General features: G+C 71.9%; 47 protein-coding genes (2 of these 47 running past the window's edge). 30 read left to right on the top strand and 17 right to left on the bottom strand.

Translation table 11 applies throughout. From position 1 onward, the window contains the following. Together WMF42_RS33005 and WMF42_RS33010 are read left to right on the top strand one after the other, a co-directional pair. Positions 1-897, top strand: the 3' portion of a protein-coding gene (locus WMF42_RS33005) for an ATP-binding protein (protein ID WP_437686848.1). The gene continues 1053 nt to the left of window position 1, outside the view; only the last 897 of its 1950 coding nucleotides appear in the window; its start codon lies off the left edge, out of view; its stop codon occupies positions 895-897. Then, a complete protein-coding gene (locus WMF42_RS33010; RefSeq protein ID WP_437686850.1) occupies positions 894-3182 on the top strand; it encodes an ATP-binding protein in 2289 nt (762 codons plus the stop codon). The genes WMF42_RS33005 and WMF42_RS33010 overlap by 4 nt, the downstream gene beginning before the upstream one ends. A gap of 168 nt (positions 3183-3350) precedes the next feature. Here WMF42_RS33010 and WMF42_RS33015 read toward each other — a convergent pair whose 3' ends face one another. The 3 genes from WMF42_RS33015 to WMF42_RS33025 form a co-directional block, all read right to left on the bottom strand. Beyond that, entirely contained in the window at positions 3351-4181 is an 831-nt protein-coding gene (locus WMF42_RS33015) for a pentapeptide repeat-containing protein (protein ID WP_437686852.1), read from the bottom strand. After that, positions 4178-5590, bottom strand: a complete 1413-nt coding sequence (locus WMF42_RS33020) for a WD40 repeat domain-containing protein (protein WP_437686854.1) — start codon at positions 5588-5590, stop codon at positions 4178-4180. Before WMF42_RS33020 ends, WMF42_RS33015 begins: the two co-directional genes overlap by 4 nt. A gap of 358 nt (positions 5591-5948) precedes the next feature. Further along, on the bottom strand, positions 5949-8177 hold the full coding sequence (locus tag WMF42_RS33025) for a DUF3160 domain-containing protein (protein WP_437686856.1): 2229 nt from the start codon (positions 8175-8177) through the stop codon (positions 5949-5951). Between the two features lie 309 nt (positions 8178-8486). Between WMF42_RS33025 and WMF42_RS33030 the strand changes: the two genes are divergently transcribed. The 3 genes from WMF42_RS33030 (at position 8487) to WMF42_RS33040 (ending at position 12175) form a co-directional block, all read left to right on the top strand. Then, on the top strand, positions 8487-9113 hold the full coding sequence (locus WMF42_RS33030; RefSeq protein WP_061610411.1) for a glutathione S-transferase family protein: 627 nt from the start codon (positions 8487-8489) through the stop codon (positions 9111-9113). Positions 9114-9272: 159 nt separating this feature from the next. Next, a complete protein-coding gene (locus WMF42_RS33035; RefSeq protein ID WP_437686857.1) occupies positions 9273-11369 on the top strand; it encodes an ABC-F family ATP-binding cassette domain-containing protein in 2097 nt (698 codons plus the stop codon). Continuing rightward, positions 11366-12175, top strand: coding sequence for a glutaredoxin domain-containing protein (locus tag WMF42_RS33040; RefSeq protein WP_437686859.1), 810 nt, complete (start codon positions 11366-11368; stop codon positions 12173-12175). The genes WMF42_RS33035 and WMF42_RS33040 overlap by 4 nt, the downstream gene beginning before the upstream one ends. A gap of 220 nt (positions 12176-12395) precedes the next feature. Here the strand turns inward: WMF42_RS33040 and WMF42_RS33045 are convergent, their stop codons facing one another. Beyond that, positions 12396-12836 carry a hypothetical protein gene (locus WMF42_RS33045; protein ID WP_437686861.1) on the bottom strand — a complete coding sequence of 147 codons (441 nt, stop codon included), beginning with the start codon at positions 12834-12836 and terminating at the stop codon, positions 12396-12398. 261 nt (positions 12837-13097) lie between these two features. On the opposite strand from WMF42_RS33045, the gene WMF42_RS33050 reads away from it, so the two are divergent. Next, the gene (locus WMF42_RS33050) at positions 13098-13706 is read left to right on the top strand and encodes a hypothetical protein (RefSeq protein WP_061605359.1); all 609 of its coding nucleotides are present in this window, start codon (positions 13098-13100) and stop codon (positions 13704-13706) included. Continuing rightward, positions 13703-15433: a M23 family metallopeptidase gene (locus WMF42_RS33055; RefSeq protein WP_437686863.1), complete on the top strand. Its 1731-nt coding sequence runs from the start codon at positions 13703-13705 to the stop codon at positions 15431-15433. The genes WMF42_RS33050 and WMF42_RS33055 overlap by 4 nt, the downstream gene beginning before the upstream one ends. A gap of 26 nt (positions 15434-15459) precedes the next feature. Here WMF42_RS33055 and WMF42_RS33060 read toward each other — a convergent pair whose 3' ends face one another. Beyond that, entirely contained in the window at positions 15460-16257 is a 798-nt protein-coding gene (locus tag WMF42_RS33060; RefSeq protein ID WP_434042579.1) for a leucine-rich repeat domain-containing protein, read from the bottom strand. 135 nt (positions 16258-16392) lie between these two features. Here WMF42_RS33060 and WMF42_RS33065 point away from each other — a divergent pair, with 135 nt between their 5' ends. Next, the gene (locus tag WMF42_RS33065) at positions 16393-17061 is read left to right on the top strand and encodes an HAD family hydrolase (RefSeq protein ID WP_437686865.1); all 669 of its coding nucleotides are present in this window, start codon (positions 16393-16395) and stop codon (positions 17059-17061) included. Between the two features lie 21 nt (positions 17062-17082). Here WMF42_RS33065 and WMF42_RS33070 read toward each other — a convergent pair whose 3' ends face one another. The 5 genes from WMF42_RS33070 to WMF42_RS33090 all read right to left on the bottom strand — a co-directional run bounded on the left by WMF42_RS33070 (position 17083) and on the right by WMF42_RS33090 (position 22282). Continuing rightward, positions 17083-17553 carry a ferritin-like domain-containing protein gene (locus WMF42_RS33070; protein WP_061612623.1) on the bottom strand — a complete coding sequence of 157 codons (471 nt, stop codon included), beginning with the start codon at positions 17551-17553 and terminating at the stop codon, positions 17083-17085. Between the two features lie 455 nt (positions 17554-18008). Further along, positions 18009-18227 (bottom strand): hypothetical protein, encoded by a 219-nt coding sequence (locus WMF42_RS33075; RefSeq protein ID WP_061612622.1) that lies wholly within the window; start codon positions 18225-18227, stop codon positions 18009-18011. Between the two features lie 154 nt (positions 18228-18381). Continuing rightward, the gene (gene prs / locus WMF42_RS33080; RefSeq protein ID WP_061612621.1) at positions 18382-19305 is read right to left on the bottom strand and encodes a ribose-phosphate diphosphokinase; all 924 of its coding nucleotides are present in this window, start codon (positions 19303-19305) and stop codon (positions 18382-18384) included. Then, positions 19302-21269, bottom strand: coding sequence for a class I SAM-dependent methyltransferase (locus WMF42_RS33085; protein WP_437686868.1), 1968 nt, complete (start codon positions 21267-21269; stop codon positions 19302-19304). The genes prs and WMF42_RS33085 overlap by 4 nt, the downstream gene beginning before the upstream one ends. Beyond that, on the bottom strand, positions 21266-22282 hold the full coding sequence (locus WMF42_RS33090) for a LolA family protein (RefSeq protein ID WP_437686870.1): 1017 nt from the start codon (positions 22280-22282) through the stop codon (positions 21266-21268). The genes WMF42_RS33085 and WMF42_RS33090 overlap by 4 nt, the downstream gene beginning before the upstream one ends. Positions 22283-22600: 318 nt before the next feature. Here WMF42_RS33090 and WMF42_RS33095 point away from each other — a divergent pair, with 318 nt between their 5' ends. The 4 genes from WMF42_RS33095 (at position 22601) to WMF42_RS33110 (ending at position 27433) form a co-directional block, all read left to right on the top strand. Then, complete coding sequence (locus WMF42_RS33095; protein ID WP_437686872.1) at positions 22601-23875, top strand: PP2C family protein-serine/threonine phosphatase; 1275 nt, start codon at positions 22601-22603, stop codon at positions 23873-23875. Between the two features lie 52 nt (positions 23876-23927). Continuing rightward, positions 23928-26285, top strand: coding sequence for a phosphoribosylformylglycinamidine synthase subunit PurL (gene purL, locus WMF42_RS33100; protein ID WP_437686874.1), 2358 nt, complete (start codon positions 23928-23930; stop codon positions 26283-26285). A gap of 125 nt (positions 26286-26410) precedes the next feature. Next, positions 26411-26821, top strand: a complete 411-nt coding sequence (locus tag WMF42_RS33105; protein WP_061613035.1) for a response regulator — start codon at positions 26411-26413, stop codon at positions 26819-26821. 93 nt (positions 26822-26914) lie between these two features. Beyond that, on the top strand, positions 26915-27433 hold the full coding sequence (locus WMF42_RS33110) for a nuclear transport factor 2 family protein (RefSeq protein WP_437686877.1): 519 nt from the start codon (positions 26915-26917) through the stop codon (positions 27431-27433). Between the two features lie 55 nt (positions 27434-27488). Here WMF42_RS33110 and WMF42_RS33115 read toward each other — a convergent pair whose 3' ends face one another. After that, on the bottom strand, positions 27489-29750 hold the full coding sequence (locus WMF42_RS33115) for an ATP-binding protein (protein ID WP_437686879.1): 2262 nt from the start codon (positions 29748-29750) through the stop codon (positions 27489-27491). 368 nt (positions 29751-30118) lie between these two features. On the opposite strand from WMF42_RS33115, the gene WMF42_RS33120 reads away from it, so the two are divergent. Next, positions 30119-30574: a hypothetical protein gene (locus tag WMF42_RS33120; protein WP_437686881.1), complete on the top strand. Its 456-nt coding sequence runs from the start codon at positions 30119-30121 to the stop codon at positions 30572-30574. 662 nt (positions 30575-31236) lie between these two features. On the opposite strand, the gene WMF42_RS33125 is transcribed toward WMF42_RS33120, so the two are convergent. Together WMF42_RS33125 and WMF42_RS33130 are read right to left on the bottom strand one after the other, a co-directional pair. Next, complete coding sequence (locus WMF42_RS33125; protein WP_437686883.1) at positions 31237-32358, bottom strand: aminopeptidase; 1122 nt, start codon at positions 32356-32358, stop codon at positions 31237-31239. Positions 32359-32513: 155 nt separating this feature from the next. Continuing rightward, entirely contained in the window at positions 32514-33872 is a 1359-nt protein-coding gene (locus WMF42_RS33130) for a class I SAM-dependent methyltransferase (protein WP_437686885.1), read from the bottom strand. Between the two features lie 860 nt (positions 33873-34732). Between WMF42_RS33130 and WMF42_RS33135 the strand changes: the two genes are divergently transcribed. The 8 genes from WMF42_RS33135 (at position 34733) to WMF42_RS33170 (ending at position 44530) form a co-directional block, all read left to right on the top strand. After that, entirely contained in the window at positions 34733-35593 is an 861-nt protein-coding gene (locus WMF42_RS33135; RefSeq protein WP_061613129.1) for a response regulator, read from the top strand. A 149-nt stretch (positions 35594-35742) separates the two neighbouring features. Continuing rightward, on the top strand, positions 35743-36438 hold the full coding sequence (locus WMF42_RS33140) for a succinate dehydrogenase cytochrome b subunit (protein ID WP_061613130.1): 696 nt from the start codon (positions 35743-35745) through the stop codon (positions 36436-36438). A 19-nt stretch (positions 36439-36457) separates the two neighbouring features. After that, complete coding sequence (locus tag WMF42_RS33145) at positions 36458-38371, top strand: fumarate reductase/succinate dehydrogenase flavoprotein subunit (protein WP_061613131.1); 1914 nt, start codon at positions 36458-36460, stop codon at positions 38369-38371. Beyond that, positions 38371-39144: a succinate dehydrogenase/fumarate reductase iron-sulfur subunit gene (locus tag WMF42_RS33150; RefSeq protein WP_061613132.1), complete on the top strand. Its 774-nt coding sequence runs from the start codon at positions 38371-38373 to the stop codon at positions 39142-39144. Before WMF42_RS33145 ends, WMF42_RS33150 begins: the two co-directional genes overlap by 1 nt. 1204 nt (positions 39145-40348) lie before the next feature. Beyond that, positions 40349-41131: a DUF5995 family protein gene (locus tag WMF42_RS33155; protein ID WP_061613133.1), complete on the top strand. Its 783-nt coding sequence runs from the start codon at positions 40349-40351 to the stop codon at positions 41129-41131. Between the two features lie 43 nt (positions 41132-41174). Continuing rightward, positions 41175-42209 (top strand): protein-methionine-sulfoxide reductase catalytic subunit MsrP, encoded by a 1035-nt coding sequence (gene msrP / locus WMF42_RS33160; protein WP_437686889.1) that lies wholly within the window; start codon positions 41175-41177, stop codon positions 42207-42209. A gap of 49 nt (positions 42210-42258) precedes the next feature. Further along, positions 42259-42927 (top strand): protein-methionine-sulfoxide reductase heme-binding subunit MsrQ, encoded by a 669-nt coding sequence (locus WMF42_RS33165; RefSeq protein ID WP_233562484.1) that lies wholly within the window; start codon positions 42259-42261, stop codon positions 42925-42927. A 97-nt stretch (positions 42928-43024) separates the two neighbouring features. Further along, complete coding sequence (locus WMF42_RS33170) at positions 43025-44530, top strand: hypothetical protein (RefSeq protein WP_061612204.1); 1506 nt, start codon at positions 43025-43027, stop codon at positions 44528-44530. A gap of 42 nt (positions 44531-44572) precedes the next feature. On the opposite strand, the gene WMF42_RS33175 is transcribed toward WMF42_RS33170, so the two are convergent. Together WMF42_RS33175 and gor are read right to left on the bottom strand one after the other, a co-directional pair. Beyond that, positions 44573-45163 carry a DUF420 domain-containing protein gene (locus WMF42_RS33175; protein WP_061612203.1) on the bottom strand — a complete coding sequence of 197 codons (591 nt, stop codon included), beginning with the start codon at positions 45161-45163 and terminating at the stop codon, positions 44573-44575. A gap of 62 nt (positions 45164-45225) precedes the next feature. Then, positions 45226-46650 (bottom strand): glutathione-disulfide reductase, encoded by a 1425-nt coding sequence (gene gor, locus WMF42_RS33180; RefSeq protein WP_061612202.1) that lies wholly within the window; start codon positions 46648-46650, stop codon positions 45226-45228. Between the two features lie 167 nt (positions 46651-46817). On the opposite strand from gor, the gene WMF42_RS33185 reads away from it, so the two are divergent. From WMF42_RS33185 to WMF42_RS33225, 9 genes are all read left to right on the top strand, one after another. Then, a complete protein-coding gene (locus WMF42_RS33185; protein ID WP_437686892.1) occupies positions 46818-47930 on the top strand; it encodes a lysylphosphatidylglycerol synthase transmembrane domain-containing protein in 1113 nt (370 codons plus the stop codon). A gap of 286 nt (positions 47931-48216) precedes the next feature. Continuing rightward, positions 48217-49011 carry an acyltransferase gene (locus WMF42_RS33190; protein ID WP_061613209.1) on the top strand — a complete coding sequence of 265 codons (795 nt, stop codon included), beginning with the start codon at positions 48217-48219 and terminating at the stop codon, positions 49009-49011. 14 nt (positions 49012-49025) lie between these two features. Then, the gene (locus WMF42_RS33195) at positions 49026-49256 is read left to right on the top strand and encodes an acyl carrier protein (protein WP_061613210.1); all 231 of its coding nucleotides are present in this window, start codon (positions 49026-49028) and stop codon (positions 49254-49256) included. Beyond that, positions 49253-50428, top strand: coding sequence for a hypothetical protein (locus WMF42_RS33200; RefSeq protein WP_061613211.1), 1176 nt, complete (start codon positions 49253-49255; stop codon positions 50426-50428). Before WMF42_RS33195 ends, WMF42_RS33200 begins: the two co-directional genes overlap by 4 nt. A 47-nt stretch (positions 50429-50475) precedes the next feature. Beyond that, positions 50476-51432 carry a GNAT family N-acetyltransferase gene (locus WMF42_RS33205; RefSeq protein ID WP_437686895.1) on the top strand — a complete coding sequence of 319 codons (957 nt, stop codon included), beginning with the start codon at positions 50476-50478 and terminating at the stop codon, positions 51430-51432. A gap of 97 nt (positions 51433-51529) precedes the next feature. Continuing rightward, positions 51530-52243, top strand: coding sequence for a pirin family protein (locus tag WMF42_RS33210; protein ID WP_233562687.1), 714 nt, complete (start codon positions 51530-51532; stop codon positions 52241-52243). 72 nt (positions 52244-52315) lie between these two features. Next, the gene (locus WMF42_RS33215) at positions 52316-52795 is read left to right on the top strand and encodes a hemerythrin domain-containing protein (protein WP_061613213.1); all 480 of its coding nucleotides are present in this window, start codon (positions 52316-52318) and stop codon (positions 52793-52795) included. Positions 52796-53231: 436 nt separating this feature from the next. Continuing rightward, positions 53232-53876, top strand: coding sequence for a hypothetical protein (locus WMF42_RS33220; RefSeq protein ID WP_437686897.1), 645 nt, complete (start codon positions 53232-53234; stop codon positions 53874-53876). A gap of 490 nt (positions 53877-54366) precedes the next feature. Further along, a complete protein-coding gene (locus tag WMF42_RS33225) occupies positions 54367-55956 on the top strand; it encodes a S8 family peptidase (protein WP_437686899.1) in 1590 nt (529 codons plus the stop codon). Positions 55957-55958: 2 nt separating this feature from the next. Here the strand turns inward: WMF42_RS33225 and WMF42_RS33230 are convergent, their stop codons facing one another. Further along, positions 55959-56384: an STAS/SEC14 domain-containing protein gene (locus tag WMF42_RS33230; protein WP_437686901.1), complete on the bottom strand. Its 426-nt coding sequence runs from the start codon at positions 56382-56384 to the stop codon at positions 55959-55961. A 77-nt stretch (positions 56385-56461) separates the two neighbouring features. Next, positions 56462-57671: the 3' portion of an MXAN_6640 family putative metalloprotease gene (locus tag WMF42_RS33235; RefSeq protein ID WP_437686903.1), read on the bottom strand. The gene runs 437 nt beyond the window's last position; the window shows 1210 of its 1647 coding nt (coding positions 438-1647); its start codon lies off the right edge, out of view — the gene reads right to left on this strand; it ends in the stop codon at positions 56462-56464.

Here is a 57671-nt window from a genome sequence, read left to right on the forward strand (position 1 = left end):
GACGCCTGCCTCGCCCTCGCCGAGCTCGCGCTCATCGATTTCCCGGCCGCCGTGGAGCTGACCGAGGGGCGCGACGCGCTCAAGGTCGGGCCGGAGTTCACCGCTGTCGCGACGGCCTTCTACCGGCGGCTCATCCAGCTCGCCGCCGCGAGCGGCGAGGGCCGGCGCACGCGCGACCGGCTCGCCGAGATGGCCGCGCAGATCAGCGCCCTCATGCTGCAATCCGCGGGCTGGGACGAGGTGGCCCGCGACCTCGCGCGCGCGCTGCTCGGCCCCGGGCGTTGCATGGTGACGCCCGAGCGGCGCGAGGCGCTCCTCGGGTTCCTCGGGCCGAGCGTGGCCGAGCGCCTCTTCGTGCCCGAGAGCTTCTGGGCGGAGCGCGAGTGGCAGCCCCACCTGCCCGGCGAGCGCGAGCTCCTCGAGGACGAGCTCGAGCTCGATCCCCCGGAGACGCTCTCGGCGCTCGCGCGGCGCCGCGGCGACCTCGCGGGGCTGCCCCTGCTGCTCGCCCGCGCGGCGAACCCACACACGACCATGGTCGCCCTCTGCCGGAGCCGGCTCCCGCCGGACCGCAGGGTCGCGGCGGCCGCCGCGTCGCGCCGGGCGCCGGGCGCGCCGCCGCTCGCTCCCACGTTCCCTGAAGCGGCGGGGCGGCGGCCCCCCGGCCCGCTGCCGTGCCTCGGGACGCGCCGGCTGCTGCTCATCCGCGACGACAGCCCGGCGGTGCGGCGGCCCTCGGGCTGGAGCGACTGGTACGCGCTGCGCGCCGCCTTCGACCGCGCCTCCGGGGTGCGCGAGGCCGATCTCGAGCGCGATCTCATCGTCGGCGAACCCGTGGACGGGGCGGCCTGCGCCGCGCCCCGGCCCGGCGAAAGCACGTCCGGAGGCGAGCCATGACCCATATCTCGTACGGCCTTTTCTCGGAGCTGCTCCTCGTGCGGATCCACGGGCGCGCCGAGGCCTACCTGGAGGCGAGCCCCGCCGAGCGCCTCGCGCTCGTCGCCGCCTGCCGCAGCGAGGCCACGGTGCCCGACCTCGCGCAGCGCATCCTCTCGCGCACCATCTACGCGCAGGCGTCGTCGCGGATCGGCCCGCTCCGCGAGCTGCTCCAGAACGCGCTCGACGCCTCGCCCCCCGGCGCCCGCATCGACGTCCGCTCGACCGAGGACGGGCGCGAGATCTCGATCTCGGACCAGGGCCGCGGCATGACCCGGACCGAGCTGCTCACCGACCTGCTCGTCCCGTTCCGGAGCGGCAAGTCGGGCGAGCCCGACGCGATCGGCGAGCACGGGATCGGCTTCTTCTCCGCGCTGGAGATCGCGCCCTGGATCGAGGTGGTCACCGCGACCGCGTCGGGCGGCCACCGGCTGCTCGTCGCGCCGCTCGGCGTCGGGCCGCGCCACGAGGACTTCTCGTGGACGCTCCTGCCCCTCTCCCGCCCGTCCCCCTCGCCCGCGCCGCCGGCCGCTGGCGCTCCCCTCCCGCGCGCGCCGCTGCCGCCGCGCGCCTTCGATCCGCCGCGCCGCCCGGCGACGGGCACCACGGTGCGGCTCTCGCTCGCGCAGCCGATCTCGCGGCCGGCGCTCGCCGCGGAGGTCGCCGCCGCGGCGGGGCTGGTCGACCCGTCCGTCGCGCGCATCCACGTCGACGGGGCGCTCGTCAACACGGCGCGGGCGCGCCTGCGCCGCGCCGCGGAGGTGCCGCTCCGGCTCCCGCCGTCGGGCGAGCTCTGCGGCGCGCTCGAGCTCTTCGTTGGCCGGGGCGACGGCGTCGAGCCGCAGCTCACGATCACCCAGAGGGGGCTCACGGTGGCCGCGCGGATCGACCCCTTCCCCGGCCCCGAGCTCGGGCTGCACCGCGAGCTCGCGCGGGCGATCACCGCGGCCGGCTTCGGCCTTGTCGCGGAGCTGCCGCTCGGCGTGCCGCTGAACAAGGGTCGCTCCGCGGTCGCGGCGAGCGCGTCGGCGGCGGTCGAGGCGGCGCTCATCGCCGCGTTCGAGCGCTTCATCCTGCGCGACGCCCTGTACGACCGCGAGCTCCTGCGCGCCGTCGATCACCGGCTCTCGTCGGTGCTCGACCGGCTCGTCCACGGGGCGCTGCTCGGCGAGAGCATCACGATCGCCTCCGCCCAGGCGGTCGAGGAGCTCGATCCCCTGGCGCGCACGCCGACGGTGGCGGCCCCCGAGCAGGTCATCCGCTTCGCGGGCGGGCTGCTCGACGCGCCCCTCTTCCGGTCGATCGTCGTCGACGCCGGCCAGCGGTCGCACGGCGGGGGGTCGCCCCCGCCGCTCGGCCAGCTCCACTGGCGGAGCGCGGCGCTCACGCTGCGCGAGCTGCTCACGGCCCACCGGGCCGGCCTGCTCCGCCCGCTCGAGGGCGCCCCGCCGGCGCCGTCGACCCACGCCCGGAGCACCGCCCGCTGGCCGCTGGGCGCCTGCGCCGCGACGCCCGGGGCGGCCGTCTCCGGGCAAGAGGCGCGGGAAGCGCCGTGCGTGCGGTCCGGGGAGCTCGTGTACCTCGCGCTCGACGAGCCGCTCGCGCTGGCGTTCTGGCGTCGCCTCGCGACCGAGGGCGCGGCCGCGCCGCCGCCCCCGCCGGCGTCGTCGTCGGCGCCGCGCGCGCCGGTCGCCGCGCCGTGCCCGATGCCCCGCTCCTCGCGCGACGCGCTCCTGAAGACGGCGGCCGACGTGCCCGGCGTCCGCGCCGTGGCCGCGGCCATCACCGTCCTCGAGCGGCTGGAGGCGGCGATCTCCGAGTCCGCGGACCTGCCGACGTCGCCGATCTGGGTGCACCAGGACCTCTACGGCCCCGACGAGATGGCGCACACCGACGGCAGCGGCATCAGCGTGAACCTCGCCTCCTCGCGGGTGCGGGCGCTGCTCACCGCGGTGCTCCTGCGCGACGACGCCGTCGCCTTCACCGCGCTCACCGATCTGCTGCTCCACGAGAAGACGCACGTCTCGCTGGCGAGCTACGTCCCGCGGCCCATGGCCGAGCACGGCACGAGCTTCTACCGCCGCAAGGACTGGATGCGCCGCCGCCTGCTCGCGGCGATCGCCAGCGGCGCGGTCGCCGACCCGATACGCTGGCTCGCGGTGGCGCGGCGGGGGCTCGCGAGCTCGGCGCTGCCGGCCCCCGAGGAGCTCTCGCGCGCCTTCCAGTCGGCCGCCGCGGCGGCCTGAGGCGCGCCCGGGTCCGCCGCGGGCCTGTGTGAGACAACGACGACGGCCGGATTCGGCTCGAGCCGGAGCTGTCCGGAGGTCGTGGTCGCGCTTTCCTGAAACGCGACAACCCCGATCCAACGGCGACCGCATCAGCGCAACGTGCCCGGCATCCGCCGCCCGAGGCTGCTACGGGCGTCTGGCGCCCTGCGGGAGCCTGGCGCCGTCGAGCTTGGCGCCGTCGAGCTTGGCGCCCGCGAGCTTCGCGTACCGCAGGTCGGCGCCGCGGAGGTCGGCGCCGCGGAGGTCGGCGCCGGTGAGCTCGGCGCCGGTGAACTCGGCGCCGGCCAGCTTCGCTTCGCGGAGGTCGGCATTCGAGAAGTCGACGCGGCCGCAGCGAGCGCCCTCGAGATCCGCCCCGCGGAGGTCGGCGCGGCGGAAGACGCAGTCGTAGAGGTTGACCCCCTCGAGGCGCGCGTTCGAGAACTTCGCCTCTTCGAACGGGATCACCATGAGGTCTGCCTTTCGCAGGTCGGCTTCCGTGAGATCGATGCCCGGGAGCTGCACGAACCCGCCGCTCAACGTGCGCCAGCGCGACCGCCAGCGGTTCCAGCGCTCAATGCCGTCTTTGACTTCACCTCGCAGCATCGCGCGCGACTCTTCGAACGTGGGAAGCAGCATCTCGATGAGCTTCTTCTCGCTCAGCTTGATGACGTTGTCGCCCTTGGCGATGCGCGCGTCGATCTCGGTCTCCGCCTTCGACGGGACGTGCTCCACGTACGGAAGACGCGCGCCGACGAAGTGCGTCGCGTCCTTCGCCTTCTTCGCGACCGTCCCGCCGAGCTCGAGCAGCATGTCTTCGCGGAGCTCGCGCGACGTGCGCACATCCATCGCCGACCTCTGGAATTTGCCTGCGTAGAGAATGCATATCCCGGCGAGGCGCTCCTCGAACATGCCCTGCGGCTCCTTCTCCGCCAGCGGGGTGAAGCCGAGTTCGAAGGGAGTGGCGCGCTTCTTCATGCCTTCGATCGCGTGGATGGCGAGGTTGCCGTGCCCGTCGATGTACGCGATCTCGGCCCCGTCCTCGAGGCGGTGAGCGGGAGGATCTCGAAGCCGTGAAACTCGATGTCTTTCGGAGCCTCGGGCTCGTCGAGCCATCGGCCCTTCTCGGCGTCGGCCGTCCGCGTACGGCCCGCGGAGTCGACGACGACAGCGCGGGCATCGCCCTGGGGAGAGATAGCGTCGTTCGCGAAGATCGCCTCGCCCTTGTCGGTGATCTCGCGCACCACGACGGCGTTTTTGGGCTCGACGATGAGCAGCTCTCCCTGCGGGAGGTTCGCGAGCGCCGCGGGGCCGCTCGCGCGCCGCTCGCTGACTGTGCCGTCGGTCCTTCGCCAGGACCAGATCCCCGACGAGCCGGCGACGACGACGCGTTCGCGGCTCAGCGCGATCGCGCGTGGCGCGTCGATCCCGAGCTCGCTCGAAGCCGGCTCACCGTCCGAGGTCCAGACGCCGATGCCAGACGCCGTCGAGCCTGCGGCGAGCCACTTCCCGTCGCGCGAGAGCGCCATCGCGGGGCCTTGGCCGTACGCGTGGTGGCGAGGCGTGCGGACGCGACGGATCTCCGCGCCGCTGCGCTTCCACCAGCGAAAGTAGCGATCGTTGCCTTGCGAGACCACCGTCTCGCCGTCGGCCAGGAACGCGAGCCAGCGACAACCGGCCGGCCCCCCTTCCTGCTCGCCCGAGCCGTAATCTTCCTGGAAGCGATGCGAGCCCAGGAGGCGGACGGGCGCGAGCGACGCGCCGTCCCAGAGGTGGACGTCGCCTTGCCCGTGGCCGCCGGCGAGCACGCTGCCCTCGGGTGAGAACGCGAGTACGAGGATCTTGGAGCTCTTTCGCTTGGCGAGCTCCTTCTTCGACTTGCCATCGAAGACGCGGACGATGCCCTTCTGTCCGCCGGTCGCGAACCTCGCTCCGTCGGGTGAGAAGGCGAACGCGAAGATCTCGCCTGCGGGCTCGCTCAGGTCGTGAAGTCGTTTGCCGGTACGCGCGTCGAAGACGTTGGCGACAGAGGCTCCGCCGTAGGTCGCGACGCTCGCACCGTCGGCGCTCACGGTCGCGAAGGCGAACTTCTTCGTCGCCTTCTCTCCGAGCTTCCACGAGAGCTCGCCGTCCTGGCCGAGGCGCGCGATGGATCCACGCGCCCACAGGAGCAGGTCGCCGCCAGGCAACGCGAAGACGCCAGTGAAGCGACCGGTCACCGTCTGCTCGTCGAGGGCACGACCGTCGTCGACGGCGAAACGATGCACCTTCGTGCGCTCCTCTCCGGTCACGAGGGCCACGAGCGTTGTGGAGTCCGGAGAAAAATCGAGCCCAGTGAAGCTGCCGGGCGCGTTGAAGCGGGTGGCGCCGAAGACATGTCGGCTCATCGAGCCAATCGTACTCGGCTCCGTTGCCCTTCAGCGCTTTATCGGTCGTCATTTCCGGACGTGCGAGTCGGCGCGCGCACATGGGGTGCGCATCGGAGCTCGACAGGCGTTGATGTCGCCGCCGACCGCACCGCGATCGAGGAGGAAGCGGCGACGTTCCCGGCCGGGGCGCTGGCCGTCTCGTTCCACGCCACGTCCCGAGGGCGGTCAGTCCGCGCCTTCCGATGAACCTGTGGAGGTCGGTTCGGCGCTCGCTCCGATCGGCCAGGCGACCCCGTGACCGCGGTGACGCGCCGGCACAGCCCGGCACAGTTCCAGTGGGACCGGAGCGTCCGACGGCGCGTCGTCGCGGGGCGGATCAGCGGGAGACGAGATCCTTCATCCAGGCGACGTCGGCGGGCCTCGTCTCCTTGATCGAATCCGCCCACGTCTCGTCGGTCATGCGCTCGAAGCCCTCGGTGACCTGCTCGAAGTACGACGAGGCGAGCCCGACGAACGCGCTCGGCGTGCCGCACGGATCGGCCGTGACGACCATGAGCCGCGGCAGGCCGGTGCCCACGTGGAGCACGCGGCCGACCGGCGCGCCGGCCTCGTCGGTCGGCTGGGTGTGGACGTCGGCGATGGTCGGGTCCTGCTCGACGCTCTTGGCCATGTCGAAGAAGAGCTGCGCATACCAGCCCTCGGCGCCGAAGGGAGATCCGCAGCCCCACTGGATCCGGACCGCCTGGTTGATGAAGTCGAGGTGCTCCTGCGTGAGGGGCACGCCGGCGCGCTCGTTCGCGGCCATCTCCGCGAGCGTCGTCGCGACGCCGCGCAGGCGCTCGAAATACGCCGGCACGCTCTGCTCGAGCCACGGCTGGCTCGACAGGTCGAGTGCGCCGACGACGTCGCCGCCCTGCGCGGCCAGCTCGGCGATGCGCGTGAAGAACGCCGGGTACGGGTCGACGTAGGCGTCCGGGAACTCGCAGGTGTTGCCGGCCGTGTACGACTGCTTGGCGTAGAGCAGGGTGTCGTGCCGGAGCTCGGCCCAGGAGGCGAGCTGCGTGTTCAAGAGGCGCCGGCCCCACGCCTCGGTCTTGGCCACCCCGGGCAGCCCCTCGGCGTCGGCGAGCGCCCGCGCCGGCGACAGCTCGCGCAGCGCGCCGAGCCAGCGGTTGTAGATGTTCTTGCCCCAGAAGTCCCCGGGGTGCGCGTCGACGAGCACGCGCATCATGTGGAGATCGGGCGCGTAGTCGAACTGCCCGAGCTCGGGCCCGAGCAGGAGGCCCGCCTGGTCGTTGCCCAGCGCCGCGAAGCCGACGTCGAGCGGGTTCGGCATCATGCGCTTGACGGTGCCGCCCTTCACCCGGTCGTAGACAACGTTCGAGAACACGTGCGAGTCGACGACGTACCGCTGGCCGAGCAGCGCGAAGCTCGACGAGAGCGGGAGCGTGCCCTTGTCGAGGCCGTTGATCATGATGTGGCTCGAGATCCGCTGCGTCCCGTGGCCCTTCTCCACCACGACCTTGGCGATCTGCTCGTCGGGGACGCCGGCGAGCCCGGCGGCGTCGCTGAGACCGAGGTCCGCGAGCAGGTCGTCGAGCTCGGGCAGCGTCATGTAGTCGCTCTCGCCGACGAAGGCCTGGATCGTGTCGTCGATGCGCGTGTAGCGGTCGAGCGTCTTCGCCTCGGCGAGCGCGCGCACCACGTACGCGCCCTCGAGCTGCCGCCGCTGGAAGACCTGCGTGCCGTCGATCTGGGTCTCGAGGAAGCGGAAGTCCACGCGGCCGAGCCACATCATGCTGCGGAAGTAGCGCTCGAGCGCGGGCTCGTCGGTGTAGTGGCCGCGCGGCTCGAACTGCGAGAAGTCCATGAGCCGCTCGGAGCCGAAGAGGCGCACCGCGCCCATGCCCTGGTGGGCCCTGGCGCCCGCGACGAGCTCCTCGATCTTGGCGGCGTCGGCGCCCGCGACGGGCGCGACGGCCGCGTCCGTGAGGAGCGCGAGCGCCACGGCCGTGAACAGATCCGCGTCGGCGCGCGCCTCGGCGCCGAGCTCGCTGCCGGCGCCGCCGGCGAGCCGCGCGCGCATCTCCTCGAGCATCGTGGCGAGCTCGGGGGAGAGCGAGGCGAGCTCGATGGCCTTCAGGATCGCGTCGTACGAGCGGTGGACCGCGTACAGGATCGAGTCCGCCGACACGTAGATCGGCAGGTCGAGCGCGTAGATGGTCTCGTAGCCGTAGACGAAGGTGGGGAAGGTCTTCTTCTCCGAGATGACGAAGCCGTTCTTCGAGAGCTTCGCGAGCTCGTCGTCGTCGAGCCCGAGCGAGGAGCCCTGGATGAGCGGCAGGTGCTCGGCGTCCGCCGGCGCGTAGGGCAGGCTCGAGGTGAAGCCGACGGCGTACTTCGAGGCGAACGCCTCTGCGGTCATGTCCGCCGAGGCATCGCGCTCGCCGAGCAGCGCGGTGAGCTCCGCCCCCTGCTCGGGCCCGAGCGGCGCGGGCTCGATCGGCGTGGGCGGCTCCGTGCCGGGCTGCCCCCCGCTGGAGCAGCCGGCGGCGAGGGCGAGGAAGATCGGGACGAAATGAAAGTGAAGAAGTGTTTTGCGCATCGTGTTCCCCTTCCAGAGCGCGCCTCCCGGGCTTGGAGGCGCCGCGGCCCCTGCATGAGCAAGGATGGTGCCGCGGGCCGCGGAGGCGCTCGCGCGCCTTGCCCAGAACGGCGATGGCGTGCAATGGCGCGGGTGGTGCGATGGTGAACGCCGCAATACCGTCGTGCCAGGCGCGGGCAGCGTGGCTCGAGACCAGCGCCTTGCCCGGACAGCGTGGTTTGAACCGTCACGACAACACCCGAGGTCCGCCGCAAACGGCGCGTGACGTCAGCCCGCCAGATCCACTACAAGGGGCGCCGGAGGAAAGCCATGTCCGTCACGTTCTACTACACCCCTCAGTCCAGCGCTGGGCGCATCCGCGTGTCGCTCGCCGAGCTCGATATTCCCCACGAGGTCGTCCGGATCGACCTGCGCGCCGGCGATCAGAAGAAGCCGGACTTCCTCGCCCTCAACCCCAATGGCAAGGTGCCCACCGTCGTGATCGACGGCACCCCGGTGTTCGAGTCGGTGGCGATCCAGATCGCCCTCGGCGAGCGCTACGGTGTCCAGAAGGGCCTGTGGCCGGCCCCCGGCTCCCCCGAGCAGCTCACGGCCCTGACCTGGCTTGCCTGGGGCCAGGTCACCCTCACCGGCACCCTGTTCCGCTACATGGGGAACACGAGCGAGTATTTCCCCAAGGAGATGCACAACGAGAAGCAAGCCGAGCAGGCACTGACCGAGATGCGCGACCTGCTCCGCATCCTCGACAGCCGCCTCGACGGCCGCCCGTACCTCACCGGAGAGCGCTGTACCCTGGTGGATCTCGACCTCGCGACCATGCTCGGCTGGGGCCTCATGGCGGCCAAGATCGACATCGCCGAGCTGAAGAACCTGCAGGGATGGCTCGGCCGCATCGCGGAGCGCCCGGCCGTGAAGGCGGCCATGGCCGAGACCTGAGCCCGACCGCGCCCCGCTCGCCCGAGCGGGCGAGGCGCCCCTCCTTTTCACCGCCCGCGCGGCCAGGACCGGCCCTCGCCCGCGCGGTCGTCGCCCGCCTGGCCCGTCCCGCCCCGGGCGCCCTTGCGCGCGCCCGACCCATGCTAGAACTCGGCCGCGATGACGGTCCTCCAGGTCGCCGACCTCAGCTTCGGTTACGGCGCCGACAAGCTATTCCAGGGCATCACCTTCTCCCTGGAGCACGGCCAGCGCGCCGCGCTCGTGGCCCCCAACGGCGCCGGCAAATCGACGCTGCTCCGCCTCGTGGCCCGGGAGCTCACCCCGGACACGGGCTCGGTCGTGATCCGCAAGGGCGTCCGGGTCGCCTACTTCCGGCAGTCGCACGAGCTCCAGGCCGAGGGCACGGTGCTCGACGCCTTCCTCTCCGGGTTCTCCGAGGTGCTCGATCTCCGCCACGCCCTCACCGCGGCGCAGCACGCCGCCGCGAGCGGCAGCGAGGCCGACCTCGATCGGCTCAGCGACCTCACCGACCGCTACCACATCGCCGGCGGCGACGACCTCGAGCGCCGCGTCGAGATCATCGCGGCCCACCTCGGGTTCACGCCCGCCGACATGGATCGCCCCGTCGCGAGCCTGTCCGGCGGCGAGCGCGGCCGCCTGCAGCTCGGCGTCGTGCTCGCCATCGAGCCCGACCTCCTCCTGCTCGACGAGCCCACGAACCACCTCGACATCGAGACGATCACCTGGCTCGAGAAGCACCTCGCCGGCCTCGCCGGCGCGCTGCTCTGCGTGTCGCACGACCGCGCCTTCCTCGACGCCGTCTGCCCGAACACGATGGAGCTCGGGCAGCGCAGCTTCCGCTCCTACCCGCTCAAGTACAGCGACTACGCTGTCGCGCGCGAGGAGGACCTCGCCCGCGAGCGGGAGCTCGCCGAGCGGCAGGAGGCGTTCGTCGCGAAGACCGAGGACTTCATCCGGCGCAACATCGCCGGCCAGAAGACGAAGCAGGCGCAGAGCCGGCGCAAGATGCTCGACAAGCTCGAGACGATCGACCGGCCCGAGGACGTCTGGGCCACCGCCGAGAAGGTCCGCTTCCGGTTCGCGCCCGCCCCGCGCAGCGGGGACATCGTGCTCGACGCGCGCGGGCTCGGCGCCTCCCGCGGCGGGCGCGCGCTCTTCTCCGGCGTCGACCTGCTGGTCCGGCGCGGCGACCGCATCGGCGTCGTCGGCCCCAACGGCACCGGCAAGTCGACGCTGCTCAAGCTGCTCGCCGGCGCGGGCGCGCCCGAGGATGTCGGCGACGTCCGGCGCGGGACGAACCTCTGCCAGGGCTACTTCGACCAGCACCTCGGCTCGCTCGACCCGCAGCGGACCGCGGTCGAGGAGATCCGCAGCGTCCGCGCCGACATGAACGTCGACGCCACGCGCCAGTACCTGTCGCGCTTCCGCTTCTACGGCGACGACGCGCTCCGGAAGGTCCAGGGCTTCTCGGGCGGCGAGCGGAGCCGGCTCGCGCTCGCGAAGCTGCTGCTCGAGCCGCGCAACCTGCTCTTCCTCGACGAGCCGACGAACCACCTCGACATCCCGGCGGCCGAGATCCTCGAGGAGGCGCTCGCGGGCTTCGAGGGCACGGTGCTGCTCGTCTCGCACGACCGGCGGTTCCTGGAGCAGGTGACGACGCGCATCGTCGCCGTGCGCGAGGGGCGCGTGGACGTCTACCCCGGCGGCTTCCGCGACTACCGCGACAACCTCGAGAAGCTCGCGGCCGAGGCGGCGGCGCGCGAGGCCGAGGGGCGCGAGGCAGCGCGCGGCCCGGCCGGCGGCGCGCGGGGCGGGCGGGGCGGCGCGAGCGCGCCGCGCGACGAGCAGCGGGGCGCCGCGGCCGCGGCCGACAGGGGCGCGAAGGCTCCCGGCCGCGCGGTGCGGCGGAGCGGCGCGACGATGCCGCCGCCGGACGACGCGGCGGACGCGGCGGCGAGGAAGCGGGCGTTCGAGAGCGACAAGGCGGCGGCGCGGGCCACGGAGCGGAAGCGCAAGCGGATCAAGGAGCTGGAGGCGGAGATCGCCGCCGGCGAGTCGCAGCTCGCGGAGATGCGCGACGCGCTGAAGAAGGACCCGGGTGGCGACTGGGCGAAGCTCGCGGAGGCGGCGCGCAAGGAGCAGGCGCTCGCGAAGCGCGTCGACGCGGCGATGGCCGAGTGGATGGCGCTCAGCGAGGAGCTCGGCGCCTCGGCGACGGCGGGAGGCGGGGCGTGACGGGCGCGGCGCGCGGCACGGCGGCCAGCGCGCGCCGCGCGGCGGCCAGCGCGGGCGCGACGGCGGCTGCCCGCGCCCGGCGGGCGGCGGCGCTGCTCGCGCTCGCCGCGGCGGCGGCGCTGGGGCCGGCGGCGTGCGCGGAGAAGCGCGACGACGGCACCGCCCCGGCGCAGGCCTCGGCCGAGCTGCCGCCGCTCGAGCTGCGCGACGACACGGCGAACCTGATGCTCACGTGGATCGACGAGAAGGGCGACACCCACGTCGAGCTCCGCCCCGCCGACGTGCCCGCCGAGGGCCGCTCGATGGTCCGCGCGATGCTCTCGGACCGGACCGAGGGCACGCGCGACGTCTTCTACATCGCGGATCTGACGCAGAAGCGCCCGGACGGCACGTACGCGGTCCGGACGATGCCGCGGCGTGCGTGGGAGTCGCTGCTGGAGAAGCGCCGCGCCGAGCACCTCGCGAAGACGGCGCCCCCGCCGGCGGCGCCGGGCCCCGGCGGCTCTGCGGGCCCCGGCGCGCCGAGCCAGCTCGGCGGCGTCACGGTGATCATCTACGGCGCCTCGTGGTGCAAGCCGTGCCACCAGGCCGCGGACTACCTGCGCGCGAAGGGCGTCGCCGCGATCGTCAAGGACATCGAGGAGGACCCGGCCGCGGCCGCCGAGATGCAGGACAAGCTCGCGAAGAGCCACCAGCGCGGCGGCAGCATCCCGATCCTCGACGTCCGCGGGCAGATCCTGGTCGGGTTCAGCCCCGGCGCGATCGATCAGGCGCTCGCGCGGGCGGCCAGCGGCACGACGCTCTGACGCCCGGGCGGCGGAGCGCGGCGGATCCGCGCCGCGAGACGGAGTCACCCGTTCAGACCTCGACTGGCCAGTCAACTCGAGCGCGAGCTCGTCTGCCACGCAGACAAACCTGGGGAATACCGAAATTGCTCTGCGGCAGGAGCGGCGAGCGCCTGGAGGCTCCACGTCGGGCGTGTCATCGCTTCGCCGACGCTCCCGCGCGTTCGCCCCTCGCCCAGCGTCATTGTTCCTTTCTCTCCATGGGAACATGCCTCTCCGGGTCCATAGCCGACCCCGTCCGCTCGGTGGTCTCCGCTCCGGCGCCGAACACGGCCACCGTCCGTTGCAGGTTCGCGACGACCTCCGTTCGAGAGGCAAGGCGCGCGCATAATCTCTCCGCGAGGAAGACAGCCATGTTCTCGTACAACCGGTCGTAGCCGGAGATGCGCATCCCGACATCGAACGCCGTCAGCCGCAGCTGGTACCTGTACGCAGTGAACCTGATGCCACAGTCGTCCTCCAGGCCATGGTCACCAAGCAGCACGACCTCGGTATCGAGAAGCCTGCAGCGATGGATCGTTCCAGCGTCGAGATCCTCCCTCACGAGGGAGCGACCAAGGACCTCGGCCAGGACGTCGACGAGCGCTGCCTCGTCGCCCTGAAAATCAATGAACACGCTCATCGGCCTGGGCATGACCACCTCGGCATCGCCCTGAAAGGCACCCGGCCCCGATGACGTCGTGCGCCAGGCTCGTCGCCACGCCCGGGCCATCCTACACCTGACAGGGCGCGGTGCGCAGGTGTGGCCTCACCAACGCACCATCGCGCAGAGCGTCAAGTCGTCCCGGTCACATCTCTGACGACATCGTGCGCGCGCCACGTGATCTCGTGGCGAGGAGTGCAATTTTTCGACTAGAATAGAGGCCTCTTTCCGGGAGAGCCCATGCGCGGCGCGCCGCTTGCTGTAACCATCCTCCTGGCCGCTGCGATCGCCGCGTGCGAGCAGACCGCCCCCCCCTCCGAGGCACAGCGCGAGAAGGCGGCCGCCCTGTCGGCTGCCGCGGTGGTGACCCCGGTGATCGCGAACGTCACCTGGCCGCCAGCCGCCTCCGTCGACCGCGGCGCGCTCGCGGCGCTGCCCAGGACGGCGGCCTCCGCCGCGCGGATTTCTCAGGTGCCGGTGCTCGTGCCGTCCCGCCGCGAGCTGCTCGCGGCCCCTGTCATCGTGGCCAAGGATCACTGGACGTCGTTCTGGGCAAGGACGGAGTCGCTCACTGTCTCGCTCACGATGACCCGGCTCTCCCACAAATATCCGAGCATTCCGCCGCTCCGAGGGGCTCACTCGGTGCGCGGCGAGCCGGCGTTCGTCACGGCGAACGAGGGCATCTGGAGCGCCTCCTGGGCCGAGAACGGCGTCTCGTACGCGCTCGACGTCGAGTGCGCCTCGCCGGAGGCGCCGGCGTGCGCCTCGGACGCGCTCGTCCGCGACCTTGCCGCGGAGCTCGTGTACGTGGGCGGCGTCGGCGTGAAGGTGACGGGGAACGGGCCATGAGCGCGCCGCGCCGCCCGCGCCGCCCGCGCCGCCCTCGCCGCCCACGCCCCGCCGCCGCGCTCGCCGCGACCGCCGCGCTCGCGCTGCTGCCGCGCGCGGCAGCGGCCGATCCGTTCTCGTACCATCCGGCGGGCGAGCTCGTCCCGGGCTCGGGCGAGGGGCGCGCCGACCACGTCGTGTACGTGCCCTCGATGCGCTTTCCCCTCGAGGAGGGCCCCGCGTTCGCCAACTCCCAGGTGTACAGCAAAGGCGGGAGCGCGGGACCTTCCGGCGGCCAGTGCGATCCGGACAACTACGCCTATCCGTGGCGCGACAACTTCTGTGAGTCGCGGTCGTGGGACATGCCGCTCTGCCCCTCCGGGGCGGGCCACCAGGGGCAGGACGTCCGGCCGCCGACGTGCGAGGCGGGGAAGTACTGGGTTGTCGCTGTCGCGGACGGCACCATCACGAGCGTCGGCGGCTACTCGGTGTACCTCACCGGCGACGACGGGACCCGCTACGACTATCTCCACATGTCCAATGTCCAGGTCTCGCCGGGACAGGCCGTGTCGCGGGGAGAGCGCATCGGGCGGGTGTCCAACGTCTTCGGCGGCACGCCGACGACGATTCACCTGCACTTCAACGTGCGGCAGTCCGTGAGCGGCGTCGGCATGGTCTACGTGCCGCCCTACACGTCGCTCGTGGCCTCGTACCGGGCGCTCCTCAACGAGCCGCCCGAGGGAGCCCTGGAGTCCGCGGGCTGCGCCGGCATCCGCGGCTGGGCCCGCGACCCCGACGCGGAGGGCGCGCCGGACAGCGCGCGGCTCTACTTCGACGGCGCGGCGACGGACGCGGGCGCGGTGGGCTACATGCTCCCCGCGGACCGGCACCGGGACGACCTCTGCGCGCCGCTCGGCTCGTGCGCGCACGGCTTCGAGGCGCCGATGCCGCTCAGCCTGCTCGGGGGCGAGCACGCTGTCCGCGCCTACGGCGTCGACGCGCTGAGCGGCGAGGTGGTCGAGCTCGAGGGGAGCCCGAAGGCGCTCTCGTGCCCGCTCGAGCTGCCGGGCGGCGTGCGGCGGCCGATCGGCGGCGTCGAGGCGCTGGACACGTGGGGGTTCTCGCGGTTCTGGGACGTCGCCACCGCGCCCGACGCGGCGCTCGAGGCGCTGCCCGAGGGCGACGCGTTCCCGGCGTCGCCGCTGCTCGTGCGCGGCGACGACGGCGCGACCTCCGTGTGGCTCGTCGACGGCGCCGCGCGGCGGGCCGTGGCGGACGCCGAGGCCGCCGCCGCGTGGAGGCTCGATCCGGACGAGGCCGTCGTGTGGCCTGTCGCGCGGCTCGCCGCGCTGCCGCTCGGGCCGGCGCTCCCGCCGCGCCCGTTCCTGGCGCAGGGCTCCGGGCCGGCGCTCTACGTCATCGATACGCTCATCGACACGCCCTCGCCGCGCGGTGAGGGCGGCGCGGGCGCCGGCGGGGCCGGCGGCTCCGGCGGGATCGGCGGCGCAGGCGGCGCAGGCGGCGCGGCGGAGGACGAGCCCCCCATGAACGGCGGCATCCACGGGCAGGTCCGCTGCGAGTGCGGGGCCGCCGGCGCGGGCAGCGCGGGCGGGGCAGCGGCGGGCTGGCAGCAGCTCGGGCTGCTCGCGGCGGCGGCGGCGCTCGGCGCGGCGCGGCGGCGCTCGACGCACCGGAGGCGGCACGGCGGAGGCGCGCCGCCCGGCCTCGTCGGCCCTCGTGGGCCTTGATCCCGGCGGCGCGCGGCCCGGCCTCGTCAGCCCTCGTGGATCTTGATCCCGGGGATGGTCCGCAGCGGGCTCGCGTCCTCGACCCGCGAGCCCTCGAGGTAGACGTTCTTCAGGCTCTTGAGCCCCTGGAGCGGCGACACGTCGCTCACCCGCGTCCGCTTCATCTGGAGCATCTCGAGCTTCTTCAGGCCGGCGAGCGGGCTCAGATCCGTCACCTCGGTCTCGTCGATCTGGAGCTCGGTCAGGCTGGTGAGCCCGGCGAGCGGCGAGATGTCGCTGACGGGCGTGCGGCCGATGTCGAGCCTGTCGAGCTTGACGAGGCCGGCGAGCGGCGAGAGATCCTTGACCAGGGTGGCCGACACGCGCAGCGACTCGAGCCGGAGCAGGCCCTTGATCGGGCGGAGATCGTCGATCTTGCCGGGCGGCAGGTAGAGGCCTTTGACGCCCGTGAGCTCGGAGAAGATGCACGGATCGAGCTCGTCGAGCCCCTGGGCGTCGGACAGGTTCATCGTCTTGATGTTCTTGAGCTCGGCGCGCTTGATGGGCCCCTCGGGCTTCTGGAGCTGCTGCCGCACCCGGGCCTCGAGCGCGGGATGAGAGAACGTCACCGGGTCGCTCTTGCTCGTGCACACGACCTCTTGCCGCTTCGGCGGCGCGCTGGCCACGGCCGCAGGGCTCGCCGCGGGGGGCGCGGAAGCAGGCGCCTGCGCGGCGGGCGCGGCCGAGGCCGCCGGAGCGGCGGGCTTCGCGGGCTCGTCACAGCCCGAGAGGCCCATGAGAGAGAAGGCAAGGCCAAGGGACGCAAGCACCAGAGGACGATTCATTGCGTCGATGATACACGAGCGCGCGAAAGAAAACCCCCGCCGCAAAGGACGCTCCTGGATCGGCGCGCGCGTCAGACAGGTCTTCACCGAGGCGACAGGCGCCGCAGCCGCGCTCCCGGCGGAGCTCGAGGGAACATGGATCAACTCCGAGCGTTAATCTTCGATCTGGACGGAGTCATCATCGACACGGAGGCGCTGCACGCGGAGGCGAAGCGGCTCACGTTCGAGCGATACGGGATCGCGGTGCCCGAGCGCCTGTATACGGAGTTCAGGGGGCGATCTGACCTCGACATGGTCGAGCATGTCGTGAGGGAGCTCGCCGGCGGCGCGCTGTCGCCCGCGGAGGTCGTGGGCACCAAGCACGACGTGTTCAGGACGCTGCACGAGAAGATAGCCCCTGTCGAGGGAGCGCTGGAGTTCATCCGCCTGGCGCGGCGCCGCTTCGAGCGGCTCGCGCTCGCGACCTCCGCGACGAGGGAGAACCAGGCGTTCGCGTTCGAGAAGTTCGATCTGCGCCCGTTCTTCGATGTCGTCGTGACCTCCGAGGACATCCGCCGGACCAAGCCCCACCCCGACCCGTACCTGAAGGCCGCCGAGAAGCTCGGGCTGAGCCCGGGCGCGTGCCTCGTGATCGAGGACTCGACGAACGGGATCCTCTCGGCCCGGGCGGCCGGCTGCGCCGTCGCGGCGATCACCACCTCGTTCAGCCGCGATGAGCTGAGGGACGCCCGCGCCGACATGATGGTGGACAGCTTTCCCGAGCTGGCCTCGCTGCTCGCGATCGACGCGGGGGGCGCCGCGTGAGGGCCGTGCAGGCGAGGCGCGCTACAGGGGCAAGAGCAGCAGCCCCTGCCGGGAGTCGAGCTGCTCCGAGAACCACTCCCGGTGACGCCGCTCCACCGCGAGCGACTGGCGCAGGACGTCGCGCGCGCGGTCGGAGAGGCCCTCTCGGGACGCGAGCATCCGCTCGTAGACAGCGCAGCTATCTTCCTCGTAATGCCTCATCGCCTCCAGGATCGCGCGGTCTCCAACGATCCCGTGGTTCAGCGCTCTGCTCTTCAGCTTGGGTCGGACGGCGGTGTCCAGGGGGGGTTCGCCGAGCTCGTGGGCCATGGCGGCGAGCTCCTCGAGGTGGCGTTCGTGGTCTTTCAGGAAGCTCGCGAGCCGGCTCTTGTCGCCTGGGCGGCTCATCCGCGCGAGCGCCGCTGCGAGCGCGTCCACCGCGGACCAATTGAGCTCGATCAGTTCAGCCAAAGACCCGATGAAGGCGGCCTCGCCGCCGATCACGGACGCCATGGAATATCGCTCCTCTCGCCGCGGAAGCTCGGCCGCCCGCGAAGAGAGAGGTGGGCGGATGCTTCTCCAGGTCTTCGACGCTCGCAAGCCCGGTGCCGGAGCCAGCCTGTGCAGCGGCGATGCATCGCGGCGCGCGCGTCGTCCAGGAACTCCGCGGCTTTCCGCGCTCGTCATCCCCACCGCGCCGCCCGCGCCGCCCGCCGGAGCCCGCGCGCGCGGCGGAATGCGAAGGCGCGACCCAGATGGAGGCTGCGGCCACGCGGCGGGGACGGGACCGCGAGGCGCCGCGGCTCAGGAGGGCTGCTCGCGCCGGGCGATGCAGCGATGGGCGCGGCGCGTCCTGGACATGAGCGCCCCGCCGCGCCCCTCGGGCCGTCAGCGGAGTCTCGTCGTCGAGATCAGGAGAGGAGATCGGTGGAAGAGCGCGCCTGGGCGGCGCGGGGCGGGAGAGGCCGCTACTTCTTGCCGAAGAGGCCGCCGAGGGAGCCCGCGAGGCTGCCCACGTCCAGGTTGGCGATGGCGGGGGCCGCCGCGCCCAGCGCGGTGTCGACGTGGGCGGCGAGCGGAGCGGGGAGCTTCGCTTTGAGGAAATTGACCACCGTCTCCACGGCCACGCGGGCCTTGTCTTCCGAGATGCCAACCTTCTCTGCAACCTGCCGTACAAGCTCGTCCATGGCCTCGACGCTCAACCTTTCTGCGCGACCCGCGCATCCGGGGAGAGCATCCACGCGCCGATCGGCGCCGGCAAGGGAATTCAGCGGCGCGCGCTCGGCCCCGCGGCGCTCGCCAGCGCGCTTTTCCTGCCTTGTCTCCGGCCGACGAGGTCGGCTAGGTCTCGCGCTCGAGCGCGCGCACGACGAGAGGCGCCACCGAGCGCAGGGCGCCGGGCGTGTCGGCGAGCTGCTGGCTGCCAGGATGCGAGTCGGTGCCGAGCAGCGTCGTGAACACGCCCGCCTTCCGGATCTTCTCGAGCGAGTCGCCCGGCAGGACGAGGTGGCTGGTGACGGCGTGGACCTTCGAGGCCCCGGCGGCGAGGTAGGCGCGCCCCGCCTGGACGAGCGACGAGCCGGTGCGGACCATGTCGTCGTAGATGACGACCTCGCGGCCGGAGACATCGGCGTTGATGCCGGTCACGCTGATGCCGTCCCCGCGCCGCTCCTTGTAGACGAACGCCGGGTCGACGCCGAGGGTGCGGGCGAGGCTCTGCACCCACTTGGCCCGGCCGGCGTCCGTGGCGGCGAGCACGTAGGGCCGGTCGCCCATGAGCTCGCGGACCGCCTGCGTGATGAGCGGCGCGCCGTACAGGTGGCGCGTCACGTGCGAGTCGCTGAAATAGAACTCGATACCGTCGGTGTGCAGATCGAAGAGGAAGATGCGCGTGCCCGCGTCGCACGTGGGGATCGCCGAGATGAGCCGCGCCCGCGTCTTCGCTGTCACCACCTCGCCCGGCTTCACGGCCCGCTCCATGGTCGCGTAGCCGAAATACGGCATCACGATCGAGAGCGACCGGGCGCCGGCGCGCGAGATGGCGCAGCCGAGGTCGTAGATCTCCAGCCAGTCGAGGTCCTGGGGAGCGCCGCCGAGCAGGACGACATCGCGCCCCCAGCAGTCGACCGCGACGCGCAGGTAACGCTCGCCGTCCGGGAAGCACTTGCGCTCGACGAGGCCTGGCTCGAAGTCGCCGGCGGCGAGGAAAGCAGGCTCCAGGTACGCGTACGAGCGGATCGTGATCAGCAGGCGACGCTGGCTCATCGCGCACCTCGGCGGGGCGGCCGCGCCGGCGCCGTCGGCCCCTTGCGGCCGCCTCCCGGCTTCGCGGCCCTCGCGAACGGCGCGCCCTTGGCGGCCCTCACGGCCGGCGCGCCCTTCATGGCCGGCGCGCCCTTCATGGCCGGCGCGCCCTTCACGGCCGGCGCGCCCGGCGCGCCCACGCTGGCGAGGACGCTCTTCAGATGGGACTCGGTGCCTGGCTCGCTCGGAAAATCGACGGGATCGGGGAGGTCTTTCATCTGCACGACGTCGCATCCTGCTTCACGCGCGGCCTCGTGCAAATGGCGCCGGAACCTGGGGCGCGCGATGCCCCGGTGGTTGGTGCAGGCGAGCAGCCTCCCCCCCGGGGCGAGGAGGCGGAAGGCGAGCGCGGCGAGCGCGCCGAAATCGCTCGCGGCGCTGAAGCGGCTCTTCTTCGTTGTCGCGAAGCTCGGCGGATCGAGCACGATGAGATCGAAGCGCTGGCCGGCCTGGGCCGCGGCCTTCAGCCACGGGAACACGTCGGCCTCGACAACGACGTGCGCCGCCGGATCCGCGCCGATCGCGTCGAGGTTGTCGCGCGCCCACGCGATCGCGCCCCGGGACACGTCGACCGTGACGCTCTCGCGCGCGCCGCCCGCCACGGCCGCCACGGTGAACGCGCCCGTGTAGGCGAACAGGTTCAGCACCCGCGCGCCCCGGGCGAGCTCGCGCACCCGCCGCCGGTTCTCGCGCTGGTCGAGGAAGATGCCGGTCGAGAGCCCGTCGCCGAGCCGCACCTTGAACGGCAGGCCGTGCTCGAGAACGGTGAACTCCTCGGGGGCGCTCTCGCCCCGGACGGCGTGCCGCGGCGCGAACTCCTCGCGGCGCGCGTCGACGATGACGCTCGCGTGCTTCGGGCGCACCTTGACGTAGACGCCCTTCGCCCCGAGCCGGTGGGCCGCGTCGAGCACGACCTCCCGGGGCGGCGCGCCCGGTTCGCCCTCGCCGCCGCCGAACAGCGACACAACGAGGTGCTCGCCGTAGAGGTCGACCGAGACGGAGGGCAGGCCGTCGCCCGCGCCGTGGACGAGGCGGAGCGCCGTTGTGTCGCCCGCGCGCGCGACGCCGTAGCGCCGCTCGGCGGCCTCGCGCAGGGCGCGCTCGACGGCCTCGACGCCCCCCGCGTACGGGTCGGCCGGCGCGGCCGCGAGCCACGCCTCGAAGGCCGCCGGCGGCGGCGAACGGAAGGCCGCGGCCGCGCCCGTGGCCGGGTGGTCGAGGCGGAGCTCGGCGGCGTGCAGGAGCAGGCGCGGGGCCTCGACGCCGCCGTAGAGCGGATCGCCGACGATCGGCAGGCCGATCGCGGCGAGCTGCACCCGGAGCTGGTGGGTGCGGCCGGTCTCGGGCCGGAGCTCGAGCAGGGCGCGGTCGCCGCGGCGCTCGAGGAGCCGGTAGCGGGTGATCGCCAGCGCGCCGCCCGCGCCCCTGTCCTCTCGCCCCCCGCCCCGCTCCGCGCCTCCCCCGCCCTTCTTCCTGCCACCCGCGCCCCGGTCCTCTCGCCCCGCGCCGGCCTCGGCGATCGCGCGCATCGCGCCGCCCGGGGCCGGGACGAGCCGGTGCCGCAGGGTGCCGCGCGGCGCGCGGTCGCCGAAGCCTGAGACGGCGGCGACGTACGTCTTCTGCACCGTGCGCCCCTCGAACTGCCGCGCGACGGCGGCGTTCGCCTCCCGCCGGCGCGTGAACAGGAGCACCCCCGAGGTGTCGCGATCCAGCCGCTGGTGGATCCCGAGGTAGTCGTCGGCCTCGCCCCGGCCGCGCAGGAAGGCGCGGAGGCGCGTCACCACGTCGTCGACCCGATCCGCCTCCGGCGCGTGCGTCGACATGCCTGCCGGCTTGTCGACAACGATGAGGTCCTCGTCCTCGGCGAGGATCCACGCTGGATGGAAGTCGGGGAAGAGCTCCGAGAGGTCGAGTCGCGGGATCATCGGTTCTGCTTGACGTCGGTGCCGGGCGGCGCGGTGAACCGGAACTCCCCGGGATCGATCGACGCGGGCTGCGATGCGTCCTCGAAGTCGAACCGGTTCCGGTTGCCCTGCGCGTCGACGATGAGGACGCGCCGGATGACGCCCGGGTCCTTCTTCGCGAGGAGCGCCCTGTCGATATAGAACATCACGAATTCGTAGTGGGGAGTCGGCGCCCGCGGCTTGCCGACGAGCACGGGGCCGCCCTCGAAGCTCGCCTTCTCGTTGAAGGTGAACGTGAACGACGGGCGGAGCCCGTGGCCCATGAGGAACGAGAGCGCGCCGGGATACTCCGAGCTCTGCACCGGCGTGACGAACATCTGCCGGTCCTCGGCGACGTAGATCTTGAGCGACACGCCGTCGGACACGATGCGGTTCTGGTTCGGCGGATCGTAGCGAAACGAGATCTTGTTCGGCTTCTCGACCGAGACGACGCCGCTCTGCTTCTTGACGGCGCCGGAGATCTTCTGGGTGTGCTCCTGCTTGAAGCGCGCGAGATACGTAGTCTTGCCCACAAAGATCGTGTCGACCTCCGCCGCCACCGCCTCCGCGGATCCCGCCTCGGCGGGCGGCATCGAGGGCGGCGCGCCCGCGCCGGGCGCGGCGGACGCCGCCGGCGTCTCGGCGGGCCCGCCGCCCGCGTCCGCCGCCGCCGCGGCGCCTGCGTCCGCCGGCTCCGCCGCGCCGCCGGCGTCCCTCGGCGGCCGCTGGCCCGCGTCTCCCGCCGGCGCGCCCGCATCGTCCGGCGCCGCCGCGTCCGCCGCCACGGCCAGCGCGCCCGCGTCCTCGGGCGCCGCGGCGGCGCTCGCCGGCGGCGCGGCGGGCTGCGCGGCGGAGGCGAGCGGCGGGTCCGAGGACGGCGCGGCGGGGGTGGGCGACGCGTCGGGCGCCGCGCCCACGGGCGCGGGCGGCGCCTCGCACCCGGCCGCGACAAGGGCAGCGGGCAGGACGAGGGCGGCGAGACGGAGGCGGATCATGAAGAGCTCGCTTTCAAGGGAGTGTGCGTCGCGTGTTCTAGGACAGGTAGGGCCGAGGTGGTAGCGCCGACTCCACCGCCGCGGGCGGCGCGACGCCGACGTCGATCCACGCGCTCGCGCGCTCTCGCCTCGTCGCCGGGGCGCTCTCGACCGCCGGTGCTCGAGAAAACGCCGCCCGGAGACGATGCGCAGAGCGCCGATCCCACGCGAGCGCGGCGCGACGCGCCGGGTGACAGGTTCGGAAAGGTTCGCCGCGGACATCCCGGGCGAGACCATGTCTTGACCCCTATTTCCACGTAGCCCAAACTCTCCGGCCGCATGCGCGTGGGCACTCCCTCCCTGATCGATGCGTCGTCGCTCATCCTGATCCTGGACGTGTCGCGCAAGCTCGCGGCGCCGTGCGATCTCACGGAGCTCCTGGAGCTCATCATCAAGACGGGGCGGGAGGTGATCGACGCGGACCGCGGCAGCGTCTTCCTCTACGACGAGGAGGCCAAAGAGCTCTACTCGCGTGTCGCCACGGGCGAGGCGCAGATCCGCGTCAGCATCGACAAGGGCATCGCCGGCGAGTGCGCGCGCAGGCGCCAGACCGTCGTCGTCGACGATTGTTATGCCGACCCGCGGTTCAACCCCGAGATCGACCGCCGGACGGGATATCACACGAAATCCCTGATCACGGTGCCGCTCATCGGGCTCGACGACAAGCTCGTCGGCGTGCTCCAGATGCTGAATTCGGCCGTGGGCCACTTCGGCCCCGACGAGCGCGACGTCGCCGAGCTGCTCGCGGCGCAGGCGGCCGTCGCCGTGCAGCGCACGCTCCTGCTCGAGGAGCGCATGATCAAGATCAAGCTCGAGCACGACCTCACCATCGCGCGCGACATCCAGCAGAACATCCTGCTGCGGCGGCTCCCGCGCTGCCCCGGATACTCGCTGTCGGCGTTCAGCAAGCCGGCCGACGACACCGGCGGCGACATCTACGACGTCATCCGGCTCGACGAGCGCACCGACGCGCCGCCGATCCTCCTCCTGCTCGCCGACGCGGCCGGCCACGGCATCGGCCCCGCGCTCAGCATCACCCAGTTCCGCGCGATGCTCCGCATCGGCCTCCGCCTCTCGGCCGACATGGACGCGCTGATGCACCACATCAACCAGCAGCTCATCGAGGACCTGCCGAACGACCGCTTCATCACGGCGTTCCTCGGCATCCTCGACCCGACCACGCACCAGCTCCGCTACCACGCGGCCGGGCAGGGGCCGCTGCTCCACTACCGGGCGGCCGAGGGCCAGATCGTGTGGCGCGATCCGTCGACCGTCCCGCTCGGCATGTTCAGCGACCTCGACCTGCCCCCGACGCCGCCCCTCGTGATGGCGCCGGGCGACCTCCTCGTGCTGCTCACCGACGGCTTCTACGAGTACCAGGACGCCGCCGGCCAGGTGTTCGGCAAGGAGCGTGTGGGCGATCTCATCCACCGCCTGCACGCGCGGCCCACCTCCGACATCCTCGGCGCCCTCCTCGCCGAGGTGCGCCGCTTCGCCGGCTCGGCCAAGCAGATAGACGATCTCACCGCGCTGCTCGTGAAGCGAGACGCGTAGAGCGCGCTCACCCGCTTCCGTTCCCCCCGTCCTTGCGCTAGCTAGGGGCGCGATGGCTGTCGACCCTGTGAACCCCGCGTCCCCCTCCTCCTTCCCCGGCGATCCGCCGGTCGACCTCGCGCTCGCGCAGGCGCACAAGCTCTCGCCGAGCGAGTGGGAGCGCGCGCGCGAGCGGCTCGGGCGGCAGCCGACGTTCACCGAGCTCGGGGTGCTCAGCGTGATGTGGAGCGAGCACTGCTCGTACAAGAGCTCGCGCGTGCACCTCTCCCGGCTGCCCACGACCGGCCCGCGCGTCATCCAGGGCCCCGGCGAGAACGCCGGCATCGTCGACATCGGCGACGGGTTCGCGGCCGTCTTCAAGATGGAGTCGCACAACCACCCGTCGTACATCGAGCCCTACCAGGGCGCGGCCACCGGCGTCGGCGGCATCCTGCGCGACGTCTTCACCATGGGCGCGCGCCCCGTCGCCAACCTCGACTCGCTCCGCTTCGGCCGGCCCGACCACCCGCGCACGCCGCAGCTCCTCCGCGGCGTCGTCGCGGGCGTCGGCGGCTACGGCAACTGCATCGGCGTGCCGACCGTGGGCGGCGAGCTCTTCTTCGACCGCGCCTACGACGGCAACATCCTCGTCAACGCCTTCACCTGCGGCGTCGTCCGCGCCGACCGCATCTTCTACGGGCGCGCGAGCGGCGTCGGCAACAACGTGCTCTACGTCGGCGCCAAGACGGGGCGCGACGGCATCCACGGCGCGACGATGGCCTCCGACGAGTTCTCCGAGGGCGGCCCGAGCCAGCGGCCCACCGTGCAGGTCGGCGATCCCTTCATGGAGAAGCTCCTGCTCGAGGCGTGCCTCGAGATCTTCGCGGAGGACCTGCTCGTCGGCGTCCAGGACATGGGCGCCGCCGGGCTCACCTCGTCGTCGGTCGAGATGGCGGGCCGGAGCGGCAGCGGCCTCGACCTCGACCTCGACCTCGTCCCGCGGCGCGCCGCCCGGCTCACGCCGTACGAGATGCTCCTCAGCGAGTCGCAGGAGCGCATGCTCCTCGTCGCGAAGCCCGGCTGCGAGGCGCGCGTCATCGAGATCTGCACGAAGTGGGAGCTCGACGCGGCGATCATCGGCAAGGTGACCGACACGGGCCGCTGGGTCGTGCGCGCCACGCCCGGCTACGACCCGCTCGGCGGCGCGGCCGCCGGCGTCGCCGCCGTCGCCCGCCAACCCGTCGTCGTCTGCGATCTCCCTGTCGACTTCCTCACCGACGCGGCGCCCAAGTACGACCGCCCGCAGCGCGACGACGCCACGCTGCCGGCGCGCCGCGCGTTCGACCCGCGCGCCATCCCGGCGCCGCCCTCCTGGTCCGGGCTCTTCCTTGAGATGGCGGGCTCGCCGAACCTCGGCTCGCGCGCGTGGGTGTGGCGGCAGTACGACCAGATCGTGCGGGGCGGCACCGAGGTCCGGGCGGGCAGCGACGCCGCGGTTGTGCGCGTCCCGTGCGAGAAGGACGGCCAGCGGTTCGAGAAGCTGCTCGCGTTCTCGAGCGACTGCAACGGCCGCCTCTGCGAGCTCGACCCGTTCCAGGGCGCGGCGATGGCGGTGGCCGAGGCGTGCCGCAACGTCGTGTGCGCGGGCGGCGAGCCGATCGGCCTCACCGACTGCCTCAACTTCGGCAACCCCGAGCGGCCGGAGATCATGCGGCAGTTCGCGCTCGCGATCGACGGCATGGCCGCGGCGTGCCGCGCGCTCTCGGTGCCCGTCGTCAGCGGCAACGTGTCGCTCTACAACGAGACCGACGGCCGCGCGATCCTGCCGACCCCGACGGTGGCGGTGGTCGGCCTCGTCGCGGACGCGGGCGACGTGCTGCGGGCCTCGTTCCCCTCCGCCGGCCTCGCGGTGCTGCTGCTCGGCGACCTGCGCGGCGGCCCGCTCGGCGGCTCGGAGTACGTCGCGCGCCACACAGGCGAGGTGAAGGGCCCGAGCCCCGCGCTCGATCTCGACCGCGAGGCGCGGCTGCAGGCGCTCTGCCTCGAGCTCGCGCGCGCGCGGCCGCGGCTCCTCCAGAGCGCGCACGACGTCTCGGACGGCGGGCTCGCGATCGCGCTCGGCGAGTGCTGCGCCGCCGTCGACGACCCGGCGGCGATGGTGGGCGCCCGGGTGAAGCTGCCGGAGGGCGAGGAGCTCGCCGAGGCGCTGTTCGGCGAGGCGCCGAGCCGCATCGTGGTGAGCGTCCGGCCCGAGGACGCGCCCGAGGTCGCGCGCAGGGCGAAGGCCGCGGGCGTGCCGTGCATCGAGCTCGGCGCGACAGGCGGCGACCGCCTCACGATCGAGGCCGCCGGCGGCGAGGTCATCGACGTCGCGCTCGGCGCGCTCCGCGACGCGCGCGACAGGTGCCTCGAGCCGATCGTCGGGAGCTAGCCGCTCGTCAGCGCCGCCGGCCAGCCGCGTCAGGGGCTGCCCGTGCGACCGTCCGGGCGGCGCCCCACGCGCTATCGACGCCATCCATGTTGCGCGGGGCACCTGGAGAAGGGAGTCTGGTCCCCATGGCGCTCCGCAAGGCAGTCGTCCTCCTCGTCGAGGACAGCGAGATCGATCGCACCATCTACCGGCGCTATCTGAAGGACTGGGGCGACATCGAGGTCAAGCTGATCGAGGCGCCCACGGGGAAGGCCGCCCTCGAGGAGTGCGCGAAGAGCCCGCCCGATTGCATCATCCTCGATTACCGCCTCCCCGACATGGACGGCCTCGCGGTGCTCGAGGAGCTGAAGCGCATCACCGACGCCCCGGTGATCTTCATCACAGGCCAGCCGGCTCCGATGATGCTGACGCGGGCGCAGTCGCTCGGCATCGCGGGCTATCTCTGGAAAGAGGTGCTCGGCTCCGCGAGGCTCCGCGAGGCGATCCTGAGCGCGCTCAAGGTGGGCGCCCTCGCCGCCACCAGCCTGCGCGCCTGACGGGGGCCTCCACGGCGCGCCGTTCCGCGCGCCCCGGCCGACCTCGCGCGCGCCTGCGCGGACCTTGCGCGCGCCGTCGCCTATACTCCCTGCATGAAGCGCTGGCTCCCGCTCGGGCTCATCGCCGTCGGTGTCGTCCTCGCCGTGGTGGCGCTGCTGTTCTCGCCCTCCGAGGAGGACCGGATCCGCGAGCGCCTCACCCAGCTCGAGGACGCGGTGCGCATCGACGACGGCGAGCGGAACCCGCTGGTGCGCCACGGCCGCGTTCGCAAGGAGTTCGCCGAGATCTTCACGAAGGAGGCGAGCGCCCGCATCGTCGAGATCGACGATCGGCTCAGCGGCCGGGACGACCTCACGGCGGCCGCGACCCAGGCCGCGATCGTCTACCAGACAGCGGACGTGCGCTTCGGCGGCACCGACGTCCAGGTCGACCCCGCCGGCATGACCGCCGAGGTGACCGCCACAGCGACGGTCACGGGCGCGCGGCACGGACAGCCGGTCCGCCGCGACGAGCTGCCCGTGGCGCTCCGGATGGAGAAGGTCGAGGGCGACTGGAAGATCGTCTCCGCCACCGTCCACCCGCGGCGCGCGCCCGGGGACGACGGCCTCTGACGTCTCTGACGTGCGCCGCGCGCCCCGAGGTCGACGCCCGCGGCCTCGCCCGGGCTCACGGGTCCGTGAGGGGCGCCTCGGCGAGCGTGAAGTAGAACGTCGTGCCCCCGCCCGGCGGCGACTCCGCCCAGATCTTCCCCTTGTGCCGCTCGACGATCCGCTGCGTGATGGCGAGCCCCGAGCCCGTCCCCTCGCCGTACTGCGCCGCTGTCGAGAGCCGCTCGAATATCGTGAAGAGCCGGTGCCGCTCGTCCGCGGGGATGCCCACCCCGTTGTCCCTGACGTGGAAGATCGTGGGGATGGTGGTCTCATCGAACCCCACCTCCACCCAGGGCTCGGGGCTCACGTTGTACTTGATGCCGTTCGCGATGAGGTTCGCCAGCACCTCCCCGATCCGGATGCGATCGCAGAACACCCTGGGGAGCCTCCGCGGCGCGCGGATCACGGCGCCGCGCTGCCGGAGCGTGCCCGCGAGCCGCCGCTCGACGTCCGCGAGCACCTCGCCGAGGTCGATCTCTCCGAAGGAGAAGTCCACGCGGGTGACGCGGGAGTATTCGTAAAGAGAGTTGATCAACTCCATCGTGCGTCCGGCGAGGTCGTCGATGCGCCGCATGTGGCTCTGCGACTCGGACGAGAGCGCCGCCCCGTCGTCCTCCATCACGAAGGTCGAGAACGATTTGATCCCGCGGAGCGGCTCCTTGAGGTCGTGCGCCACGATGTACCCGAACTGCTCCAGCTCGGCGTTGCTCCGCTCGGCGGCGGCGCGCGCGCTCCGCTCCCGGACGACCTGCCGCGTGAGATCGAGCTCGATGAGCGCGCGCCGGAGCAGCTCGACCGCCTCGATCTCGGCGGGCCTCCAGGCGACGGCGGTCCGCTCGACGATCTGCTTCCACAGGGAGAAGGAGCGCCGGGGCCCGAGCACCGTGCCCTCGGCCGAGCTCTCCACCGGCTTCTCGGGGTTGCCGCTCCAGTTCACGGTCTGGATCACCTCGGGCCGGAGCCAGACCACGTACCAGGGATCCGGCTCGGGGATGGAGATGCACAGCACGCCGCTCGCCGCGTCCTTGATGCCGGCGAGGGCGGGCTCGAGCCTCGCCAGGCTCTCGGTGTGGAACACCGGCCGATCCGCGACGTGGCGCCGGATCCACGCGTGCAGGCGCCTGAGCTCCTCGGGCGCGGGCGAGAGCCCGAGCGGCGTCACCGCATCTCCGTGGAACAGGGCGACGCCCGAGGCCCCCGCGAGCTTCATGAGCGCTCCGGCGCTCTCCGAGAGCCCGGCCATGAGGTCCTCCTGCCGCGAGACGGTGGCGACGACCTCGTCGGTCAGCGCCTCGAGCTCCAGCTTTCGCCCCCTGTCCTCGAGCTTCTCCTTGGCCGCGAGCTGGATCGACAGGAACCTCCCGCAGAGCTCGCAGCCCTGCCGGATCTCGAACGACAGCGGCCTCGCTGTGCGATGGTGGCAGGCGATGAGCCCCCAGAGGACGCCCTCGCGGATGAGCGAGACGCTCATCGAGGCGCCGACACCCATGTTCTTGAGATACTGGATGTGCATCGGCGAGACGCTCCGCAGCACGGAGAAGCTCAGATCGATGGGCGCGTCCGGCTCCGGGACGATGTCCGAGGGCTGATAGCCGACGTCCGGGATGATGCGGAGCCAGTTCCGGAGATAGAGCTCCCGCGCCTGCGGCGGGATGTCGGAGGCCGGATAGCGCAGCCCGAGATAAGGCTCGATGTCCGCCTCCCTGGCCTCGGCGATGACCTCTCCGTTCCAGTCGCGATCGAACCTGTAGATCATCACCCGGTCGTACCCGGTCAGGCGCTTGATCTCCTCGGCCGTCACGTCGCAGGCCTCGAAGAGCCCCTCCGCCGACTGGATCCGCTCGATCGCCGCGTGGCTCACGCGGTACACGCTCGAGAACGACACGTCTCCGGGCGAGGCCGCGGGCTCGAGCTCCACGATCAGCCGCTCGCCAGCCCGGTGCACGATCGCGTCGAGCCACGCGCTCGCGCCGCCGTTCCTGGGCCTCACCTTGAGGGGGTTCATCGCGGAGGGGTCCGGCGACCGGAGGACGGACTCGAGATCTCCGCCCTCCGCCGGCGCGAGGAGCTCGGGGAGCGCGCGCCCGAGGAGCCCCTCCGTCCCGCTCCCCAGCAGGGCGCCGATGTTCAGGCTGACATGCCGGACGGCGAGATCGCCGGGAGAGAGGGCGAGCAGCGCGCCGTGCGGCTGGATCCTGCCGGGGATGTGGATGGGCTCGGCCGCGCAATTCGTGAGGTCGACGCGCTGCCCGCGCCCACCGCGATGCTCCTGCATCATCTCCGCTCCTCCGCTGGACCGCGCCCCTCGACGACGACCCAGGCGGCGAGGAGGGCGCGGCGGTTCGCTCGACCCGCTCGTCGTTAGTGGAACTCGCCGGCGAGGTCGAGCGGTTCGGCCCGGGCCCGCTGGCCCCCACGCCCAGCGCTCCTCCGGCCGGGCGCGCCCAGCGGAAGGGCGCGCGGCCGCGCTCTCCCGCGCGCAAAAAAAGAAAGGCCGGTCGGGAGAGCCCGCCGGCCTGGGATCCGCTGCCGGACCCACCGGGGCCACCCAGGAGCGCCGGCGGATGGGGGGATCCACCGGCGGTGCCCGACAAGGCCCGCGGTCACGAGAGCGAAGACAGAGAAGAGAGGAAAGCGATACGAAGCGTGATCAAGGAAGAAAGAAGCGGGAATCAGAAACAAGAAACAAGAAACAAGAAACAAGAAACAAGAAACAAGAATCAGAAGCGGGAATTAAAAGTCAGAATCAGAAGCTACAATCACAAGCCAGAATCAGAAGCCGGAACCAAGCGAAGAGAGAAGAACGAAGAGGAAGCGAAGACGAAGCGGAAGGGTAAGACAGTCCAAGAAGGCAGTCAAAGCGAAAGAGCGAGGCGAAGCGAAGCGTCAAGCGCTGACCAGGATCGCAAGAACAAGCTCAAGAGAAGCGACGGGACAGCGGAAGCGAAGCATGAAGCAGAGTCGTTCGAGAGCCGAAGAAGAGGTAAGAGAAGCTCGGACCAAGTTCGACAGGCTGATCACGATAAGCCAACTCGCTCGGCGCGCGTCACGCGCACCTCAATCATCCTCCTTCATCGCCCCAAGGCGGCTGTCATCAGGTGAACCGAAGTCCTCGCCGGCGTTCGGCGAAAAGTCAATCAAGGAGCCCGATAGCAAGCCCCGTGGCGTCCGGGTGGCGGCGGGGTAACGATCGCCCGGCAGACGCTGCCGTCGATCACCTCGCTCGTCGTCCCCCAGGGACGAGGGCCTGCATTGCGAACGATGTGCCAGGGGGGCCGCTCCCGTCGAGTCCCCCTGAAACAGAACGGCGAACGGGAGCGACATCTGACGGATACATTGAGCAACCGGCGGGCCAACCGGCAATGCACCACGGACCCGGCCCCCGGCGGCCAGAAATGCGGCGAATTTGGCCGCCAGCGTCCGATCCGCGTAGGCTCGAAGTACGGGCCCCGTAATACATTTCCGCAGGGACTGCTTCGATCCAGGGATGGGTGCAGATCCAGAACGCAAACCTCACCTGGACAGGAGCATGTCCAGGCCCCGAGGGTCGATACGCCCATTGCGACGCGGTGGGAGTGAAGAATTACGGAATGGCGGCACGACGCTGCGCGGCACGCGTCAGCGCGGCGCGCAGCGCGTCACGCAGCCAGGCGCGCAGCAGGGCACGCGGCGCGCAGCGCGGATCGCAGCGAGGCGCGCCGCGGGGTTGCGCGCGGCGCCCGGCGCGCCGCGCGCCGCGCAGCGTGTGCGCGCGCGGCGCCGCGCTACCGGCAGCCGGCCTGGATCAGCGGCTCGACCACCTGGCCGATGTTCTCCTGGGGCGCGGAGAAGCGCTGGCCCTCGAGCTTCCTCAGCGCGCCCAGGAACCTCGGCCAGCTCCCGCCGCAGGTCGCGAGCAGCGCCCTGAGCTCCGGGGTGCCCGAGTTGTAGACGCGGAACTGCACGAGCGAGGCGTTGTTCAGCCGGCGGCGCGCCCCGATGTCGGCCCTGAGCCGGGCGAGCACCGCCTCCTTCTCCGCCCGCTTCTCGGCGTCGGGGGCCGGCGACTCGTACAGCCGGTTCAGGTGCACGTAGGCGGCGTGCAGCGCGCGCGCCCGCGCCTCGCTCCGCTCTTGCTCCCGCATGTAGGACGTCTTCTCCGGGGAGAAGGGGCCCACCCGCTCGTCCATGTAGAGCTTGGCGAGCTCGTCCCCGACGAAGCTCGCGAGGCTCTCGTTCAGCCGCGTCTGGCCCTTGATGTACAGCGTCGCGTGCAGCGACTCGTGCAGCACCACGTTGGCGAGCTCGCCGAGCGCCTCGTCGCCGCTCGAGATCATCGTGGAGAGGACCGGATCCTCCAGCCAGCCGAGCGTCGAGTAGGCGCCCGCCGGGCGCACGTCCACGTCCCAGCCGGCCGCCTTGAGCGGCGCCGCGAACTCCCTGGCGTCCTCGAGCTCGAACCACCCCAGGTACGGGACCGTGCCGACGATGGGAAAGCTCCAGGTCTTCGAGCGGAACCGGAGCGGCTCGCACGCGCTCACCACCCAGACGGCCGCCGGGCGATCGAGCTCGACGTACGTCGTGTAGTTGCCGGTCGGAGTGAGCCCGTGGTGCTCTCCGAAGCGCTTGATGTGCGGCACCTCGCGCAGCAGCGCGCGCGTCCGCCACGACCGGCGGGCGTCGAGGGAGGCGTCCTTCAGCGACTCGGTCCGCCACGCCATCGAGAGCTGCCCGAGGCTCGCCTGCGCGACGTAGCGCACCTCGGTGCACCCGGAGAGCAGCGCGCACAGGGCGAGCGCGAGGAGGACGGAGGCGGCCTCGGCCCCGCGCCCCCGGAGGCGGCCGCGCGGCGCGGACCACGAGCACGCCGCGCCGCGGCGCGCGACGGCCGGTAGCCTTTCGCTCATGATCTAGCTGATAGCTGGCGGCGCGGGCTTCACAAGATCTTCCGCGCGCGAGCGCCGCGCGCTCCCCGTGATCTTCCGCGCGAACGGCGCGCGTTCCCCGCGATCCGCCGCGCGCGAACGGCGCGCGGCAGGCCGGACGTCGCGCGCCCGGCGGCTCAGGAAGGCGCGGACGCCCCCCACAGGCTGAACTGCGCGGCCGGGACGATCGGCGCGCGCTCCCGCGGAGCGGCCTCGTCCGCGGCGTGCAGGGCATCGCGCGCGAGCGGGTAATCGCGCGGCGCCCCGTTCGACAGCACCATCTGCATGAAGCCGAGGTGCCCGGTGCGGAACGCCGCGGCGGCGCAGGCGAGGTAGAACTCCCACTTCCTCATGAACGCCGCGTCGAACCCGGTGACCCGCGCGATCTTGTCGCGGTTCTCCAGGAAGTTCTTGCGCCAGCAGCGCGCCGTCAGGGCGGAGTGGCGCCGCAGGTTCTCCGTGTCGAGCACGTCGAGCCCGCGCGCCTCGGCGCGCGACGCCATCCCCTGGAGCGACGGCGGCCAGTAGCCGGGGACGATGTGCTCTTGAAGGAACGGGTCGGCCCACCGCGACTCCTGCGCCCTGGTGACGCTCTCGAGCAGGCAGACGCCGCCCTCGGCGAGCAGCGCCTTCACCCGGTCGTAGAACACCTCGATCCGGCGCTCGCCGGCGTGGCACATCGACCCGAGGGAGACGAGCCGATCCCACCGCGGCTCGGCCTCGAGCTCCTCGTGGCTCATCACGCGGACCTCGACCGGGAGCCGGCGCGCCGCCGCCTGCTCGCGGATGTACCTCGCCTGGTTCTCGCAGAGGGTGATCCCGAGGCACTGCACGCCGTACGCCTCGGCGGCGTGGAACATGAAGTGCCCCCACCCGCACCCGACATCGAGCAGCCGCTGCCCGCGCCGGAGCGCGAGCTTCCGCGCCACGAGGGCGATCTTGTGGGCCTGGGCGTCGTCGAGCGCCTCGCCCGGAGCCCTGAAGTAACCGCACGAGGTCTGGAGCCGCCTGTCGAGGTAGAGAGCGTAGAAGTCGTTGCCGAGCCCGTAATGGCGCTCGACCGCGCGCTGCTCGCGCCGCGCCGCGCCGGAGCCCCGCCCGATCCCGAGCGCGTCGAGCAAGCCCGCCGCGCCGCGCTCGAGCGACAGCAGCGGCGGCGCGACGTGTGACAGGCGCGACAGGCGCGGCAGGCGTGAGCCGAGCGCTCGCACCGATCGCACGGGCCCCGCCGACCGCGCGAGCTCGAACAGGCCGGCGAGCGCGTCCTCGAGATCTCCCTCGAACGTCACCTCGCGACGGATGTACGCCTCGCCGAGGCCCAGCGTGCCCCGCAGGACCGTGTCGCAGAGCGCCCGCCGCGTCCTGAACGTCATGGAGAGCGCGGGCGCGCCCGCGCCGAAGCGCAGGCGCTCGCCGCCCCAGAAGCGCAGCTCGAACGGAGTCCCTTCATGGCGCTCGAGCAGGCGCGAAGCCGCTTCCTTGAAACGACGGGACAACAGCGGAATGTCGCCCTTCCTGACGATGAACATCAGACCCCCTCTGCGACCCCCCGGCCGCCCGACGAGCTGAACCGACCTGCGCTTTCCCGTCAAGCCACATATCGTCCAGTCAACACCACGAATACCAGCCTCGGAACGCCCACAACGGCAGGCGGACAACCAGGGCAGGCGATCGTCCTCGATCAGGATGAACGTAATCGACGCTTCGCGGCCCGCAGCCGAGGTGCCTTCGGGAAGATCCTGAGATTTCAACCCATCTTCGGGAGTGTCCCTATAACGCTTCTGTGTCAGATAGGTTTCATGTTTCGGACGACGTGGTGAGTCCCGAGGAAGGAGCTCAGGAAGACGGTTGGCGTTGGTCCCCTGCGTCACGTCGTCATCGTCGATCCCCCCGCGCGCGGCCGGTGGCCCGCGCCGCGCGCGCCGGCCCGCGGCCACGCCCGGCGCTTCGTCCGACCGCGCGGCGAGGCGCGCGCGGCGAGGCGCGCTCGCCGAGAGCGACGAGATCGGCCCTCACGCGCGCACCTCCGCCGCGCGGCGCGCCGGTGAGGCGCGCTCACGGTGCGCTCACGGCCCGCCGCCGTCGGCACACCGGAGCACATCCGCGCTGAAGGCGCGACGCGGCGCCCTGTCAAGGAGAAAGGAAACGCGCGCCGCTTCAGCTTCCGTTTCGCTGGAATACCGGCTCTATTGGACCGTAGGCGGACTTTCGACGGTCGGGGAGAGAGCGAAGAGAGCCCCGCCGGGTGGAGAGCGACATCGGCCACGACCGAGACGTGGTCACCGAACGATCACGGCGGCGCCGGACGGCGAGGCGGCGCGGCCACCCCTTGTGGACACCAGAGGAGGAGGCATCAGTGAGCCAGGCCCGACCCCATGTGCTCGTGGTAGACGCCGAGGCGAGGGTCCTCGACCGGCTCGCGGTCGAGCTCCGCGAGGGCGGCTTCGACGTCACCTGCGCGGAGAGCGGCCTCGCCGCGATCGAGCTCGTCAGGGCGCGCCGGTTCGACCTCGCAGTCGCCGATGTGAGGGCGCCCGACATGGAGAGCGGCGAGACAATCGCCGCGCTCAAGGCGATCAGCCCGGACCTCGAGATCATCGTCGGCGCCCCGTACTCCAGCGCGCAGGCCGCCGTCGAGTGCATCAAGAGCGGCGCCTACGGCATCCTCGAGAAGCCGTACGACATCGAGGACATGAAGAAGCTGCTCGGGTCGGCGATGCTGCGCACCCACCTCGACGCGGTGGCCGCCGTCCACCAGGCGAGCGCCGCCCTCGCCGCGTCCCTCTCGCGCGACGATTTCCCGGAGCGCGCTGTGGACCTCGCGGCGAAGGTGGTCTACACGACCGGCGCCGCTCTCTCGCTCGCGCTGGACCAGGGGGCCGCGCTCTACCAGGCGGCCTGCGGCGCCGAGGTGCCGGCGGCGTTCATCGCGCGGCTCGCCGGCCAGGTCGAGGGCGCGCTCGCCCCCGTCCGCCTCTGCGCGGACGACACCCCCGAGCTGCTCTGCACCGCGGAGGGCGATCGGTTCGGCGCCGCCATCGTGGCGCCGCTCCGGCTGGGCGAGAGCTCGTTTGGCGGCCTGGTGGTGCTCCGCGACGAGCGCCTGCCGGCGTTCACCAGCCAGGAAGAGCAGGCCATCGGCATCTTCGCGATCGAGCTCGCGCTCGCGTTTTACGGTCACAAGGTACGGCGCGCGCGCGGCCCGCGCGCCGCCTGACGCGCCCCCGCCCGCAGCGGCTCGGGCGGCGCGCTCCCCCGGGCGGCGCGCGGCCCGAGATCAGCGGCCGCCGCCCGCAAAATCTTCGGCGATCGTGCGCGAGATTCCCTCTGGCGAACGCGTTCACGCCCCACTAAAGGAGGGGAGCGATGAGCCCCACTGCTGCCCCATCGACTCTCCCCTCCAGGGCCCAGCGCGTCGCGCTCTTCTACCGGGATCTCGTCGGCAAGAAGTTCGCGATGGCGCTGAGCGGCGTCGTCTTCTTCGGCTTCGTGATCGGCCACATGGCCGGCAACCTGCAGGTCTTCCTCGGCCGGCAGAAGTTCAACGACTATGCGGCCTTCCTCCACGGGACCCCCTCGCTGCTGTGGGGGACGCGGCTGCTCCTGCTCGCCTCTCTCGTCGTCCACCTCTACACCGGCATCACGCTCGCGCTGCACAGCCGCGCTGCCAGGCCGGTGCGCTACCAGGTGAAGGGGCACAGGCACCCGAACCTCGCGGCGCGCACGATGCTGCTGAGCGGCGGCGTCCTCGCCGCCTTCATCCTCTATCACCTGCTCCACCTGACGACGGGCACCGTGCACCCGGACTTCGTGCCGCTCGACGCCTACGACAACGTCGTGAAGGGCTTCAGCTCGGCGCCCGTGGCGATTGCCTACGTCGTGGCGATGGGCCTGCTCGGGCTGCACCTCTACCACGGCGCGTGGAGCATGTTCCAGTCGATGGGCCTCGCCCACCCGCGCTACACGCCGGCGCTCAGGAAGTTCGCGGCCGCGTCGTCGATCCTGCTCGTCGCCGGCTTCTCGTCCATCCCGCTGGCCGTCCTGTTCGGCCTGGTCCGCTGAGCCCGGAGCGTCCCCCACCATGCAGCTCAACGCGAAGATCCCCGACGGTCCCATCGAGAAGAAGTGGGACCAGCACCGCTTCAACCTGAAGCTCGTCAACCCGGCGAACAAGCGGAAGTACACCGTCCTCGTCGTCGGCACCGGCCTCGCCGGGGGCGCGGCGAGCGCCACGCTGGCCGAGCTCGGCTACAACGTGAAGAGCTTCTGCTTCCAGGACTCTCCGCGCCGCGCGCACAGCATCGCCGCGCAGGGCGGCATCAACGCCGCGAAGAACTACCAGAACGACGGCGACAGCATCTACCGCCTCTTCTACGACACCGTGAAGGGCGGCGACTACCGCGCGCGCGAGGCCAACGTCTACCGGCTCGCGCAGATCAGCGTGAACATCATCGACCAGTGCGCCGCGCAGGGCGTGCCGTTCGCGCGCGAGTACGGCGGCGTGCTCGCGAACCGCTCCTTCGGCGGAGCGCAGGTGTCGCGGACCTTCTACGCGCGCGGCCAGACGGGGCAGCAGCTCCTCCTCGGCGCCTACCAGGCGCTCGAGCGGCAGATCGGCCTCGGCAAGGTGAAGATGTACCCGCGCACCGAGATGGTCGACCTCATCGTGGTCGACGGCAAGGCGCGCGGGCTCATCACCCGCAACCTGATCACGGGGGCGCTCGAGACGCACCTCGGCGACGCTGTCGTCCTCGCCTCGGGCGGCTACGGCAACGTCTTCTTCCTCTCGACGAACGCGAAGGGGTCGAACGCCACGGCCATCTGGCGGGCGCACAAGCGCGGCGCGCTCTTCGGCAACCCCTGCTTCACCCAGATCCACCCGACGTGCATCCCGGTCTCGGGCGACTACCAGTCGAAGCTGACGCTCATGAGCGAGTCGCTCAGGAACGACGGCCGCATCTGGGTGCCCGTCAACCCGGGCGACACGCGCGCGCCGGAGCTCATCCCCGAGGGCGAGCGGGACTATTACCTCGAGCGCCGCTACCCGAGCTTCGGCAACCTCGTGCCGCGCGACGTCGCCTCGCGCGCGGCGAAGGCGGTGTGCGACGAGGGCCGCGGCGTCGGGCCGACGAAGCTCGGCGTGTACCTCGACTTCTCGGACGCGATCCGGCGCCTCGGTAAGGCGGCCATCGCGGAGCGCTACGGCAACCTCTTCGACATGTACGAGCGCATCACCGGCGACGACCCGTACAGCGTCCCGATGCGCATCTACCCGGCCATCCACTACACGATGGGCGGGCTCTGGGTCGACTACAACCTGATGAGCACGATCCCCGGCATGTTCGTGCTCGGCGAGGCGAACTTCTCCGATCACGGCGCGAACCGCCTCGGGGCGAGCGCGCTGATGCAGGGCCTGGCCGACGGCTACTTCATCATCCCCTACACGATCGGCGATTACCTCGCGTCGACGAAGCTCGAGCGGGTCGACGATCTGCACCCGGCGGTGCGCGACGCCGAGCGCGACGCGAGCGCGCGGCTGAACAAGCTGCTCGCGACGACCGGCTCGCGCACGGTCGACTCGTTCCACCGCGAGCTCGGCAAGATCATGTGGGAGCACTGCGGGATGGCGCGCAACGCGGCCGGGCTGAAGGGCGCGCTCGCGCGGATCCCGGAGCTCCGGGAGCAGTTCCACCGCGACGTGCGCGTCTCGGGCACGAACACCGGCCTGAACCAGGAGCTCGAGAAGGCGGCGCGCGTCGCCGACTTCTTCGAGCTGGCGGAGCTCATGTGCCGCGACGCCCTCTTCCGCGAGGAGTCGTGCGGCGGCCACTTCCGCGAGGAGCACCAGACGCCCGAGGGCGAGGCGAGGCGCGACGACGAGAACTTCACCTATGTCGCCGCCTGGGGATGGCGAGGCGAAGGCCAGGCCCAGGAGCTCTTCAGGGAGCCGCTCCAGTTCAACGAGGTTCACCCCACGCAGCGGAGTTACAAATAATGCGCCTCACCCTCCATGTCTGGCGGCAGAAGGGCAAGTACGAAGCGGGCCGGTTCGTCACGTACGAGGTGCCCGACGTCAGCGAGCACATGTCCTTCCTCGAGATGCTCGATGTGCTCAATCAACGGCTCATCCTCAAGGGCGAGGAGCCGATCGCGTTCGATCACGACTGCCGCGAGGGCATCTGCGGCATGTGCGGCTTCATGATCAACGGCCAGGCGCACGGCCCCCTCCGTGGTACGACCGTGTGTCAGCTGCACATGCGTCACTACAAGGACGGCGATGTGCTGTGGCTCGAGCCGTGGCGGGCGCAGGCGTTCCCGGTCGTGAGCGACCTCGCCGTCGACCGCAGCGCGTTCGATCGGATCGTGGCGACGGGCGGCTACATCTCGGTGCCGACGGGCAGCGCGCCGGACGCGAACGCGATCCCGGTGCCGAAGCCGATCGCCGACCGCTCCATGGACGCGGCGGCGTGCATCGGCTGCGGCGCCTGCGTCGCCGCCTGTCCGAACGCGTCGGCGTCGCTGTTCACCGCGGCGAAGCTCACGCACCTCAACATCCTGCCGCAGGGGGAGCCCGAGCGCGATCAGCGGAGCCTCAACATGGTGGGGCAGATGCGCGTCGAGAACTTCGGCCACTGCACGAACATCGGCGAGTGCGAGGCGGTCTGCCCGAAGGAGATCGCGCTCGACGTGATCGCGCAGATGAACCGCGACTACCTGCTCGCCACGCTGCGCCACCGCGACGCGCAGGCCAAGGGCGGCACCGGCTGACGCCGCCCGGCAGCGCCGCGCCGCCGGCCCTCGCCCGGAGGCCGCGGCGCGCGCTGTCCCCCCTCCTTATCACGGAGCCCCTTCCCTCCACGTCGACCCGTCCGCTTCACGCCGCGGCGGAATCGCGCCGTCACGGACGGTCTGCGACGCCGGCGGGCCTTGCTCCCGCGCCGCTGCCGCGCGCCGCCGGGTCCGGCGCGCCATGGACGAGCCCTTGCTCGCCCGATCCGGGCGAGCCCGTCGGCGCTGCTTTCCGCGTCAGGATGGCCCTTCATGCCGCAAGGCGCAGGCTGCGTCGCCTAGGCGCCGGCGTCCCCCCGGGGGCACGCCGCGCGATGACAGGCGGATCCCGGAGCCCCCGCCGCGTCAGCAGCCCGCGCGGCCGACCAGGACGTTCGTGGCGGCCCTGACCCCATCCGCCGTTCCTGAGAGAATTTTACACCAGCACGCGAGATCTGCGGGGCTCCTGTGGAAAACTCATCGGGAGTTTCCTTAGAGTCGGCTCAGGGACCTCCCAGACAACCATCGCTCCTGTCGGCCGGGCCGTACAGCCAACATGGGATAACCACTCGGCTTGTTTCAAGAACATCTCGCCGCGACTTGCGCTCACGGAGTGGTCTCTCTCTGAATGCGACAGACCTTCGACGCTCCAGTAGCAGCGCAACCGGGAAGATGACGTGGGGCTCTCCCGCGTGACAAAGAAACGTGTCAGGGTCAACAGCAGCTTGTTCGAGCTCGCTAGTTCGAATAGCCTCGGAAGCTGTCCCGAACGGGATCATGCGTCATAAGACAATTGTGGTCACCCCACAGCATGTCGTAGAGTAAGTTGAACTTAGAGCGCCGCAGCGAGGGGGGGGCTCCCGCTGCGAGTGCGCCAGGATCGCATCGAATCATCGCTCTTCTGCGCGGAGCTGGGTCAAGAGGGGGCCGGCAGCAGGAGAAGCACGGGCACTGCGCGCGGCGATCTCTCACCCGGCGGGTCGGTAGATCCGCTTCGACATGGCGATGACGCACACCGGGACCGCAGACCGGGCCGGGCCGGGCGAACCGCAGGACGGCGCCTCTGCCACGCAGCTCGCGCTGCGCGCGCGGCGGCCCTGCTCGCGGAGCTCAGCGCCGCGACGGCGAGGCGAGGCGGTCGGATGCGGGAGTTCGAGCATCAGATCAGGTCTGTTTGACGAGCGAAGAAGTAGGAGGGGACTTCATGAGCAGCAGCATCGACGGCCTTAACCTGTCTCCGAAGAGCGTCCACGATGCCGCCTTTGTGCTCGACACCGTGACGGAGCGGCTCATCGCCGCGGGCGACAGGCGCGCCGCGTTCACGGACGTTTACGGGATCGTCACGCGCGCTGTCGCGGCGCAGGTCGAGCGGCGCGACGGCGTGTTCCTCGAGCCGGCGTGGATCTCGCGCCTCGCGGGCCGCTTCTGCGAGCGGTACCTCGAGACGTTCCGCTGGTGCGAGCGGGGCGCGGCGCAGGACTGCGGCGCGTGGCACATCGCGTACGCGAGCACATCATCCCGGTTCACACCGCCCGTGCAGAACGCCCTGCTCGGGTTCAGCGCCCACATCAACTACGATCTGGTCTTCGGGATCCACGCGACGATCGTCGAGTTCGGGCACACGCACGATCCGAGGATGCTCGCGCGGCTCAAGCACGATCACGACGAGGTGAATACGATACTCCGCCGCTCGGTCGCCGAGGCGCTCGCGCGCCTCGCCGCCCGGCACGGCTGCCCCCTGAGCGCCTTCTTCCGCGACAACGCCCCGGACCTCGCGACCTGGGTGGCCATGGAGATGCTGTCGCGCTGGCGCGAGCGCGTCTGGGCCGACGTCCTGGCGCTCCTCGCCGCGCGCGGCGCGGGCGAGCGGGCGGCGCTCGCCCGGGGCGTGGAGCAGCGCTCGTCGCGCATCGCGCAGATGCTCGCGCTGCCCGCGATCCACCAGGCGCCCGGCGGGGCGCTCCGCCTCCTGTCGACGGCCGCGTGACGCCGGGGGCGGCCGGAGCCCGCCCCGATCGTAGAATGGGGGCATGAGCAAGCTGCCCAAGGAGCCGCCCTCCGACGAGATCACCCCTCCAGCGCTCTACACCCTGCGCCGGCGCGAGCTCCTGAAGAGCGCGGCGCTCTTCGCCGGCACCGCGTCGGCCGTGGGCGGCGGCCTCGTCTGGCTCACGGGCGGCGACGCGGGCGTGGCGGACACGGCCGGGCGCGGCGCCCCCGGCGGGTCCGCCGCGCCGCTCGCCGACGCGCCCCCGCTGCCGGAGGCGGCGCCGCCCCCGGTGACCAGCGGCAGAAGCCCGTTCGTCACCGACGAAGCGCGCACCGCCTACGAGGACATCGTGTCCTACAACAACTACTACGAGCTCGGCCTGAGCAAATCCGAGCCGGCCGAGAACGCGGGCCGGCTCCGGCTCCGCCCGTGGACCGTCGCGTGCGAGGGGGAGGTCAAGAAGCCCGAGGTCATCGATCTCGACACCCTCCTCCGGTGGTTTCCCCTGGAGGAGCGCGTCTATCGCATGCGCTGCGTCGAGGCGTGGTCGATGGTGATCCCCTGGCTCGGGTTCCCGCTCGCCGCGCTGCTCAGGCGCCTCGAGCCGACCTCCCGCGCCCGCTATGTCCAGTTCACCACCCTGCTCGATCCAGCGCAGCTCCCCGGCCAGCGGAGCGACGTCCTCGACTGGCCTTACGTCGAGGGGCTCCGGATCGACGAGGCGATGCACCCGCTCACGCTGCTGGCCGTGGGGCTCTACGGCAAGTCGCTGCTCGGACAGAACGGCGCGCCCCTTCGCCTCGTCGTCCCCTGGAAATACGGCTTCAAGGGGTGCAAATCGATCGTGAGCATCAAGCTCACCGAGCGTCAGCCGAAGACGACATGGAGCCGGGCCGCGCCGGACGAGTACGGGTTCTATGCGAACGTGAACCCCGCGGTGGCTCACCCGCGGTGGAGTCAGGCCAGCGAGCGGAGGATCGGTGAGCTGAGGCGCCGTCCCACGCTGCCGTTCAACGGCTATGCGGAGGAGGTCGCCGGTCTTTACAGCGGCATGGACCTGCGGGAGAACTTCTGAAGATGAGCTCGCCAGCGAGGCCGGAGGACCCGTGAGCCCGGTGAGCCCGATGAACGCGGCGCGCCCGGCGGATCCCGCGCGGACGACGAGCACGCCGCCGCGCGCCGGCGCGCCGGCGGGCCGGAAGCTCGCCTGGCTCCCGCCCGCGATCGTCACGGGCGGCCTGATCCCGCTGGTCGTCCTCGGCCTGCGCGCTTCCACCGGGGCGCTCGGGCCGAACGCCGTCGCCGAGGCGCTGAACCAGCTCGGCCTCCTCGCGCTCGTGCTGCTCGTCGCCTCGCTGGCGGCGACGCCGCTCAGGCTCGCCTCGGGCTGGACGTTCCCGCTCCGCATCCGCAAGGCGCTCGGGCTGCTCGCCTTCTTCTACGCGTGCGCCCACTTCCTGACGTACGCGATCGTCGACCAGGGGCTCGACGTTCGCACGATCGTCGAGGACATCACGGAGCGGCCGTTCATCCTCGCCGGCTTCGTCGCGCTCCTCCTGCTGATCCCGCTCGCGGCGACGTCGACCGCGCGCATGCTGAAGCGCCTCGGCGCCGCGCGCTGGAAGCGCCTGCACCGCCTCGCGTATGTCGCCGCCGTCCTCGGGGTCGTGCACTTCTTCCTCCGCGTGAAGAAGGACGCGACCGAGCCGCTGATCTACGCGGCGCTGCTCGCGCTGCTCTTCGCCGTGCGCATCGTCAGCGCCGTCCTGCACAGACGCGCGGCGTCGCGCTGAGCCCTCGCCGCGCCGTCGCCGGGCGACGAACCTGCCGCGCTGCGCGGCGAGTTCGGATAGCATCGCGCTTTGACCACGAACGCGTGAGGACCGCAGCATGAAGCTCTTCACCATCGGGGACAGCATCTCTCAAGGCGTCATGTCGCTCGGCGTGGCGCGCACCCACCTCGCCTACTCGACGTGGATCGCGCGCGCGCTCGGCGTCGACGTCGGCGACGGGTTCTCGAGCCCGGCGTACCGCGTGCCCGACTACCCGGCCCACGGGCTCCTCCTCGATCTCGAGGCGGTGCTCCGCCGCCTCTACCTCGCCTTCGGATCGAGGATCGAGGGGCTCGAGTGGACAGCGCTCGTCACCGAGATCAACCGGGTGCTCGACGTGGCCGAGGACCACTACGAGCGCGGCGAGGGGGCCGGCCCGTACCGCGGCGGGAGCGTCCCCTGGTTCCACAACGCCTCGGTGTACGGCTACGACGTGGCCGACGCGTGGCTCGTGACGCCGGCGCTCTGCAAGGAGCGGATCGCGGCGGCCCCGGGCGCCGGCGACGGCTTCCTCCATGTCCCGAGCGCGTCGTTCTACCGGACGGCGCTCCGCGTCCTCAACCCCTCACGGGACCCGCGGCTCGACAAGTTCAGCCAGCTCGACTGGCTCGCGCACCACGCGCGCGGCGAGGGCGTCGAGAGCCTCCTGCTCTGGCTCGGCCCGAACAACGCGGTCGGCTCGGCCATCCTCCTCAGCATCGCGGCGACCGAGGACAGGCCGGACCGGCGGCCCGTGTCGCTCAGCTTCGACGAGCGCACCCGCGCGCAGTGGAACCTCTGGATGCCCGACGACTTCGTCGCCGAGTACGGCGAGCTGCTCGACCGCATCGACACGATCATGCGGCGCAACGAGCACCCGGGCTGGCGCGTGTTCGTGGCCAACGTGCCCCACGTGACGATCGCGCCCATCGCCGCCGGCGTCGGCGACCCGCTCCCGGGCGTCCCGCGCTACTTCCCCTATTACACCTATCCCCCGCTCGCGCGGGGCACCCGCCTTGTCGAGGCCGGCGCGCCGCACCTCACCGCGGCGGAGGCGCGGCTCATCGACGCGACGGTCGACGCCTGCAACGCGCAGATCGCCGCGCTGCTCGAGGAGAGGAACGCCCGCCACCGCGCCCGGCGGTATCACCTCGTCGACATCTCCGGCAGCCTGGACAGGCTCGCGTACCGCCGCACAGGCGGCGAGCCCACGTACGCGTTCCCCGCGTACTTCAAGGACGGCGTCGCGGCGCCGATGGACACCCGCTACTACCACGTCGATCGCGCCGGGCGCCGCAAGGCGGGCGGCATCGTCAGCCTCGACGGCGTGCACCCGAGCGTCATCGGCCAGGGCCTCCTCGCCCACGAGTTCCTCGAGGTCATGAAGGCGGCCGGCGTGGAGGGCGCCGACCCGGATCGCCTGCCGTGGCCCAGGATCGTGGCGAGCGACACGCTCTACAAGGACCCGATCCCGCTGATGGAGGAGGTCTACGAGCACGAGGAGCTCGCGGCCGCGGCGCTGGCCGCCCACCGGCACATCTTCGGCGGATTCAAGGGGCGGCGCGGGAGCATCAAGGACTTCTGAGGCGCGGGACGGCGTCGGCCGGCGGCGCCGCCGGGCGCGCGCTCACGGCACCGCCGGCGGGCTCCCGCGCAGCATGAAATAGATGAGCACCCCGGTGACGGACACGTAGAGCCAGAGGGGCAGCGTCACCCGGGCGACCCGGGCGTGCTTCGCGAAGTTCGCCTTGTAGGCGAAGTAGAACGACGTCAGCGCGAGCGGCACGATCCCCGCCGAGAGCACGATGTGCGAGATGAGGACGGCGAAGTAGACGGCGCGGAGCGGCCCGGTGCCCTGGTACTTCGTGTCACCGTGCACGAAGTGGTAGGCGAGGTAGCCGACGAGGAACAGCGACGAGGCGACGAACGCCGAGACCATCAGGTACTTGTGCACGACCATCGCGCGGCGCTTGATCGCGAACCAGCCCGCGACGAGCAGCGTGGCCGCCGTCGCGTTCAGGGCGGCGTTCAGCGGGGGCATGAAGCGGAGATCGGCGCCGCCCGCGCCTCGCCGGATGATGAGGATGTAGGCGAGGAACGCCAGCGCCGCCGCGGAGAGCACGGCGTTGAAGATGTAGAACGAACGGTCGCTGGTGCGGGTGAGCAGGCCGACGGGCTTCAAGGGGCTCGAGGCGTGTGTCGACATCGCGCGGTCCATACCAGAGGAGCGCGCCCGGCGCGAACGCGGGCGACCGAGCGGGCGCGGCCGCCAGCGGCGGGCTACGCGGAGCTCGGCGCGATGCCCATGGGCGGGCTGCGGTCCGCGTTCCGGAGCGGCTCGCGCATGGTCACGAACTCCTCGGCCGCTGTCGGGTGGATGCCGATCGTGGCGTCGAACTGCGCCTTGGTCGCGCCGCACTTCAGCGCGACGGCGAAGCCCTGGATGATCTCGCCGGCGTCCGGCCCGACCATGTGGACGCCGAGCACCCTGTCGGTCGCCCTGTCGACGACGAGCTTCATCATCGTCTTCTCCTCGCGCCCGGAGAGGGTGTGCTTCAGCGGGCGGAAGGTCGAGAGGTAGACCACGACGTCGTGGTGCTCGCGCGCCTGCGCCTCCGAGAGGCCGACGGTGCCGACGTTCGGCTGGCTGAAGACGGCGGTCGGGATGCCGGCGTAGTCCACGCGCGCGGGCTCGCCGCGGAAGAGGCTCTTCACGAGCGCCATCGCCTCGGCGATGGCCACGGGCGTGAGCTGCACGCGCGCGATCACGTCGCCGAGCGCGTAGATCGACGGGACCGAGGTCTGGAACGCGTCGTCCACCACGACAGCGCCGTCCTCGTCGAGCGCCACGCCGACCTCCTCGAGGCCGAGCCCCCTGGTCTTCGGCAGGCGCCCCGTCGCGTACAGCACGCGGTCGGCCTCGAGGTCGGTGCCGTCGGCGAGCGTCGCGCAGAGCCCGTCGCCGCGCCGCTCGATGCTCTCGACGCTCGCGCCGAGGCGGAGGTCGAGGCCCTTCTTCTGGATCTCGGCGGCGAGGAACGCGCGGATGTCGTCGTCGAAGCCGCGCAGCAGGTGCATGCCGCGGTGGACGAGCGACACCTTGGCCCCGAGCCCGTGGAAGATGCCGGCTAGCTCGACAGCGATGTAGCCGCCGCCCACGATGACCACGCGCCGCGGCATGGTCGGGAAGTGGAACGCGTCGTCGGAGGTGACGGCGAGCTCGCGCCCCGGCACGTCGGGGATCCAGGGATAGCTGCCGGTCGCGACGAGGATCCGCTCGGCGGTGACGGTGGCGCCGTCGATCTCGACGGCGTGGGGCTCGACGATCCTGGCCTGCCCCCAGCGGATGTCGGCGCCCGAGTTCTTGAGGAGCCGCTCGTAGACTCCGTTGAGGCGCTCGATCTCCTTGTTCTTGTTGCGGAGGAACGTCGACCAGTCGAACGACGGCCCGCCGTGCCCGTCCCCGCCGGCGCCGTGGCCGGGCACGGTCCAGCCGTAGCCGGCGGCGTCCTCGAAGTCCTCGGCGTAGTGCGAGGCGTAGACGAGGAGCTTCTTCGGAATGCACCCCAGGTTGACGCAGGTGCCGCCGAGGTGGCGCGACTCGGCGACGGCGACCCGGGCGCCGCAGGAAGCGGCCATGCGGGCTGCGCGCACGCCGCCGGAGCCGGCGCCGATGACGAACAGATCGTAATCGTACTTGGACATGGTCGCGACTATGCCCCATGCGGGGCGCTGTCGCCGCGCAGCGTGCGCCGAACCGACGTCGCCGCGGGCGGCGACCCGAGGCGCGGGCGCCGGCCCGAGGCGCGGGCGCCGGCCCGAGGCGCCGCTCCTCTCGGCCACGCGACGGGGATTCTGCTAGGGTCGCGGCGTTGCGCTCCTCGACCCACACCGGAACCTTCGCGGCCGCCGCGCCGCCGCGCGACGGCGCCGTGCCCGAGCGGCGCGAGCCGCGCGACGGCGCCGTGCCCGAGCGGCGCGACCTGCGCGACGGCGCCGTGCCCGAGCGGCGCGAGCCGCGCCTCTGGGCGCGCGCGCGCCGCGCCCTGCCGTTCGCGCTGGCGATCGGGCTCGTCGCTTTCGTCCTCGGCCGCCTCGACTTCGGCGCCTTCCGCGCCGCCCTGGCGCGCGTCGACGCCCCGCTCTTCGGCGCGTCCGCCGCCCTCTTCATCCTCGCGCTCCTCGCCGCCGACACGTTCGCGACAGTCCTCGTCTACCGCCGCCTGATCGCCCCCGTCGCCTTCCGCGATTTCTTCGTCCTCCGCGGCGCCTCCTACCTCCCGTCGCTGCTCAACCACCACGTCGGCCAGGCGTTCATCACCGTCTTCCTCGCGCGCGCGCACGGCGCGCCGCTCGCGCGCGTCGCCGGCGCGACGCTCGTCGTCTACGCCTCGTGGCTCGGCTGCCTCCTCCTCCTGGGCGCGGTCGCCGTGCCGGCGAACGGCGGGCCGCTCGCCGTGTCCGCCCTGCTCCTCGGCGCCGGCGTCCTCTACCTCGCGCTCCTCGCGCTGCGCCCTGCCCGCCTCGCCCGCACGCGGCTCCTCGCCCCGCTCTTCGAGGCGGGGGTGCGCGGCCACCTGGTCGCCCTCGCCGCGCGCGTGCCGCACGTCGTCGTCCTGTTCGTCGGCACCTGGCTCCCCTTCTGGTTCTTCGGCGTGCGCATCCCCCTCGGGGCTGCCCTGACCTACATCCCGATCCTCATGGTGGCGGTGACGCTCCCCCTCACCCCGCAGGGCTTCGGCACGCGCGACGTGCTCGCCGCCGCGCTGTTCGAGGGCTTCGCGGCCGGCGTCACGCGCGAGGAGCGCCTGGCCGCCATCGCCGCCGCGACGACGACGTGGGCGGTGGCGCTCACCCTCGTCGAGGCCGCGCTCGGTCTGGCCCTGCTCCGTGGCGCCTTGCCCCACGTCGAGGCGAAGGACACCGCCGGCGCAGCCCCCTCCGACGCCGCCCCCCCCGGCGCCCCTCGCAGCGAGCCGGGTTGACGCGGCTCGACGCGACGGCTGTCGCGGCGTTGTCACGGGATTTGCTTGAATCGCAGAAACCAGGAGCCTGGGACACAGCGCAGGAGCAGAGAGGAAAAGAGAACGCCGCGAGAGGGAGCCTGAGACTGGGCGACAGAAGCCGAGAGAACGACCTCGAGAGGGTCGACGCGACAGCCTTCGAGCTATAGTCTTTCGTTCCTTGCCGCGCCTTTCGTCCTCGTCCTCCTGGTCTGACGTCACCCGCTGAGCGTCGCCGCTCCGGGCGGTCCGCGCAGAACGACCACCGATGAACAACCTGTATCGCTTCCTCGCCTCTTCCGATCACACCGTCGCGCGCGCTGTGCGCCATGTGCGACATCAGGTGCGCACCTTCACCCTGCCTGCGCCGCGGCCGGTCGTGGTCCCGATGCGCATGGCGTTCGAGGCGGCCCGCGAGGCGTACTACTTCGGTGCTCGCGTGTTCGTCTGCGAACCGCATTTCAAGTCGCACTGCACGCAGTACGGCAAGGGCGTACGGACCGGGAACTTCATTCACTACATCCAGGGTCGCGGCGACATCCTCCTTGGCGACAATGTTGTGCTCGACGGCAAGATCAACATCGTCTTCGCCGCGCGCTTCGCGGACCGCCCGACCCTGCGGATCGGCGACAACACAGGGATCGGGCACGAGTGCCGGCTCATCGTCGGCAAGTCGATCACGATCGGCAAGCACTGCCGGATCGCGGGGAGCGTCTACATCCTCGACTCGAGCGGCCACCCGAGCGATCCGGAGGACCGGAAGCGGGGCCTGCCCCCCGCGGACAGCGAGGTGCGGCCCGTCGTCATCGAGGACAACGTCTGGCTCGGCGCCCGCGCCATGATCTTCCCGGGGGTGACGGTCGGCGAGGGCAGCGTTGTCTCGGCGGGCTCGATCGTCATGGCCGATGTCCCGCCGTACACGGTCGTCGCTGGCAACCCGGCGCGCCGGGTTGCATCCCTCCGGACCGAGCCGCCGCCGCCGTTCGTCGAGGCCGCGGGCCGCGCCGACGCGAGGAGCAACGACGCGGGCGGGAGCCGCTCGCTGGCCGACAGCGCATCTTAACCCTGGAGCTCCTGATGGCGATTGAGGTGGAGAAGGTGATCGATGTCATCGTCACGGTCGGCGGCCTGCCCGCTGCGATCAAGCCCGATGACGACATCTACGACGCGGGGTTCTCCTCGATTCGCGCGCTCCAGCTCCTCACCGAGCTGGAGGACGGGTTCGGCGTGACCCTGCCCGACGACAGGTTCAGCGTCGCCCGCACGCCGCGCGCGCTGTGCGAGCTGATCCAGGAGCTTACCCCGTGAGGAAGACCGTCACCGTCGAGCTCGCGACGCCTGCGACCGAGATGGCGCAGGAGGAGATCCCGAAGCAGATCGCCTTCCTCTCGAAGGAGATCTCGAGCATCCGCTTCGTCCGCGAGGGCGCCGCGCTCGAGTTCGAGGCCCCCGAGGAGCGCGGGGCCGACCTCGCGCGCGCCGCCGAGGCCCTCGCGCGCACCATGCAGCGCAGCCTGCGGCAGCTCACGCGGAAGCTCGTGTACCGCAGCCCGGCGTGCGACAGCGTGGAGTTCCGCGGCGGCGCGCTCCCTGACGGCATCACGCAGATGGGCCAGGGCCAGGTCGCCCTCGAGGGGCTCCCGCTGCGGCTCTACCGCTACTTCGATCGCTCGCTGGAGGCGCTCGGCGCGCCGTTCTCGCCGAGCCCGATCCTCGTGCCGACCTTGATCCCGGCGGCGACGCTGGCGAAGTGCGACTACTTCCGGTCCTTCCCCCACATCGTCACGTTCACGTGCCACCTGCCGGAGGACATGCCGCGCATCGAGGACTTCCGCGCGCGGCACCAGGACCGGGAGACGCTCGACGATCGGGCGCTGAGCGACATGGCGCACCCCGAGGTGTGCCTCTCGCCGGCGGTCTGTTACCACGTGTACGCCGCGAACCGCGATCGCGTGCTGCCGGCGGCCGGCGCGCGCTACGCGCTCGCGGGCCGCTGCTTCCGCTACGAGTCGAGCAAGATGGTCGATCTGCGGCGGCTCTGGGAGTTCACGATGCGGGAGATCGTCTTCCTCGGCTCGCGGGAGAACGTCCTCGGGCTGCGCGAGCAGGGGAACGAGCTCGTGGCGCGCTACCTCGACGAGCACCGGCTGGCCGGCGAGATCCGGACGGCGAGCGATCCGTTCTTCATCGCGCCGGACGCGGCCGCGAAGACGTACTTCCAGATCAGCAGCGAGACGAAGTACGAGATCTCGCTGATGCTCCCGGGCGACGAGCGGGTGGCCGCCGGCTCGCTGAACTACCACACCGACTTCTTCGGCCGCGCGTTCAGCTGCAACATCGAGGGCGCGGGCCCGATGCACAGCGTGTGCATCGCGTTCGGCCTGGAGCGGTGGGTGTACGCGTTCCTCGCCCAGCACGGCAGCGACCCGGCCGGGTGGCCGGAGATCGTGCGGCGCGCCCCCGAGATGGCCGGCCTGTAGGCCCACCGCGGTTCCGTCTCCCGGGCGTTTCTGCGAGGCTCGGGGCGATGCAGATCGAGCACGTCGACCCTGTCGCCGCGGCGGAGGAGGCCAGCCTCGTCCTGCGCGAGGCGTGGCCGCCGCCGGCCCTCCACTACACGGCCGACTACCTGAGGTGGCAGCTCGGCTTCCCCGGCCCGGCGCCGCGGGCCGTTCTCGCGCGCGACGGCGGCGAGCCGGCCGGCTTCATCGGCGTCTCGCCGCGTCGCTTCCGCTTCCGCGGCGTCGCGTCGGACGGATACGTGCTGTCGTTCGTGAGCGTGCGCCCGCGGTTCCAGGGCCAGGGGCTGGCGAGCCGGCTGTACGCGGAGCTGCTCGCCGGGCTCCGCGCGTCCGGCCTGCCGATCGTCGTGTTCGTGGAGGCGCAGTCCGCGCCCGCCAGGCGCGCGCTCCTCAAGGCCGTCGACCAGGCCGGGTTCCGGCGGAAGGCGCTGGCCGCGTGCCGCAACCACGGCTTCGTCCCCCGCGCGAGCGCCGCGCCGCTGCAGGCCGCGGCCGCGCCGGCGGCGGTGGAGGACGTGCTCGCGGCGATCGCAGCGTGCGGTGAGGAGCGCGTCCTGTGGTCGGCGCCCGACGCGGCGCAGCTCGAGCACAGCCTGCGCGATCCCCGGCCGCGGCGGCTGCTGCGCGTCGAGGAGGCGGGCCGGGCCGTCGGGGCCGCGGCTGTGTTCCTGTCGGAGGTCGCGACCGCCGCCGGGGTCGAGCGGGTGCCGACGGTCGACGCGCTCTACCTGCCGGAGCCGACCGCCGACAGGGTCGCGGCTGTGCTGCGCGCGGCCTCGACGTTGTTCGCCGGGCAAGCGACCGTGCCGGCGGTGAGCGCGCCCAACCTGGCGATCGTCCCCGGGGACCAGCTCAGGCCGGCCGGCGCGCGCCCGACGGCCGCGACCTTCGACGCGTTCGTCGTGCACCCCGAGGGCGGTCCGTGGCTGGACGCCGAGGTGACCAACCTCGAGGTCGTCTGAGGCGGCGGCGCGGCGAGGACATCCATCTGCGGCGCAGATGGGATCCATGAGGGGAATGCCGATTCACAAGATGGATCGGCGGGCACATGCTGGTGCCATGAACAACGCGCCTTCGATGCAGGTCCGCCGGTCCGGCGAGCGCGGCTATGCCGACCGCGGCTGGCTCCAGTCGTATCACACGTTCTCGTTCGCGGATTACCACGACCCGGACCACATGGGCTTCCGGGCGCTGCGGGTGATCAACGACGACTACGTCGCTCCGGGTCGCGGGTTCGGGACGCACCCGCACCAGAACATGGAGATCGTCACCTATGTCCTGGAGGGCGAGCTCGAGCACAAGGACAGCATGGGCAACGGATCGATCATCCGCCCAGGCGAGGTCCAGCGCATGTCCGCGGGCACGGGGGTGTTCCACAGCGAGGTGAACGCCTCGAAGACCGGCGTGACGCACCTCTTGCAGATCTGGATCGTGCCGGACCGGAGCGGGTACGAGCCGAGCTACGAGCAGAAGGCGTTCTCCGAAGAAGAGCGCCGGGGCAAGCTGCGGCTTGTCGCCTCGCGGGACGGGCGCGAGGGATCGGTGACGGTCCACCAGGACGTGAGCGTCTTCGTCGGGCTCCTCGAGCAAGGACAGGAGGCGCGGTACGAGCTATCGCCTGGCCGCAATGCCTGGGTCCACGTCGCGCGCGGGAGCGTCGAGCTGAACGGGACGCTGCTCGAGGCGGGCGACGCGGCGTCGGTCAGGGCGGGCGGGTCGCTGCGCCTCGTCGGGAAGGACGGGGGAGAGGTGCTGTTGTTCGACCTTGCGTGAAGCGCCGCCTGACGGAGATTCCGGTGGCCACCCAGCTTGCTGACGGGCGGCGCCCGCTGCATAGAGCGAGCCATGGATGCCATCGAACTTCTCGAACGCCATCATCGCGAGCTGGAGCAGCAGTTTTCCAGCCTCAAAAAGGCCTCTTCCGTCTCGCCTGAGCAGTTCTCCACGGCCGCGGACCTCCTCGCCACCCACATCACCATCGAGGAGCAGCACTTTTACCCGGCGGTCCGGGCCCGCCGCACCGAGGATATCCTCCTCGAGTCGCTGGAGGAGCACCTGTCCCTCAAGCGCGTGCTGGCCGATCTCCTGGCCCTGGAGACAACGGACGAGAAGTTCGGGCCCAAGCTCCACGTGCTCGCCGAGCAGCTCGAGCACCACCACAAGGAGGAGGAAGAGAACCTCTTCCCGAAGGTCAAGAAGCTCCTCGACGACGCCGGGCGCGAGGAGCTCGGGCAGGAGATGCAGGGCAGGATGAACGAGCTGCGGCGAAGCGAGCCCCGCAAGCTCGTCCTCGACCAGACCGACGCCGCGGCGCCCCTCCCCTGAGCGACGCGCGCAAGCCCGTCTCGCGCCCTCCCGGCGGCGCGGGGCGGCCCCTTCGCCCCCCGCCCTCGTGAGCCCGGGACCGCGAAGCGATTGTTGGAAATGACACCGGGACGCAATGCGCGCGTCCCAGAGCTCACGCCAGACCCCACGAGAACGTCGCGTGCTCCCCGCGAGCGAGGAGCAAGCAAGAACACGGTCCGGTCGAATACGATTTTTGTAGAAGGAGTTCCCGTACCGTTGTTATTGTATTTTGCCGCGATTCACGCGGCTGGAGTCCGGTACGGCATCGGGCGCCGGGGGTGTGGCGAGGAAGCTGGTAGAGATGATCTGATGCCAGGCGCTGGCTGCTCGGTGCGGCGGGCGCGGCCTGTGGCGGCGATCGCCGGTGCGGGCGAGCGCTGGACAGCGCCCAGAGGGGATCTTCGACGGAGGTAGGATGACCGCTCGACCTGTACTCTCGATAGATACATCCTTCGATCCGGACAGCGCCTGGTTCGCCGCTGGCCGCACGCAGCTCTATGGTCGTATGGGAGAGCAGTTCTCCATCGTGCCGTTCGGGCGCGCCAGCGCGGAGCGGAGGAGGATCCTCCGCCAGATCGCCCGCGCGGAGGGCGCGGGCAACCCCTTCCGTGCGATCGTCGTGTCGTCCCACGGCAGGACGAGCTGTGTTGTCGACGACGAGTCGCCCGACGGGATCCTGATCTCGCACGAGATCCCGGCTCAGGAGATCGAGCTCTGGGCGCGCGGTCGCGTGCTCTATTTCTGCAGCGGCGAGACAGCGAGCGGCCCGCTGTTCGACAGGCTCCTCGAGGCGGGGGCGCGCGCGGTGGTCGGGTTCACGGGGAGGCTCTGCGCCACGACCGTCGACGGCAAGTTCTACTGGAGGCAGCTCGATCAGGAGCTCGTGACGTGCGCGTTGCACGACCAGCAGGCCCCGGGGTTCGAGCGGGCGAGGCAGCAGTTCCTGGAGCGCGTCGCGACGCGCGTCGCCGGGCTCCCCGACGGCGCGACCCGGGAGGAGCTCTCGCGGTTGATGGACCTGCTCGTATCGATGGTGATCCGCGGCGCCCAGAAGGCCTGACCAGCGCCGCCCCGCCCTGCCCGCCAGGACAGGGCTCCCTCCACGCACGAACCGCGCTCCCCCGCATCTCTTCATCTCTTTCCTCTGTGCCCTCTGTGCCTCTGTGGTTCGCTCTCTCTTCTTGAAGCAGAGACGAGCACGATACGCAGGGACAGCGGCCCGAGCGGCCCGGAGATAGAGAGAAAAAGAGAACCGCAGGGGCGCAAGGGAGAGAGAGAAGAGATCAAGACTCAACGTCCTCTGCTCTCTTCCTCCTGAGGATCGCCTCGTTTTGCAGCCATTTTCAGCAGAAATTGAACAGGGAGGCGGGGAGATAGAGAGTATCTGAAGATTTCCCTCCCCGTCTCCCTGTGAGCTTTTCGAAGAATCCGAGGGATGCCTCGGCTCTTTCTCCTCCTGGCGCCCTGGCAATCTGTATCCTTCTCGCCCGAGCACCACGCCTGAGCGGCCCTGGTAGGATGCCGCGCGGTCCTGTAGATCCAGGAGGGCGATGAGACGCAATGCCCTGACCTCGCTCTCCTCGGCGACGCTCCTGCTCGTGGCCACCGGGACCGGCGACGCCCTCGCCAGCCGGCCCGCGGCCGCGGCGCGCACGACGTCGTTCCTCGACGGCGGGCGCCGCGTCGCGGTCGAGCGGCTCGGGCCGGCAGCGCTGGAGAGGTCCGGCAGCGCGCTCGCGCCGGTGCGGCTCCACTACCCCGGCGGACGGACAGTCCAGGCGAGCGTGGGCGCGACAGCGATCGTGGAGGTCGAGCCGGGCGCCGAGGGCGCGCTCGCCGCGGCGGGCGTGGAGGTGGTGAGACCGCTGATGGCCTCGATCGGGCTCTGGCTCGTCAGGGATGCCGGCGGCGGCGACGGCCTCGACCTCGCCGAGCGCCTGCAGGGCGCGGCGCGGCCGGCCTTCCTGCGCGAGGCGATCCCGGACCTGCACGTGCGCCTCGCGGCGCGCGGGGCGCCGTTCACGCCGAACGACCCGCGCCTGCCAGGACAGTGGTACTTCGACGACCTCAGGATGGAAGAGGCCTGGGGGCGCACGCGGGGAGACGCGGCCACATCCATCGTCGTCGTCGACACCGGCTGCGACCTCGATCACCCCGACCTCGCCGCGAAGATGGATCCGGGCCGCGACGTCATCGACGGCGACGACGACCCCACCTACCAGCCGGGCGAGGCCGGCGTGAGCCACGGGACGGCCTGCGCCGGCCTGGTCGCCGCCGACACCGACAACGGCGTGGGCATCGCCGGCGGCTGCCCCGCCTGCAGGGTGCGGTGCGTGCGCCTTCTCGACGACGAGCCGCGGCCCATCTCCCAGTCGGTCGACGCCTTCGAGTTCGCCCTGCAGGTCAACGCCTCCATCGTGTCGAACAGCTGGGGATACGCCGAGCCGATGCCCGTCCCCCGCGTTGTCGAGGACGCGATCAACCGCCTCTTCGAGGCCGGCCGCGACGGGAAAGGGGCGCTCATCCTCTTCGCCGCGGGCAACGACGACCGGGAGATCGGCGAGGACGAGCTCCAGGCCGTGCGCGGCGTCCTCACCGTGGGCGCCGTCAACCACCTGGAGGAGGAGACGTCGTTCACGAACCGCGGGAGCTCCGTGGATCTCGTCGCGCCCACAGGGACGCTGACCACCGACATCGCCGGGAGAGAGGGAGACACCTCGGACGATTACACATCGCTGTTCGGCGGCACCTCGTCGGCATGCCCGGTGGCGGCCGGCGTCGCGGGGTTGCTCGTGAGCGCGGCGCCCGAGCTGACCGCGGGCGAGCTCTACGACCTCATGATCCGCACGGCGCGGCCGGCGCCGTACGCGGCGCCCGACGAGAGCGGGCACGATCCGATCTTCGGGTACGGGATCATCGATCCGGTCGCGGCGCTCCGGGAGGTGCTCGGGGACGAGCCGCCGCCGCCGCCGCCGCTGGAGGGCGAGGGCGAGCACGCCGGCGGCGAGGCCGAGCAGAGCGGCTGCGCGTGCGCGGCGGCCGGCGCGCGGTCAGGCGAGCGCCGCGGTCTCGTGGCCGCAGCGCTCCTCGGCCTGGCCGCGGCGGCGCGCCGGCGCGGGGCGGGCCGCCGGCGCGGGTGACGTCACGCGACCGGCCGCCGCTGGGCGCGGATCGCGTCCCGCTGCGCGAGGAGCCACGCGCGCGCCTCGGCCTCCGTGTCGAAGAACTCCACCGGATAGGACTGCCGCGTGAGGATCTGGACGCTCTTCATGGCGAGCGTCGAGATGACGCGCACGGAAAAGCTCGCGCCGAAGATCGCGACCGCGGCGAAGCGCACGTGGCGAAGCCCCTCTGCCAGCGCCTTGCGCGAGGACGGCGGGACGGTGCCGGTGTGGCGCGCATCGCAGAACACGAGGACCTCGCGGCCGCTGTCGTTCATGCGCTGGCACGCGGCGGCGAGCGTGCGCGCCGCGTCTTCCAGGAGGTCGCCCTCGACATCGGTGCAGAGAAACCCGTCAGTATCTTCGTGAAACCAGGGGCTCACGCCCGCACGGCTGGGGTCGCTCATGCGGAGCATCGTAGCTCGCTGCGCGGAGCGCGGGACGAACGTTTCACGGCGACCAGCGCGGGTGGCCCCCGATCACGTCATCGAGGCTCGCTGCGGCGACGCAGGGCGACGATCCGGCCCAGCACGACCGTGCGCCTGCGCCGGCGCGCCCCCAGCCCGAGCAGCGAGGCGCCCAGCACGAAGCCAGCGGCCGCGGCGGAGCTTCCGGCCGCGTCGCTCGGCGATCCGATGCGGCATCCGCACCCTTCGTCGACGTCGCCCTCTCCGCCGCCGCCGGTCGGCGCCGCACCGCCACCACCTGCGCCATCGTCACCGCCTTCGCCACCACCACCGCCATCGCCACCGCCGCCCTCCGCGGCGGCGCGGCACGCGGCGACCTCGTCGGCCGTGCCGATGCACAGCGTCGGCTTGCGCGACTCGCCGTCTTGCAAGCCGTTCACCACGACGACGGCCAGGTCGTCGGCGCCGGCCGTGTCGATCCGCTCCGCGCCCGCGGCGAGGTCGCCCGCGCGCACGACCTCGCCGTACGCGCGGCCGCGCCGCGCCGCGAGCAGCAGGGTGAGCCCGTCGAGCTGCGCCGGGTCGCCCGCGGGCGCCGCGAGCGCCGCCGTCATGGTCGCGCGCCCGTCGGGCGGGACGCTGAAGTACTGCGCCGACGCGTGGAACACGCGGAGCCGATCGGCGTACGGCGCGGCGACCTCCTGCGGGGCGAGCCCGCGGTAGCCGGCCCCGGCGGCGTAGGAGCGGTCGGGATCCGCGGCGGCGCCGGTGAGCAGGTTCCAGGTGGCGAACTCCACGAACGCCTCGCCGAACGTCGCCTGCGCGCGCGCCGAGAGCAAGGGATCGAGCTGCTCGAACCACACCGGATCCGCCTCGCCGAACGCGCCGTCCTCGACGCGCTCCCAGAGCGAGCGGACCGTGCCCTCTCCGTAGCGCTCCTCGAGGAACTGGAAGAAGAGCGCGATGCCGTAGCTGAACGGGTCGACGGGGCCGCCCAGGGGCACGTCGAGCGATCGATCGACGTTCGAGAGGTAGCCGTCGACGAAGGCCTCGAAGTCCCGCAGCGAGGGGTCGAACGACTCGGTCGCCCAGACAGCGGTCCCTTCCTGGATCAGGGTGTCCTGATCGTTGTCGTAGGCCGCCTGCACGGCGTGGAAGAGCTCGTGGCTCCCGAGGATCCTGTTCGCTGTCCGCGTCGACGGATAGCCGTAGCCCTCGTAGTCGTTCTCCTGCGTCATGAAGCCGACGCAGCGGTCCTCGCCGCCGACTTCGGCGCAGGCGTCGACG

Source organism: Sorangium sp. So ce176 (assembly GCF_051519835.1).
Classification (GTDB): Bacteria; Myxococcota_A; Polyangia; order Polyangiales; family Polyangiaceae; genus Sorangium; species Sorangium cellulosum_G.

Coding starts and splice junctions, on each gene's coding strand:
- WMF42_RS33085 (WP_437686868.1), bottom strand. CDS start 21,269: ATGATCCCGCGACTCGACCTCTCGGAGCTCTTCCCCGACTTCCATCCA.
- WMF42_RS33070 (WP_061612623.1), bottom strand. CDS start 17,553: ATGGCGTCCGTGATCGGCGGCGAGGCCGCCTTCATCGGGTCTTTGGCT.
- WMF42_RS33190 (WP_061613209.1), top strand. CDS start 48,217: ATGAACAACCTGTATCGCTTCCTCGCCTCTTCCGATCACACCGTCGCG.
- WMF42_RS33215 (WP_061613213.1), top strand. CDS start 52,316: ATGGATGCCATCGAACTTCTCGAACGCCATCATCGCGAGCTGGAGCAG.
- WMF42_RS33105 (WP_061613035.1), top strand. CDS start 26,411: ATGGCGCTCCGCAAGGCAGTCGTCCTCCTCGTCGAGGACAGCGAGATC.
- WMF42_RS33065 (WP_437686865.1), top strand. CDS start 16,393: ATGGATCAACTCCGAGCGTTAATCTTCGATCTGGACGGAGTCATCATC.
- WMF42_RS33010 (WP_437686850.1), top strand. CDS start 894: ATGACCCATATCTCGTACGGCCTTTTCTCGGAGCTGCTCCTCGTGCGG.
- WMF42_RS33095 (WP_437686872.1), top strand. CDS start 22,601: ATGCGCGTGGGCACTCCCTCCCTGATCGATGCGTCGTCGCTCATCCTG.
- WMF42_RS33210 (WP_233562687.1), top strand. CDS start 51,530: ATGAACAACGCGCCTTCGATGCAGGTCCGCCGGTCCGGCGAGCGCGGC.
- purL (WP_437686874.1), top strand. CDS start 23,928: ATGGCTGTCGACCCTGTGAACCCCGCGTCCCCCTCCTCCTTCCCCGGC.
- WMF42_RS33025 (WP_437686856.1), bottom strand. CDS start 8,177: ATGCGCAAAACACTTCTTCACTTTCATTTCGTCCCGATCTTCCTCGCC.
- WMF42_RS33015 (WP_437686852.1), bottom strand. CDS start 4,181: ATGAAGAAGCGCGCCACTCCCTTCGAACTCGGCTTCACCCCGCTGGCG.
- WMF42_RS33090 (WP_437686870.1), bottom strand. CDS start 22,282: ATGATCCGCCTCCGTCTCGCCGCCCTCGTCCTGCCCGCTGCCCTTGTC.
- WMF42_RS33115 (WP_437686879.1), bottom strand. CDS start 29,750: ATGATGCAGGAGCATCGCGGTGGGCGCGGGCAGCGCGTCGACCTCACG.
- WMF42_RS33195 (WP_061613210.1), top strand. CDS start 49,026: ATGGCGATTGAGGTGGAGAAGGTGATCGATGTCATCGTCACGGTCGGC.
- WMF42_RS33170 (WP_061612204.1), top strand. CDS start 43,025: ATGAAGCTCTTCACCATCGGGGACAGCATCTCTCAAGGCGTCATGTCG.
- WMF42_RS33050 (WP_061605359.1), top strand. CDS start 13,098: ATGCGCGGCGCGCCGCTTGCTGTAACCATCCTCCTGGCCGCTGCGATC.
- WMF42_RS33205 (WP_437686895.1), top strand. CDS start 50,476: ATGCAGATCGAGCACGTCGACCCTGTCGCCGCGGCGGAGGAGGCCAGC.
- WMF42_RS33035 (WP_437686857.1), top strand. CDS start 9,273: ATGACGGTCCTCCAGGTCGCCGACCTCAGCTTCGGTTACGGCGCCGAC.
- WMF42_RS33110 (WP_437686877.1), top strand. CDS start 26,915: ATGAAGCGCTGGCTCCCGCTCGGGCTCATCGCCGTCGGTGTCGTCCTC.
- WMF42_RS33165 (WP_233562484.1), top strand. CDS start 42,259: ATGAACGCGGCGCGCCCGGCGGATCCCGCGCGGACGACGAGCACGCCG.
- WMF42_RS33045 (WP_437686861.1), bottom strand. CDS start 12,836: ATGAGCGTGTTCATTGATTTTCAGGGCGACGAGGCAGCGCTCGTCGAC.
- WMF42_RS33150 (WP_061613132.1), top strand. CDS start 38,371: ATGCGCCTCACCCTCCATGTCTGGCGGCAGAAGGGCAAGTACGAAGCG.
- WMF42_RS33225 (WP_437686899.1), top strand. CDS start 54,367: ATGAGACGCAATGCCCTGACCTCGCTCTCCTCGGCGACGCTCCTGCTC.
- WMF42_RS33230 (WP_437686901.1), bottom strand. CDS start 56,384: ATGAGCGACCCCAGCCGTGCGGGCGTGAGCCCCTGGTTTCACGAAGAT.
- WMF42_RS33155 (WP_061613133.1), top strand. CDS start 40,349: ATGAGCAGCAGCATCGACGGCCTTAACCTGTCTCCGAAGAGCGTCCAC.
- WMF42_RS33125 (WP_437686883.1), bottom strand. CDS start 32,358: ATGAGCGAAAGGCTACCGGCCGTCGCGCGCCGCGGCGCGGCGTGCTCG.
- WMF42_RS33075 (WP_061612622.1), bottom strand. CDS start 18,227: ATGGACGAGCTTGTACGGCAGGTTGCAGAGAAGGTTGGCATCTCGGAA.
- WMF42_RS33140 (WP_061613130.1), top strand. CDS start 35,743: ATGAGCCCCACTGCTGCCCCATCGACTCTCCCCTCCAGGGCCCAGCGC.
- WMF42_RS33175 (WP_061612203.1), bottom strand. CDS start 45,163: ATGGACCGCGCGATGTCGACACACGCCTCGAGCCCCTTGAAGCCCGTC.
- WMF42_RS33220 (WP_437686897.1), top strand. CDS start 53,232: ATGACCGCTCGACCTGTACTCTCGATAGATACATCCTTCGATCCGGAC.
- WMF42_RS33030 (WP_061610411.1), top strand. CDS start 8,487: ATGTCCGTCACGTTCTACTACACCCCTCAGTCCAGCGCTGGGCGCATC.
- WMF42_RS33055 (WP_437686863.1), top strand. CDS start 13,703: ATGAGCGCGCCGCGCCGCCCGCGCCGCCCGCGCCGCCCTCGCCGCCCA.
- WMF42_RS33145 (WP_061613131.1), top strand. CDS start 36,458: ATGCAGCTCAACGCGAAGATCCCCGACGGTCCCATCGAGAAGAAGTGG.
- WMF42_RS33020 (WP_437686854.1), bottom strand. CDS start 5,590: ATGAGCCGACATGTCTTCGGCGCCACCCGCTTCAACGCGCCCGGCAGC.
- msrP (WP_437686889.1), top strand. CDS start 41,175: ATGAGCAAGCTGCCCAAGGAGCCGCCCTCCGACGAGATCACCCCTCCA.
- prs (WP_061612621.1), bottom strand. CDS start 19,305: ATGAGCCAGCGTCGCCTGCTGATCACGATCCGCTCGTACGCGTACCTG.
- gor (WP_061612202.1), bottom strand. CDS start 46,650: ATGTCCAAGTACGATTACGATCTGTTCGTCATCGGCGCCGGCTCCGGC.
- WMF42_RS33060 (WP_434042579.1), bottom strand. CDS start 16,257: ATGAATCGTCCTCTGGTGCTTGCGTCCCTTGGCCTTGCCTTCTCTCTC.